The following is a 43,950-nucleotide window of genomic DNA, read 5'->3' as shown; positions in this document are numbered from 1 at the left end:
GGGCAGGTTGAAGCGGAGGTAAGACTTCGTGGAGGACCGAACCCACCAGGGTTGAAAACCTGGGGGATGACCTGTGGTTAGGGGTGAAAGGCCAATCAAACTCCGTGATAGCTGGTTCTCCCCGAAATGCATTTAGGTGCAGCGTCGTGTGTTTCTTGCCGGAGGTAGAGCACTGGATAGGCGATGGGCCCTACCGGGTTACTGACCTTAGCCAAACTCCGAATGCCGGTAAGTGAGAGCGCGGCAGTGAGACTGTGGGGGATAAGCTCCATGGTCGAGAGGGAAACAGCCCAGAGCATCGACTAAGGCCCCTAAGCGTACGCTAAGTGGGAAAGGATGTGGAGTCGCAGAGACAACCAGGAGGTTGGCTTAGAAGCAGCCATCCTTGAAAGAGTGCGTAATAGCTCACTGGTCAAGTGATTCCGCGCCGACAATGTAGCGGGGCTCAAGCGTACCGCCGAAGTTGTGTCAATCCAGCATTAACCCCTAACGGGGGCTGGGTTGGGTAGGGGAGCGTCGTGTGCCGGGTGAAGCAGCCGTGTAAGCGAGTTGTGGATGGTTCACGAGTGAGAATGCAGGCATGAGTAGCGATACACACGTGGGAAACGTGTGCGCCGATTGACTAAGGGTTCCTGGGTCAAGCTGATCTGCCCAGGGTAAGTCGGGACCTAAGGCGAGGCCGACAGGCGTAGTCGATGGACAACCGGTTGATATTCCGGTACCCGCTTTGAAGCGCCCAATATCGAATCCTCTGATGCTAAGGCCGTGAAGCCGCCCCTGATCTCTTCGGAGTGAGGGGGAGTGGTGGAGCCGCCGGTCCAAGGTGGTAGTAGGTAAGTGATGGGGTGACGCAGGAAGGTAGTCCAGCCCGGGCGGTGGTTGTCCCGGGGTAAGGGTGTAGGCCGTGTGGTAGGTAAATCCGTCGCACGTTAAGGCTGAGACCTGATGCCGAGCCGATTGTGGTGAAGTGGATGATCCTATGCTGTCGAGAAAAGCCTCTAGCGAGTTTCATGGCGGCCCGTACCCTAAACCGACTCAGGTGGTCAGGTAGAGAATACCGAGGCGTTCGGGTGAACTATGGTTAAGGAACTCGGCAAAATGCCCCCGTAACTTCGGGAGAAGGGGGGCCATTGCTGGTGATCACTCTTGCAGTGTGAGCTGGTGGTGGCCGCAGAGACCAGCGAGAAGCGACTGTTTACTAAAAACACAGGTCCGTGCGAAGCCGTAAGGCGATGTATACGGACTGACGCCTGCCCGGTGCTGGAACGTTAAGGGGACCGGTTAGCTCCATTTCGGTGGGGCGAAGCTGAGAACTTAAGCGCCAGTAAACGGCGGTGGTAACTATAACCATCCTAAGGTAGCGAAATTCCTTGTCGGGTAAGTTCCGACCTGCACGAATGGCGTAACGACTTCTCGACTGTCTCAACCATAGGCCCGGTGAAATTGCATTACGAGTAAAGATGCTCGTTTCGCGCAGCAGGACGGAAAGACCCCGGGACCTTTACTACAGCTTGATATTGGTGTTCGGTTCGGCTTGTGTAGGATAGGTGGGAGACTGTGAACTCTGGACGCCAGTTCAGGGGGAGTCATTGTTGAAATACCACTCTGGTCGTGCTGGATGTCTAACCTGGGTCCGTGATCCGGATCAGGGACAGTGTCTGGTGGGTAGTTTAACTGGGGCGGTTGCCTCCTAAAGGGTAACGGAGGCGCCCAAAGGTTCCCTCAGCCTGGTTGGCAATCAGGTGTTGAGTGTAAGTGCACAAGGGAGCTTGACTGTGAGACTGACGGGTCGAGCAGGGACGAAAGTCGGGACTAGTGATCCGGCGGTGGCTTGTGGAAGCGCCGTCGCTCAACGGATAAAAGGTACCCCGGGGATAACAGGCTGATCTTCCCCAAGAGTCCATATCGACGGGATGGTTTGGCACCTCGATGTCGGCTCGTCGCATCCTGGGGCTGGAGTCGGTCCCAAGGGTTGGGCTGTTCGCCCATTAAAGCGGTACGCGAGCTGGGTTTAGAACGTCGTGAGACAGTTCGGTCCCTATCCGCTGTGCGCGTAGGAGTCTTGAGAAGGGCTGTCCCTAGTACGAGAGGACCGGGACGGACGAACCTCTGGTGTGCCAGTTGTCCTGCCAAGGGCATGGCTGGTTGGCTACGTTCGGGAGGGATAACCGCTGAAAGCATCTAAGCGGGAAGCCTGCTTCGAGATGAGGGCTCCCACCCACTTGATGGGTTAAGGCTCCCAGTAGACGACTGGGTTGATAGGCCAGATATGGAAGCCGGGTGACCGGTGGAGTTGACTGGTACTAATAGGCCGAGGGCTTGTCCTCAGTTGCTCGCGTCCACTGTGTTGGTTCTGAAGTAACGAACCGTGTCCATGTCCGGTTCAACTTTATAGTGTTTCGGTGGTCATTGCGTTAGGGAAACGCCCGGTTACATTCCGAACCCGGAAGCTAAGCCTTTCAGCGCCGATGGTACTGCAGGGGGGACCCTGTGGGAGAGTAGGACGCCGCCGAACAATCTTTAGCCTCGGTCCCGGACACCATGTGTCCGGGACCGAGGCATTTTTGCGTTCTGGGTCTGGAAACCCACAGCCGCATGCCCCTCCAACCTTGCTGCTTGTTGCTTGTCAGGCCCGCTCCTGGCCCGCCAGGGAGTGGTGCGGCCAGCGTGCCCGCGCCTGTTCCTGAGAGCGCATCAGCGCCAGCGTGGGCAGGCCCTGCGCCGCCCCCTGGTCCAGCAGATCGGGCAGCGCCGGGAGCGGTGCCACGGCGGCGACGTCGTCTAGCACGAGGGTGAGTGGTGGGTCGAGCCGACCGGAGGATGACCGTTCGGCCATGCGCCGGCCGTGCTCGACCACGTGCGAGGCGAGTGCGGTCAACAAGGGCATCGCACCCGGATGGGTCCGCGGATCCTCGATGGATGCGCCCATCACATAGAGAGTTCCCCCTTCGCCCACGAATGACTCCAGCGCGAGCGAATCGGCACGTCCCGGATTGCAGGCGTCCCGGATGTGGATCGAGGACAGCGCGCCGAGCGCACGGGACGTCAGTTCCTGGGCCAGGTCGCGCCGTTCGGGATGGGCAGTGAGCGTGGCCTCCAGCTCCCCCGCCGTACCGCCTGCCGCCTTGGGGTTCGTCCGCAGGATCCGTACGGGCTCGTGGGCGGAGTTGCCCTGTGCCCAGCGGTGGACATGGCGGAAGGGGCGGCCGTCCACCGCCGCGGCGTGCAGCCAGCAGCGGAGCAGCGTCTCCGCGGCCTCCGCCATGGGCCTGTCCATCGCGTGCGCGGGGCGTACGGGCGCGAGGAGCGCCGCGGCGCGCGCGACCGCGATGTCACGGGACCCGCAGTCCGCCGCGGGGTTCCAGCGCAACCGGGCGGGGGTGTCGAGAAGATGGGACGGATCGAAGACGTGGGCGGGGCCCAACTTGGCCCGCGCGTCCTTGGTCGAAGACCAGAGCGTGGCGTCGCTGGTGACCACCAGGACCGGACCGACGGCCTCCAGGACGGCCTGGGCGGCCGACGTACCGCGCTGCGCGCCGAAGAGCACGCGGGACCGGGTCAGCTCCCCGTCGGGGAGGGCGGTGGCCGCCGCGGGGCCGAGCCGGGGCGTCGGCAGCGGCTGTGCTGTCGCCGGGGGCTCCGGCGCATCGCCGTCGGTGGTGGGAGCCTCCCACGGGGTCGCTCGCTGCCCGGCGACGGGCGCGGAGGCTGCGGGGCCGGTGTGGGGGGCAGTCGCGGGGACCACGCCTGGCGGCTGGGGACTGACGGGGCCCGGGACCGTCGGGAGGCCCGCGGGCGGTACGGGCGAGGCCGCTGTCCCGTCGTGCGGGCTGCCGGGGCCGGCGGCCGCTGGGCCGGACCCGGCCGACTCGTACGCCCTGCCCGGACCGTGCGCGGGTGGGGACGGCTCGGGCGGGCCGCTCACCCTCCCCCGTTGCGTCGCCTCGGCCGCCCTCGCCTCTGCGGCCGCCTTCGCTTCCGCTCTGGCCTGGGCCGCCTGTACCGCCTCGGCGCGGCGTCTGGCGCGGACCGCGCGGTAGCGGGTCACCGTGCCGACGGTGAAGACCGTCAGCACGATCAGCACCATCAGCTCGCTGATGAAGATGCCCCAGAAGAGCCCGTACCCCGACAGCTGCGCTTTCGGGGTGTCGGGCCATGCCGCCGCGAGGTTGTGCGGCTCCTCGACCAGGTGGCGCAGCGCCAGGGGCGTACGCGGGAAGGCCAGGCCGTCCGGCCAGGAGCCGTGGGCGAAAAGGGCGGCCAGGCCGGTCGCCGACCACACCAGACAGGTCAGGCCCAGCAGGAACGCCATGATGCCGACCAGCAGACCGTCCGGAATGCCGCGCTCCGGGCGCTGAGGTCTCCCGTGTTCCGCGGGTCCGCCGCGGTTCAGCCCCGCTGTCATGTCATGCCACCGTGGATCCGTACGACGGTCCGCCGTATGCCTCAGCCTCCGCCGCCTCAACCGCCGCGGCGGCCCGTTCCTCGGCCTCCGCTTCGGCCGCCATCTGGACGGTCAGCGCATCCTCCGTCATGGCCCGGTCGGTGTAGACGAGAGGCCGCTCCGCCTCGGTGATCAGGTGTTTGACGACCTGTACGTTGCCGTTGACGTCCCAGACCGCGATCCCGGGCGAGAGTGTCGGAATGATCTCGACCGCCCAGCGCGGCAGGCCCAGCACCCGTCCGGTCGCCCGGGCCTCGTCCGCCTTCTGGGCGTAGATGGTCCGGGTGGACGCCATCTTGAGGATCGCCGCGGCTTCCCGCGCTGCGGCGCCGTCGACCACGTCGGAGAGGTGGTGGACCACGGCGACGAAGGACAGACCGAGCCGTCGGCCGAACTTCAGCAGCCGCTGGAAGAGCTGGGCGACGAAGGGCGAGTTGATGATGTGCCACGCCTCTTCGACCAGGAAGATGCGCTTCTTGCGGTCCGGCCGGATCCAGGTGTGCTCCAGCCAGACGCCCACGATCGCCATGAGGATCGGCATCGCGATCGAATTGCGGTCGATATGGGAGAGGTCGAAGACGATGAGGGGTGCGTCGAGGTCGATTCCGGCCGTGGTCGGTCCGTCGAACATGCCGCGGAGGTCACCGTCGACCAGCCGGTCCAGTACGAGGGCGACGTCCAGGCCCCAGGCCCGTACATCGTCTATGTCGACGTTCATCGCCTCGGCGGACTCCGCCTCGGGGTGCCGCAGCTGCTCGACGATGTCGGTGAGCACCGGCTGACGGTCGACGATGGTCTCGTTGACGTACGCGTGCGCGACCTTCAGGGCGAACCCGGAGCGCTCGTCGAGGCCGTGGCCCATCGCGACCTCGATGATGGTGCGGAGCAGGGCGAGCTGACCGGTGGTGGTGATGGACGGGTCCAGGGGGTTGAGGCGGATTCCACCGTCCAGGGCCGCCATGGGGTCGAGCCGGATGGGCGTTATGCCGAGCTCCTGGGCGATGAGGTTCCACTCGCCCACGCCGTCCTCGCCCTGTGCGTCCAGCACCACCACCTGGCGGTCGCGGAAGCGCAGCTGGCGCAGGACGTAGGTCTTCTCCAGGGCCGACTTGCCGTTTCCGGATTCGCCGAGCACCAGCCAGTGCGGGGCGGGCAGCTGCTGTCCGTAGAGCTGGAAGGGGTCGTAGATATAGCCCTTCCCGGAGTACACCTCACGCCCGATGATGACGCCGGAGTCACCGAGGCCGGGTGCAGCGGTGGGGAGATAGACGGCCTGTGCCTGTCCGGTGGAGGTGCGGACGGGCAGCCGTGTCGTCTCCACCTTTCCGAACAGAAAGCTGGTGAACGCTTCGGTGAGAGCGCTCATCGGATCGGCCACGGCGGAGCCCCTATCGTCCCTGTCGTCCCAGTCGTCTCTATCTGCTCTACCGGCTCTGTCGGCTCTATCGGCGGATGCCGGTCGCGAACGGCAGCGTGTTCACAAAAGCCCGGTGGTGCTCACGGTCGCACCACTCCAGCTTGAGATAGCTCTTCCCCGCCGAGGCCCGGATGGTCCGCTTGTCACGCGCGAGTGCCTCCGGTGAGCGGGAGGAGACGGTGATGTAGCCGACGAGGTTGACGCCCGCGGCGCCGCTGGCGAGGTCCTCGCCGCGCTGGTCCAGCCGGCCGTGTGCGGCGATGTCGCGGGGGTCGACGGTGCGGTTCATCTTCGCGGCGCGGCTCGCCTCGGCCTCGTCGTTGGTCTTCTCGGTCAGCATCCGCTCGATGGCGATCTCGGTGGGCTCCAGGTCCATACAGACCGCGACCGTACGGATGACGTCGGGGGTGTGGACGAGGAGCGGGGCGAGGAAGTTGACCCCGACGGGCGTCATGGGCCACTCCTTCACCCACGCGGTGGCGTGGCACCAGGGGTCGCGGGTGCTGGACTCGCGCGTCTTGGCCTGGAGGTAGGTGGGCTCCATCGCGTCCAGCTCGGCGGGCCAGGCGTTCCGCTTGGTCATGGCCTGGATGTGGTCGATGGGGTGGTCCGGGTCGTACATGGAGTGGACGAGCGAGGCCAGCCGGCCCTGTCCGAGGGGCTGGCGGACGCGGATGTCGGCCTCGGCGAGCCGGGCGCAGATGTCGGTGAGCTCACGGGCCATGACAACGGCCAGGCCCGCGTCCTTGTCCAGGCGGCGGCCGCCGGAGCTGTGGCGGGCGGCGCGGGCGATGGCCTGGGCTTCGGCGGCCAGGTCGCGGGTGTAGTGCATACAGGCGACGAGATAGGCGCGGTGCTGCTCGGAGGAGGTCGAGACCATGGACTGGAGCTGGTCGTAGGAGTCCTTGAGCCAGTGGGGCGCCGCGCGGTCGCCGCGGCGCTCGACGTCCTTGGCGTGGGCGTCGGGGTCGGCGGGGAGGGTGCGGGCCAGCATCTGGAGCCGCGTCACGAAGCCGTCGCCGTTGGCCACATGCTTGAGCAGGGTGCCGAACCGGTCGACGAGGGCCTCCTGGTCCTCGCTGTCGCGCAGGCCGACGCCGGGGCCCTCGATCTCGATGGCGGCGGTGACGGTGCGGCGGTCGGCGTGCAGCAGCACGGCGATCTCGTCGGGGCCGAAGGGGGCGGCCAGCCAGCTGATCCGGCCGATGCCGGGGGGCGGGCCGACCTCGACCTCACGGCCGTCGAGCCGGGTGCCGGCCTCGGCGGCGGAGGAGCGGTAGGCGGTGGTGCCCTTGCGGACGGAGCGCTTGTAGGAACGGTTGATCTCGAACCACCGGTAGAAGGTACGGCCGTTGTACGGCACGTACACGGCGGCGAGGGCGAGCGTGGGGAAGCCGACCAGGGCGACGATGCGCAGGCTGAGCACCGGCACCAGCAGCCCGCACATCATGCCGATGAACGCGCCCCCGATGATCAGGGCGATCTCGCCGGTCTCGCGGTTCTTGCCGACGATCGCGTTGGGGCGGGCGCGGCCGATCAGATAGGTGCGTCGGGTCGCGTGGACGGGATGGGTCTGGGCGTCGAGCGTCACCGCCGGTCACCTCCCGTGGTGTTGCCGGAGCTGCGGTTCGGGGTGCGGGGGGCGCTGCCGCGGTTGCCGCCGGGGTGGCCGGTGCGGCTGGCGGAGGAGGCTCCGCCGCCTCCGCTGCCGCCGGGGCTGCCGCTGCCGCTGCCACCGGCTCCGCCTCCGCCTCCGCCGGAGCGGGTGCTGTGGGCGGCCACGCCGCCGGAGACGGGGTTGGCGGGCTTGGCCTGCGCCGAGCCGCCTCCGCCGCCTCCGCCGTCGCCTCCGCCGCGGGCGCTGTGGGTGTTGATGCCCTGCTTCACCAGGGCGGCGGGGGAGCTGATGATGGCGGCGGCCTGGCGGGAGGCCGGGTCGGCGCTGGCGCTGCGGGCCTTGACGATCTCGTCGCCGAAGCCGGGCACGAATCGGTAGATCATCGCGCTGGCGAAGATGGCGAGGATGATGATGGAGAGCCCGGAGACGACGGCCGAGAAGGCGTCGGGCTCGTCACCGGAGGTGGAAAGCGCCCCGGCGAGGGCGAGGACCGTCACGACCACCGGCTTGACGAGGATCACGGCGATCATGATTCCGGCCCAGCGGCGGACATGGCCCCACATGTTCTTGTCGACCAGGCCGGAGTAGACGGCGGTGCCGAGCAGCGCGCCGACGTAGAGCAGGGCGGCGCGGATGACCAGCTCCAGGCAGAGGACGCCGGCGGCGAGGATCGTCACGAGGGACACGACGATGAGCATGATGGGGCCGCCGCCGATGTCCTCGTCCTTCTTGAGGGCTTCGGAGAACGAGCCGAAGAAGGCGTCGTTGTCCGCACCGGTGCCGGAGGCGATGGCTTCGGTGACGGCGTCGGTCGCGGTGACGACCGTATAGAGGATGAGCGGGGTGAAGGCGGAGGCCAGGACCGTCAGCCAGAGGAAACCTATGGCTTCGGAGAGTGCCTCGCCGAGCGGGACGCCGCGGATGGCGCGCTTGGCGACGGCGAGGAGCCAGAGGATGAGGGTGAGGACGGTCGAGGCGGCGAAGACGACGGCGTACTGGCGGAGGAAGGCCTCGTTGGTGAAGTCGACAGTGGCGGTCTCGTTGACCAGCTTGGAGAGCTTGCCGACGAGCCAGGCGGCGGCGTCGGCGCAGCCGCGGGCGAGGGAGGCGGCCGGGTCCAGGGGGTTGGAGGGGTCGGGGGGGCCGTTGGAGCCGCCACCACCGCCGCCCTTTTCACAGTTTTCCCGGACCTGCCCGAGCAGGAGCTCACAGTCGTCCTGCGTGCTGCCCGACGGACTCGGCGTGGGGGTGGGGGAGGGAGCGGCGGCCGCGCGGGTGGCCACCAGCACGGCAGTCATCTGAACAGCTGCCAGGACGCCCGTGAGCGTGAGAGCGCGGCGGCGCGGGCTAGCGGGCATAGGTGAACCCTCCGTACTGCTCGACTGCCTTGGCGATCTCATCGGCGCTGGACGCGGTACGGTCACTGTTGATGGGGGCGGGACCGTTCTTCTGGGAGAAGCTCTCCGCCTTCCAGTCGCCACCCACCCATCGCAGCTTCAGCGTCATGGTGAACCAGTCGTTGGTGACCGGGGTCTTCGAACCCTCACCGGCTGTGCCGAACACCCCGGTGCACCAGACCTCGACCGTCGCGGCGGTGCGTGCGAACTTGCTGACCTTGGTACCGATGGGGGCGGTGCGCGAGATGTATGTCATCCCGTCGGGCGCTTTCCCCTCCGCATCCAGACCGATCTTCTCCAGTGAGTCCGCCGAGTAGGCCTTGTCCAGCTTGGCCTGGAGCAATCCCGCCGCCGAGCGTGTGAAGATCTGCGGCACCAGCTCATGCCGCAGGTCCTGCTTCAGCATGTCCGCCGACGTCAGCGCCACCGCATAGTTCGCCCCCGCGCTCTGCGCGCCCTGTGCGGTCTTGGGGAAGCCGGACGCGATGCCGGTCACGCTGTTCTTGCCCTCGACCGGGCGCTGGCCGGTCGGGGCGGTGGGCTGGCTCTCGGCGCCGGTACCACCGCCGCCACCACCACTGTCGGAGTCGCCGTCCTTGCCGCCGCCGCGGTTGACGAAGGCGATGGCCGCGAGGAGGAGGACAACGACGCCGACCACGGTGATCAGATTGCGGCTGGGCTTGCCCGTGCGGCCGGTGCCGCGGCGGGGCGGGCCGTAGGGGTCGCCGTCGCCTTCGGGCAGGCGGGTGCGTGTCAGGTGGCCGCCGGAGGCCGCGCCGCGGGCGCGGCCCGTGTCGTGGCCGTCGTAGTCTCCGCCGTATCCGTCGTCGCCGCCGATGCTCATCGTGCGTACGCCCCTTCAACCGTGCCAAGCCTGCAGACCGGGCCGCTTGGGCCGCCCGTACCGGCCGCGTCAGCCATGGTCGCTCTTCCGCCACCCGTATACGACGGTAACGGCGCGGACTGACGCTCGGGCGCGGTGGTGTGAGTGAACATCAACCTGACACGACCTCAGCGGGCGGGGCGGGCATCAGAACGGGCATCAGGGGGCAGCCTCGGCTAACGGGAGTGGGGCCGGTAGAGGGGATCGGGGGCGGAGGCTCGGGACGGGGGCGTACGCCGTGTGCGGGGGGACGGCTCCGGGGCTCGAAGGGCGGAGCGCGCTCCGTGCTCCGGCGCGTCCGCCGGTTCCGCGCTCCCCTGCCCGGCGCATCCGCCGCTCCGGGGCGGGGCTAGATGGCCATGCCGTATACGATCGTGAAGAGGGTGCCCAGTGAGCCGATGATGAACACACCGGTCAGGCCCGCGACGATCAGTCCCTTGCCCTGCTCGGCGCTGAAGGTGTCGCGCAGCGCCGTCGCACCGATCCGCTGCTTGGCCGCACCCCAGATCGCGATGCCGAAGCAGAGCAGGAGCGCGACGGCCATCACGACCTCGATCATGACGCGGGCCTCGCTGCCCAGGCTCCCGAAGGGGCCCCAGTCTGGGGCGATTCCGCCGATGATGGTGTTGATGTCGCCCTTTTCGGCCGCTAGGAACATTTTGAACTCACCGCCCCTTATGGGTAGTTGTATCTGGCTCGCCGTCACAGCGTGGGTCGGTCTCTATCTTCGCTGACGATTCCGCTTCCGCATGTCGACTTGGCGGCATTTCTTGGCGGATCTCGCACGTGTTGTGGACCACGGCGGCCCGGCCGGTGGGCGAGGCGCGTCACAACAGGGCCCTATGGTTACTCTGTGTATCACGCACCTGGGCGCCGGGCAACGATCAGTGACCGCCATGGGGCCCAGTGCTGCGTCCGCCGACACGCCGGTCGGGCAGGCCGTTCGGTACCCCCGGCCCACCCGTCCGGAGTCGGCCCGACGGTTCGTCACCCGCCGTCACTCCTCGGTGAAGTCGTCGAACTCGCCCGCCTTGACCCCTTTGACGAACGCCTCCCACTTGGCCGGGGTGGTGACGACGACGGCCTGCGGGGCGTCGCTCTCCCGCAGATGGATCCGGCCGTCCGGGCCCACGGCCACCTCGAGGTGGACCGCGCCCGGCTCGCCGTCGCCGTCCGGGGCCCGCTGCCAGTGGAGCTGTGTCATCTCTGCTTCCCCCGGTGTGGTTCGGGCGCTCGGATGCGCCGGACTCTACGCGTTCCAGGGCCCGGTGGGAGGTGGCCGAGGCGGGAGCGGCGAGGCATGGGGGGGCGCGTGCCATGGGGCCGCCGTAAGGTTTCGGCTGGGAAGCGGCTGGATTTCGCCGTGCGTGCGGAAACGCGTTCGTACCACGGGTGGATGGGGGAGGATGGCCGGGTGCGGAAGGTCTGGCTGGGTGTCAGTGTCGGTCTCGGGGTTTCGTTCTCGTTCGTCGGTCTGCTGGTCGTCGGCACCTATATGGTCGCCGCGGATCTGACCGGCGGCAGCGGCAGGGCCGTCGGGCTCGCCAAGGGCGCCGTCCCGGCCGCGTACCAGGGGCTCGTCCAGAAGTGGGGGAACTCCTGCCCCGCCATCAACCCCGCGCTGCTGGCCGCGCAGCTCTACCAGGAGAGCGGGTGGAACGCGAAGGCGCAGAGCCCGGCCGACGCCAGGGGGATAGCGCAGTTCATCCCCTCCACCTGGGCAGCCCACGGGGTGGACGGCGACAAGGACGGCGACCGGGACATCTGGGACCCGAAGGACGCGATCGCGTCGGCGGCCGCCTACGACTGCTCGCTCGCCGAGTACGTGAAGGACGTACCGGGCAACGCCACGCACAACATGCTGGCCTCGTACAACGCCGGTGCCTATGCCGTGATCAAGCACGGCGGGGTGCCGCCGTACCGCGAGACGCGGAACTACGTGAAGACGATCACCACCCTCGCCAAGAGCTTCGAGGCGCCCGTCCAGCGGGTGCGGCCCTCGCGGCAGTCGGCCGGGGCGATCTACTTCGCGCAGAAGCAGCTCGGCAAGCCGTATCTGTGGGGCGGGAACGGTACGCCCGAGCAGGGCGGCCGGTTCGACTGCTCCGGGCTCACCAAAGCGGCGTACAAGTCCGTCGGGATCGAGCTCCCGCGCGTCGCCAATGACCAGTGGAACGCCGGGCCGCACCCCAAGCGGAACGAGCTGATCCCCGGGGACCTGGTCTTCTTCGCCTACGATCTCGACGACCCGAGGTCGATCCACCACGTGGGGATGTACGTGGGCGGCGGATATATGATCAACGCTCCTTACACCGGCGCGGTGATCAGGTTCGACAAGATCGACACCCCCGATTACATCGGTGCGACGCGGGTGACGCAAGATGGCGCAAAAGCATTGCCACGGGCGAACTCCGCGTAAAGATTCCCCCTGAGCTGCGACGATGGGTCACCCTTCGATAACGTCCCGGTGATCGTTGGGTTGAGAACGGAACGCCCGGCGGAAAGAGGGCGTTTCCTGGAGTGGATCGATTTTTTCGATGGGATCAGCGTGGTCCGGCGTGGACGGGCGGTCGGTTTACCGGCACCGGTCTCGACGGCCACCGGTCGTCACACCACGGGGGCCGTCAGCGGCATGTAGCGACAGGCAAGAGATAAGGGGCCACGGCACATGGCTGGACTCGCACTGGACGGGTCGAACCCCGATGTCAGCCTGCTCTACGACATCAACGGGCTCGCCAAGGACGCCCCCCACTGGTCCGACCGCGTCATGGAGTTCGTCGGCGAGTTCGGGATCGTCATCGGGCTCGTCCTGGTGGCCCTCGGCGCCTGGTGGAGCGTGCGCAAGCGCCCGCAGGAGGCGCCGTCCGCCGTCGCGGGGCTGATATGGGCGCCGCTGGCGGCCGGGCTCGCGCTGATGGCCAACATCCCCATCCGCGGCATCGTCCAGCGGCCGCGTCCCTTCAAGGACCATCAGGGGCTCGACGTCCTGGTCGCGGGCAAGACCGACTACTCCTTCGTCAGCGATCACGCGACGCTGACCATGGCCGTCGCCGTCGGCGTCTTCATGGCCCACCGCGCCTTCGGGGTGGGGGCCATAGCGCTGGCCCTGCTCGAAGGCTTCTGCCGGGTCTACATGGGTGTGCACTACCCCACGGACGTGATCGGCGGGTTCGCGCTGGGCACGGCGGTCACGCTGCTGCTGGCGCCGCTGGCGATGATGCTGCTCACTCCGCTGACGACCGCCATCGCGGGCTCCCGCGCGGGCTGGCTGGTACGGGGCGGCGGCGCCGTCGGAGCCGCGGCCGGGGAGGGGCCGCCGGAGGTGCCCGAGCACCGGGCGCCGGGCGGCGGGCGCGGCAGCAAGGACCTCGCGGCCTAGCACCGGCTCCCCTGTCCGTACACCGGACCCGTACACCGAACCCCGGCACGGAACGCACACACCGAAGGCTCGGCGGAACAACCGCCGGGCCTTCGGTGTACGGGCGCTCCAGCGCCTCCAGCGCCTCCAGCTCCTTCAGCGCCTACAGCGCCTGCGGGAAGTCGAAAAGACGGTCCGGGTCGTAACGCTTCTTCAGCCGGGTCAGCCGGTCCGCGGCGGGCCCGTAGTACGCCGCGCGCCAGTCCTTCAGGGACGCGTCGGTGTAGTTCTGGTACGCCGCCCCCGAGGCGTAGCGCCGCATCGCCGAGTGCGCGCCCGCCAGCCAGGAGTTCTGCGCGTCGCCCGAGCCGCCCGCCGCCCAGGAGCCGGTGTACTGCGCGAGGAACCGCGAGCGGCGGTGGACGAACGCGCTGCTCCGGGCCGATACGCGGTTCACCGCACCGCCCAGCGCGGTGAGCGCGATGCTGACCGAGCCGCCCCCGCTGGTGCGCCGCCCGAACCGTTCGACCTGGTCGAGCATGGCGCGGACGCCCGCCGCACTCAGCGAGCGGTCGTAGAAGTCCGAGCGCGCCGCGTAGGTCTCGCGCCGGAGCACCCCGGAGGTGCTGTGGCCCGGCTGGCCGCCCGGCAGATGGCAACTGGTGGTCGAGGTGTCGCCGCAGCCCGCGTACATCCGCATCGCGTCGACGTAACCGCGGCGGCGCAGGGTCACCCGGGTGGCGGGGCCGGGGCCGCCCGGTCCGTCGGCGAGCCGGTCCACGGCGTTCTGGAGATCGCCGTAGGTGCCCAGGGAGAAGCAGCTGACGGAGACGGTGGGGGTGCGGCCGGGGACCGCGGACAGATGCAGTGAGGACCAGATCTCGTCCGGCTGGTCCGGGCCCCACTTCTGCCAGGCGCTCAGCACCTTCGCCGCCTTCGGCCATGGCCATGACATATAGGCGGTGACGCCGTCGTGTGTCTTGTGGGTACGGAAGCGGAGTTCGGTGACCACGCCGAAGTTGCCGTTCCCCGCGCCGCGCAGGGCCCAGAACAGATCGGCCTCGCGGTCCTTGGAGACGTCCAGGGTCTTGCCGTCCGCGGTGACGATCTGCGCGCCGATGAGGTTGTCCGAGGTCAGTCCGTACGCCCGGGACACCACACCGTGGCCGCCGCCCAGCGTCAGACCGGATATCCCCACCGTGGGGCAGGAGCCGCCGGGGACGGTGACACCGCGCGCGCCGAGCGTGGTGTAGATGTCGATGAGCTTGGCGCCGCCGCCGATCCGGGCCTCGCCCGCGGTGGAGCGGATCGAGCGCAGCGCGGAGACGTCGATGACGAGGCGGCCGTCGCCGCTGGACCATCCGGCGTAGCTGTGGCCGCCGTTGCGGATGGCCACCGGGGTGCCGTGGCGCCGGGCGAAGGCCAGACAGGAGGCGATGTCCGCGGTGTTCTCCGTATAGGCGACACCGGCCGGGCGCAGATGGTCGAACCGGGTGTTGTAGAGCCGCCGGGCCGAGGTGTAGTCGGAGTCGCCGGGGCGGACCAGATCGCCCTGGAGGCCCCTGCCCAGCGCGCTCCAGTCCGCGGCCCGCGGTTTTCCGGCGAGGGCGCCGGGGCGGCCGGAGGCGGCGGCCGAGCGGGCGTCCGACCCGGACGCGGAGTGGGAGGAGGCGGCCCGCCCCGAATCGTTGCTGCACGCGGTGGCCCAGCCGGCCGTGGCCGTGAGTCCGGTGCCCGCTGCCAGCAGTGTCCGCCGGTTCATGGCGGTGTCCCCTCCCTGTCGACCCTGTGCCCAACCCTCGATCGGGCCCTGCCGCTCAGCGGGCCCGGTCTCTTGGTCAGAGGGGTGACCGGGCGCGGCGGTTCCGTTTGTCCCAGCGGGAGTTCGCCGGTTCGGCCGTCAACCGGACATCACGGGGCGGCCGGTGGGACGGACGGCCGCGGGGGAGACCGGCGACGCCGCCGTCAGCGCGGGTTCGGCGGGGTGTGACGGGCCGTCGTATGCGCGGTCGCGTCGTCGCGCGCCAGGCCCCGGGCGCGACGCGCGGGGCCTGACCAGCCGCAGGTGCAGCGGGCGACGCAGAAGGAACCCCGCTCCACGGTGGAAGTGAGGGGGCCGTCCGCGCCTGTGTCGTCCGGGCCGCCGTCGTTGGCGCCGGGGCCGGAGTCACCTGAGTCGAGCACATGACCACGCTACCGGGCCGTGACGAGCCGCCCGCCCGAATCGTTAAACGAGCAAGTACCAAGCATGGACGAGCGTGGCCAGGGGGTCGGCGGTCGATGGAGTTCCAGCAGCGCGGACCCGGCGTACGGAGACGGGTGAGAGCGGTCGCCGGAGTCGTGGCGGGCGGTCTGCTGGCCGCGCTCCTGGCGACGGTCAGCGGCTGTTCCTCCGAGACGGCGGCCGATGAGCGCCCCGGGGGGGTCGGCCCGGCCGAGGCCCCGGTCGCGGTGCTGCACCGGGCGGCGGACGTCCTGGTGCGCGAGGGCAGTTCACGGGTCCGTACGACCATGGAGACGGCCACGGGCGGCACCCGTGTGTCCATCCGGGGCTCCGGGTCGTACGACTTCGAGAAGCGGCTGGGGCGGCTGCGGCTGCTGCTGCCGCGCGACGCGATGGGGGCCGCCGAGCATGCGCCGATCACCGAACTCCTCGCCTCCGGAGCGCTCTTCATGCGCAATCGGGGTGCGGGCATCCCCAGCGACAAATGGGTACGGGTGGACACCACCGACATTCCGGACGGAAATCTGGTCACCGGAGGCGCGACGGACCCGCTGGCCGCCGCCGAACTGCTGCGCGGGGTGCGGGAAGCGAGCCTGGTGGGCGAGGAGGGGCTCGACGGGGCCCTGGTGCGCCACTACCGCGGCACCACCGACATCGGCCGCGCCGCGCGGGTGGCGTCGGCGGGGGTGCGCGGTGCGCTGACCGCCGCGGCCAAGGGGTTCGACGAGGGCACGGTCCCCTTCGACGCGTATCTCGACGGGTTCGGACGGCTGCGTGAGGTGCGCCATCGCTTCACGGTGGGTACCCAGGCCAGTGGGCGGGAAGCCGCTCAGCCGCAGGGCGGCGCCGGTCGCGCGGTGGGGGTGTCCTCCACGACCGAGCTGTTCGATTTCGGAGTGCCGGCCCGGGTCGAGCTGCCCAAGCCCGCGGATATCTACACAGGGAAGGTCGGATCACCTCAGATGTAGTCGGAGGGGCCCGCTCTGCCCTTCGAAATGGCCCATCCGTGCCATGCGCGGAGTGTGTACCGATCCCTACGCTGGGAAGCCGCTGCTCGAAAGTGCTCGCAGGTGCTCGCAGGAGGAGGTGAAACACGTGGTTGCGCGTCGCGGCTCGTCGGGCCCGGACCCCGTGGCCCTCGTCGAGATCGATCTCTACGGTGATTTGATGATCGCTGCGTCGAGCGCGGACGAGGACAGGCTCAGTACGGACCGTATCGACGAGGTTCTCCGGGTGGAGGCCGACCGATCAAATTCGGCCGAGCGCGCCAAAGCCGAGCGCGCCAAGCCTGACCGGGCCAAGCCTGACCGGGCCGCGCCCGGCCGCGCCAAGGCCGACCGCCCCCGGAGTGACAGGGGCGCCGACCGGGATCCGGGTGCTGACCAGGGTCCGGAAGCCGAGGTCCCGGACGCCGGGTGAGAGATGTCACCGCCTCGCCGGCGGGCGCGGAGCGCTCCGCCCGGCGGGGGTGCGGTGCGGCCCGCACCGGCCCGGCGGGTGGTCCGGGCTTCCACGAAACACCTGGTGGGACCGGCGGTGCTGGTCGGCCCGGTCAGGTCCGCAGCAGCCGGGCGATGGCCGCTGTGGCCTCGGCCACCTTGGCGTCGACCTCGCTCCCGACCTCGGTCTCGCCCTGGGCGGCGCTCTCCACGGCCGCGCTGGCGACGCAGTGGCGCAGATGCTCCTCGAGCAGCTGGAGGGCGAAGGACTGGAGCGCCTTGGTGCCCGCGGAGACCTGGGTGAGTATGTCGATGCAGTAGACGTCCTCTTCGACCATCCGCTGCAAGCCTCTGACCTGGCCCTCGATCCGGCGCAGCCGCTTGAGGTGCTGGTCCTTCTGCTTGGCGTACCCATGGCCGCCGTGGCTCTCGGAAGCCCCTCCCACCGCCTGGTCGGACGCCTCTTCCCCGGCCCCGCCCTCGAGGGGTGGACCGGTGTCGGCTGCCGTGGTCGTCATGGCGTCCTCCCGTTGTTCACTCTATGTCCGCATATACCCCCACTGGGTATATGGTACCGGGTTTTCCGGCCGAACCAGGCCCCTGTGAAGAGCACTCTCCCTGATGGGCGACACTGGGAGCTCCGGTTACCGTGGCCGGAAGATGCGCCTAGCATCGTCGAGTCCCCATCCGCTGCATCCCGAGGATCCCCAGTGCGCTTTCGTCTGACCCCCAGGGAGACGAGCTTCTACGACATGTTCGCCGCATCCGCGGACAACATCGTCACCGGCTCCAAGCTCCTGATGGAACTGCTCGGGGCGGACTCCTCCGCTCGTGCCGAGATCGCCGAGCGGATGAGGGCCGCGGAGCACGCGGGAGACGACGCCACCCACGCGATCTTCCATCAGCTGAACTCCTCCTTCATCACGCCTTTCGACCGCGAGGACATCTACTCCCTGGCCTCGTCCCTCGACGACATCATGGACTTCATGGAGGAGGCCGTCGACCTGGTCGTTCTCTACCAGGTCGAGGAGCTGCCCAAGGGCGTGGAGCAGCAGATCGAGGTGCTGGCGCGGGCGGCCGAGCTGACCGCCGAGGCGATGCCGAATCTGCGCACCATGACGAACCTCACCGAGTACTGGATCGAGGTCAACCGGCTGGAGAACCAGGCGGACCAGATCCACCGCAGGCTGCTGGCCCACCTCTTCAACGGCAAGTACGACGCCATGGAGGTGCTCAAGCTCAAGCAGATCGTGGATGTGCTGGAGGAGGCGGCCGACGCCTTCGAGCATGTGGCCAATACGGTCGAGACCATCGCCGTCAAGGAGTCCTGAGCCCCGGCATGGACACCTTCGCGCTTGTCGTGACCATCGCGGTCGCGCTCTTCTTCACCTATACCAACGGCTTCCACGACTCCGCGAACGCCATCGCGACCTCGGTCTCCACCCGGGCACTGACCCCGCGGGCGGCCCTGGCGATGGCCGCGGTGATGAACCTCGCCGGTGCCTTCCTGGGCAGCGGGGTCGCCAAGACCGTCAGTGAGGGGCTGATCGCCACCCCGACGGGCAAACAGGGGATGATGATCCTGTTCGCCGGACTGGTGGGCGCGATCACCTGGAACATGGTGACCTGGTACTTCGGGTTGCCGTCCTCGTCCTCGCACGCCTTGTTCGGCGGACTGGTGGGCGCGGCGCTCGCCGGTGCCAGCACGGTCCACTGGGACGGTGTGCTGGAGAAGATCGTCATCCCGATGGTGATCTCGCCGATCGTCGGCCTGGTGCTGGGCTACTTCGTGATGGTGATCATCCTCTGGATGTTCCGCAAGTCCAACCCGCACAAGGCCAAGCGCGGCTTCCGGATAGCGCAGACCGTCTCGGCGGCGGGCATGGCGCTGGGCCACGGTCTCCAGGACGCCCAGAAGACCATGGGTGTGGTGGTGATGGCCCTGGTCATCGCCGGTGTCGAGGACGAGGGCGATCCGATTCCGGTGTGGGTGAAGATCGCCTGCGCCGCGATGCTCTCGCTGGGTACCTACGCGGGCGGCTGGCGCATCATGCGCACGCTGGGCCGCCGGATCATCGAGCTGGACCCGCCGCAGGGATTCGCGGCCGAGACCACCGCGGCGTCCGTCATGTACTCCGCGTCGTTCATGTTCCAGGCGCCCATCTCCACCACCCATGTGATCACCTCGGCGATCATGGGCGTGGGTGCGACCAAGCGGGTCAGCGCGGTGCGCTGGGGCGTCGCAAAGAACATCATCCTCGGTTGGTTCATCACCATGCCCGCGGCCGCCGGTGTGGCGGCGGGCAGCTACTGGATCGTGAACCTGGCCTTCGGCTGACGGCCATCCCTTCGCGGCCCGCGGGCGTCGTACACCTACGGCCCGCGGGCTTCGCCATGCGAAGGGCCATCGGCGCCGCCGTACCGCGGCATATGACCGCATAGCGGCACATATATATAGGAAGGCCCGCCCCCGGGAGCCAGGGGCGGGCCTTTCGTCGTGCGGTGGCACCGCCATGCAGCACCGCAGGACGCCTCCTCCTCGCCGGATCGCGAGGGGCCGTGGGTCAGCCGAAGCGGCCCGAGATGTAGTCCTCGGTCGCCTGGACCGACGGGTTGGAGAAGATCCGCTCGGTCTCGTCGATCTCGATGAGCTTGCCGGGCTGGCCGACACCGGCCAGGTTGAAGAAGGCCGTGCGGTCCGAGACCCGCGCCGCCTGCTGCATGTTGTGCGTCACGATGACGATCGTGAAGCGCTCCTTGAGCTCGCCGATCAGGTCCTCGATGGCGAGGGTGGAGATCGGGTCCAGCGCGGAGCAGGGCTCGTCCATCAGCAGCACATCGGGCTCGACCGCGATGGCGCGCGCGATGCACAGCCGCTGCTGCTGACCGCCGGAGAGTCCGGCGCCCGGCTTGTTCAGCCGGTCCTTGACCTCGTTCCAGAGGTTGGCGCCCCTGAGGGACTTCTCGACGATGCCCGCCAGCTCGCTCTTCCGGTACGAGCCGTTCAGCTTCAGCCCCGCCGCGACGTTCTCGAAGATGGACATCGTCGGGAACGGGTTCGGACGCTGGAAGACCATGCCGACGGTGCGCCGCACGGAGACCGGGTCGACACCGGAGCCGTAGAGGTTCTCGTCGTCGAGCATCACCTTGCCCTCGACCCGGCCGCCGAGGGTGACCTCGTGCATCCGGTTCAGGGTGCGCAGGAAGGTCGACTTGCCGCAGCCGGAGGGGCCGATGAAGGCGGTCACCGAGCGGGGCTCGACGGTCATCGAGATGTCCTCGATGGCCTTGTGGCTGCCGTAATAGGCGGTCAGGCCGCTGACGTCGATGCGCTTGGCCATGTGAATCACTTCTCTTCTTCGTGGCCTCAGCGGCCGGTCTTCGGGGCCTTCCAGCGGGCGATACCGCGGGCGACCAGGTTCAGGATCATGACGAAGGCGATGAGCACGAGTGCCGCGGCCCAGGCCCGGTTGAAGGACGCCTCGTTGCCGAGCTGCCACTGCTCGTAGATGTAGTAGGGCAGCGAGGACTGGGCGCCGTCGAACGGGTCGTTGTTGATCCCGGCGGCGCCGAAGACCAGCAGCACGATGGGCGCGGACTCACCCGCGATACGGGCGACCGCGAGCATCACACCCGTGGTGATCCCGCCGACGGCGGTGGGCAGCACCACCTTGAGGATGGTCCGCCACTTGGGTACGCCGAGCGCGAGCGAAGCCTCGCGCAGCTCGTTCGGGACGAGCTTGAGCATCTCCTCGGTCGAGCGGACGACCACCGGCATCATCAGGATGGCCAGGGCCATCGCGCCGGCGAAGCCGGAGTAGCTGAAGCCCAGAATGATGATCCAGAAGCTGAGGATGAACAGACCGGCGACGATCGAGGGGATGCCGGTCATGACGTCGACGAAGAACGTCACGGCCTTCGCCAGCCGCCCGCGGCCGTACTCCACCAGGTAGATGGCGGTCAGCAGACCGATCGGGGCGGCGATGAGGGTGGCGATGCCGACCTGCTCCAGGGTGCCGATGATCGCGTGGTACGCGCCACCGCCGGGCAGGATCGTCTGCACACCCTCCATGGAGTGGTTCAGGAAGTAGCCGTCGAGCACGGTCTTGCCGCGGTCGACGGTCTCCCAGATCAGCGAGACCAGGGGGACGACGGCGAGCACGAAGCAGACCCAGACCAGGCTGGTGGCCAGCCGGTCCTTGGCCTGGCGGCCGCCTTCGACCACGGCGGCGAGGCCGTAGCTGCCGAGGATGAACAGCACGGCCGCGATCAGGCCCCACTGGAGGGTGTTGCCGAGTCCGGCGGCGGTGCCGATGCCCGCGCCCGCCGCGGCCGAGACCACGACCAGGACCGGCGGTGCCCAGCGGGGCAGCCGGGCCTGCCGGAGGGACGAGGTGCCCGCCGGGGAGCCGCCCGTCTCGTTCTTGGTGATCGTCGCGTTGCTCATGCCGCGGCCCCCGAGTACTCCTTGCGCCGGGCGATGATCATCCGCGCGGCCCCGTTCACCAGCAGGGTGATGACGAACAGCACCAGACCGGAGGCGATCAGCGCGTCACGACCGTTGTCGTTCGCCTCCTTGAAGTGGCTGGCGATGTTCTGGGCGAAGGTGCCGCCGCCCGGGTCCAGCAGGCTGGCGTTGATCAGGTAGCTGGGGGACAGCACGGTGGCGACCGCCATGGTCTCGCCCAGCGCACGGCCGAGGCCCAGCATGGAGGCGCTGATGATGCCGGAGCGACCGAAGGGGAGGACTGCCATCCGGATGACTTCCCAGCGGGTGGCGCCGAGCGCCAGCGCGGCTTCCTCGTGCATCTTCGGGACCTGCCGGAACACCTCGCGGCTCACACTGGTGACGATCGGCAGGATCATGATCGCCAGCAGGATGCCGACGGTGAACAGGGAGCGCGCGGCGCCGCCCTGGTAGGCGAAGATCCCGGTCCAGCCCAGGTACTCGTCGAGCCAGGTGTACAGGCCGGTCAGATGCGGGACCAGGAAGAGCGCGCCCCACAGGCCGTAGACGATGCTGGGGACGGCGGCGAGCAGGTCGATGACGTACGCCACCGGGGTGGCCAGCCGGCGCGGGGCGTAGTGCGAGATGAACAGCGCGATGCCGACCGCGACCGGGACCGCGATGACCATCGCGATGATCGAGCTGATGACCGTGCCGTAGGCGAGGACGGCGATGCCGAACCGCATCGGCTCGGTGCCGGTGCTCCACTCGAAGGCGGTGAGGAAGTTCGCCTCGTCCTTGGAGATCGCGATGGCGGCGCGGTAGGAGAGGAAGGCCGCGATGGCCGCCATGATCACCAGCAGGGCGATACCGGATCCCCGGGAGAGCCCGAGGAAGATCTTGTCACCGGCGCGGCCCGTGGAACGGGCCTTGATCCGGGGTGGTGCCCCGGCGGGCGTGTGTGTGGGTTCTATGTCCGTTTTCATGGGTTCTCCGGTCTGCGGAGCCGATCGGGACCGGCTCCTGCGTGCGGCGGTGCACCGGACGATGCGGCCGACCCCGCCGCGCGTTCCCGCGGTGGAGCCGGCCGCATTCGGGTCAGGAGAGGTTCTTGACGCTCTCGCGGACCTTCGTGGCGATCTCGGTCGGAAGCGACGCGTAGCCGAGCTCCTTCAGGGAGGTCTGGCCGTCCTCGCTCGCGACGTAGTTCAGGAAGGACTTGGTGGCGGCGAGGGTGCCGGGCTTGTTGCCCTTGTCGCAGGCGATCTCGTAGGTGACCAGGGTGATCGGGTAGGCCCCGTCCGCCTTGGTGTCGTACGCCAGGTCCAGGGCCAGGTCCTTGCCGGTGCCCTTGATCTTGGCCTCGGAGATGGCCTTGGTGGCGTTCTCGACGGTGGCCTGGACCGGGGCGGAGGCGCCGGTGTCGAGGTCCACGGTCTTGATGCTGTTGGCGGTCGCGTAGGACAGCTCGAAGTAGGAGATCGCGCCGGAGACCTGCTTCACCTGGGAGGAGACGCCGGAGGAGCCGTCGGCCGACTGGCCCCCCTTGCCCTCCCACGCCTTGCCCGGCTCGTGCGGCCACGCCGAGGGGGCGGCGGCCTTGAAGTACTTGGTGAGGTTGTCGGTGGTGCCCGACTCGTCGGAGCGGTGGAACGCCTGGATCTTCAGGCTCGGGAGCTTGGCGTCCTTGTTGAGCTTCTGGATCGCCGGGTCGTTCCACTTGGTGATCTTCGAGTCGAAGATCTTGGCGAGGGTCTCGGCGTCGAGGACCAGCTTGTCCACACCGGGGACGTTGAAGCCGATCGCGATCGGGCCGCCGACCATCGGCAGGTCGATGCCCTGGCCGCCCTTGCAGACCTTCTTGGAGTTCTTGACCTCGTCCGGCTTCAGGGCCGAGTCGGATCCGGCGAAGGCGGTCTTGCCCTGGAGGAACTCCTGGACACCCGCACCGGAGCCGGTGGCCTTGTAGTTGATCTTGGTGTCCTTGCAGGCGGCACCGTAGTTCTTGACCCACAGGTCCATGGCGTTCTTCTGCGCCGAGGAACCGGAGGCCAGCAGGTTGCCCTTGCCGTCGCACTTGATGTTGCTGGCCTTGGCGTCCTTGCCGCCGCCACCGCCGCCGGAGTTGTCGTCCGAGCCGCAGGCGGTGAGGGCCAGGGCGCTGGAGACGGCGAGGGCACCGGCGGCGACGGCGCGAAGCCGGTTCTTGCGCTGAAGCTGCTTCACTTTCGGGAGTTCCTTCCAGTTGCCGCCGGTGGGGACGGCGCGCGAGACGGATGAGGCGCACTGTTGAGCGGCGCTTGTGAGAGCGGGCCGGTTTTCAGCCCCGGCTCGCTCCCAGTAGGGCCGAAATTAGGCAGAACAGGTGAAGCGGCCTCAGGGGGTGAGTTAACGGATGGTGAACCTCGGCCGTCAGTGTGGTGGCCAGGTCACGGCCAGGTCACGGCGCGGTCGCGGCCCGGGCGGACGGCCTGCCGGGCGCTCCGTCCGCGGGGCGTTCACCGGGCGCACCGCCGCGGGCCTGGGCGCATCGCCCCGGCGCCCTCCCCGTCAGGGCGCCCCGCGGCCGCCGTGCCACCGTGACGCACCCGCCTCGCCACCGCCTTGCGTCTGTGCGGCATCCGGGTGACAGCCGTGTGACTTCCGTACTGAACGCCTGCCATGCCCCGGATCCGGCGGCTGCGGGGGTAACTCGCGCGTGTCTCTGTCGGATTGCGGTACGGCATGTCACTATCCGTCCCTACGTGCCGGTACGTCATGTCTGGTGCGAGGGCTGGTGCGAGGGCTGGTGCGAGGGATACGGCTGCGCGCACGGCCTCGGTCAACAGCGGCGGACGACAACGGACGGCAACGGACAACAGCGGACAACAGCGGACGAGAGGAGACGGCGGGTGAGGCGGGACGGAAGAGGGAGGGGGGCGAGCGCCGCCGCGGCCACCGCGCTCGTATGCGCGCTGGGTGCGACGGCCTTACCGGAGGCGGCGTACGCGACGCCGGGCGAACCGGCACCACGGCCGGACTCCGGCGGCTCCGGCGGCTCCGGCGGCAAGAGCCTGGAGGAGGTCCGCTCCGAGATCGACGGCCTCTACCGCAAGGCCGAGAAGGCCACCGACGCCTACAACCTGGCGCGGGAGCGCCAGACCCGGCAGGAGAAGGCGATCGTGAAGATCGCACGGGCCGTGGTGAAGGCGCAGAAGGAGATGTCCGGGCTGCGCAAGCGGGCCGGGGCGATGGCCCGGGCCCAGTATCGCGGCGGCGGGATGCCCGCCGAGGCGCGGCTGCTCCTCAACGACGACCCCGGCGACTTCCTCGATGGCGTCACCCTCGCCCGCAAGGGCCAGCAGGCGACCCACGGTCTGATGAGTCGGCTGGAGCGCACCCAGGCCGCGCTCGACCGCTACGCGAAGTCCGCTTCCAAGGAGTGGGAGCGGCTGGACGGGAGCCGGAAGAAGAAGGCGGCGGCGAAGAAGCAGATCACGGCGAAGCTGGCGAAGGCGCAGCGGCTGGAGTCCCGGCTGGAGAAGAAGGAGCGGGAGCGGCTGCGGCGGCTGGAGGAGGACAAGGCCCGTGCCTCCCAGGCGAAGTGGCTGGACACGGGCATACTGCGGCAGCTGGGCGCGGGCGCGAGCGCGACGGGCAAGCAGGCGGTGGCCTTCGCGTCGGCCCAGATCGGCAAGAACTACGTCTGGGGCGCGGTGGGCCCCGACACCTACGACTGCTCGGGGCTGACACAGCGGGCCTGGGCGGCGGCCGGGCGGTCGATCCCGCGGACCTCGCAGGAGCAGTGGCGGCTGCTGCCGAAGGTGGACATCCAAGGCATGCGCCCGGGCGACTTGATCATCTACTACCCGGACGCCAGCCATGTCGGGATGTACGTGGGGAACGGCGCGATGGTGCACGCCCCGCGCCCCGGCCGCCAGGTGACGGTCGCGGGAGCGGGTTCCATGCCGATCCTGGGCGTTGTCCGCCCGGGCGGGGCGTAGTCGGGGCGGGGTCGCGGCCGGGTTTCAGTCGCGCTGCCGCAGGGCGGTCTCGAAGGCGTCGTAGGCCGGCCGGTCGAACAGGACGAAGCGGACCTCGGTGACCGAGGTGTCCGCCGCGCGGACCGCCGCCAGCGCGATCCGGGCCGCGTCGTCCAGCGGCCAGCGGTAGACGCCGGTGGAGATGGCCGGGAAGGCGACCGTACGGGCGCCGAGCTCGTCCGCGACGCGCAGCGACTCCCGGAAGCAGGAGGCGAGGGTCTCGGAGCGGTCCTCGCTCGTGGAGTGCACCGGCCCGACGGTGTGGATCACCCAGCGGGCCGGCAGCCTTCCGGCCGTGGTGGCGACCGCCTGGCCCGCCGGGAGCCCCTTGCCGTAGTGGGAGGCGCGTAGTGCGCGGCATTCGTCCAGGATGTCGGATCCGCCCCGGCGGTGGATGGCTCCGTCCACCCCGCCCCCGCCCAGGAGCGACGAATTGGCCGCGTTCACCACGGCATCGGTGTCCTGTTGAGTGATATCGCCCAGAACCAGCGTGATGTTCGTCATTCCGTGATTCTCCCGTTGTCCACCAAGTGCCGCATGACGTGGGGCATATGACAAAAGTCGATGCCTGAAGGTCATTCCGTAGCGCTGTGCCCTAGCGCTAAGGTCGCCTGGCAGTATCCGGCACCCGCGCCTGTGAAACCTCTGAAACCGACCAGTCGGTGTGCGTGCCGGGGAACGTGCGGTCCGCCGGTCGGTGGCGGGCGCCGCGCCCTCGGGGGGAGGGAAGGAATCGAGCGATGTCCGTACCCGTGCCGAGGCAACGGGAGGCGCTGGCCACGGAGGCCCGCCCTGCCCCGCTGCCCGACAGCGGGCTCACCCTGCTGGTGATCGAGGACGATCCGTCCGGTGACTTCAACGTCCCCGAAATGCTGGACACCGAGGGCAACCGGGTGCGTATCCGCACCGCCCGCAATCTCACCGAGGCCACCCGGCTGCTCACCGACGGTGTGCAGTGCATCCTCCTCGACCTGGCCCTGCCGGGTCCGGACCGGGAGGCGGCGGACGCGCTGGACACCCTGCGCGCGGTGCTGAAGCTCGCGCCGTCGCACGCCGTCCTCGTGCTCACCGCCGAGGACGACGCCGAGCGCGCGGCCGAGGCGGTCCGGGTGGGTGCCCAGGACTTCCTCTTCCGCGGCGAGCTGGACGGCCGCATCCTCAGCCGTGCCATCCGCTACGCCGTGGAGCGAAAACGCTCCGACCTCGCCCAGCGCCAGCTGACCGAGTCCCGGCTGCGTGCCCAGGAGAACGCCCGGCTGGAGCGCGGACTGCTGCCCACCCCGCTGTTGCAGGGCTCGGGGCTGCGGTTCGCCGCCCGTTACCGGCCCGGCCGCAGCCGCGCCCTGCTCGGCGGCGACTTCTACGACACCGTGCGCACCTCCGACGGCACGGTCCACGCGATGATCGGCGACGTCTGCGGTCACGGCCCGGACGAGGCAGCCCTCGGCGTGGAGCTGCGCATCGCCTGGCGCGCCCTGACCTTCGCCGGGCTCTGCGGCGACCAGCTGCTGGGCACCCTCCAGCAGGTCCTGGAGAACGAGCGCCCGGACGACGAGATCTTCGCGACCCTGTGCACCGTGGACATCTCCGCGGACGGGCGGCGGGCCGGGGTCTGTCTGGCCGGACACCCCTCGCCGCTGGTGATCCGGCCCGGAATGGCGCCCCGGCTGCTGCCGACCGACGAGAACGGCCCGGCGCTGGGGCTGCTGCCGCACGCCCGCTGGCCGCGCCGGGAGATCCAGCTCGGCGGCGCCTGGAGCCTGATGATGTACACCGACGGGCTGATCGAGGGCCGCGTCGGACCGGGTGTGCAGCGGCTCGGGCAGGAGGGGATGGTCGAGATCGTCGCCCGCCAGCTCGGGGAGGGGCTGCGCGGTGAGGATCTGCTCGACGCGACCGTCACCGAGGTGCGCACGCTCAACGGCGGGGAGCTGACCGATGACCTCGCGGTGCTGCTGCTCGACCGCGGCTGACAGCGCCGCGCGGAGCCGCCGGGCCCCCGCCTGACGGCTGCCGGCCGCCTCGGCTGCCGGCCGCCTCGGCTACCGGCCGTTGAAGGGCCCGTACGGGCCGTCGGAGCTGGAGCCGCGGCCCCGGTTCCAGCGGCCACCGCCCCCGGAGACCTGCCGCAGCGCGGGCCGGACGTCCACGATGTACACGATCGTCGCGATCAGCCCGATGATCGGCAGGAAGCTCATGATGCCCATGAAGAAGTTCACCGCGGCCGCGAGACCGAGGATGATCAGCCAGAAGGGCTTGGTCTGCTTGTCCGCCGCACGGTAGGCGTCTTCCCGGCGGATCGCGGAGTCGACGAAGGCGAACAGGCTGAAGAGGAGCAGGCCCCAGGAGACCCAGTACAGCAACTCACCGAAACCTTGCACCAGCACGCTGTCCACCGCCTAGAAGAGATGAAGGGGAGCGTCTCCCGGGCCACCGTACCCGCTGGGAGGGCCGGGCACGCAGGGCGAGCCCGGCCCTCCCGCTGGACGCTGGTGTGTCAGGCGCCCGACTTCGGGTCCTGCTTCTTGCCGGTGGCGGGCTTGCGGGCCGGGGCCTTCTTGGCCGGGGCGCTCTGCCCGGCGGGCCTGGCCGTGGTCTTCGGCGCCTCCTTGTTGGAGTCCACCGTGACCGAGTGTGACGGGGCCTGTGCCGCGGCGCTGGTGGGCGTGCCGTCCTTGGGCTCGATCGCGCTGGCGATGTCCACGACCTCGTCGGCCGCCTCACCGCGCCAGGTCTTCACGACCTCCTGGCCGTGCTCGGCGACCTCGTCGTAGCGCTCCCGCGCCTTGACGGCGAACTCGGCGGCGCGGCCGACGCCCTGGAGGGCGAGGTCCTGCGCGGTGTCCCGCAGCCGCTTGAGGTCGGTGTCCAGCGTGCCGAGCACCTCGGTCAGCTTGTCCTGCGCCTCCTTCGCCTGCTGGGTGACCCGGTCCTGGACGGCCTTGGGGTCGGTGTTGCGCACCGCGTTGAAGCGCTCGGGGGCCTCGGCGACGATCTTCTCGACCAGCGACGGCACCTCCTTGAGCTTCTGCGCGGCGAGGTCGGCCGTGCCCGCCACGAAGTACAGCGGGGTCGGGTCGGTGAGGGTCTTGCGTACGTCGTCGGTGATGGCCATCTGATGGTCCTCCCGGATCAGGTCGAGGGTGGGGCGACGTCGGCGTCTGCGGCGGGGGTGCCGTCCGAGGCGGTCGGGTGTCCGTTCTCCTTGCGGAAGGACTCGTAGATCTGGAGCAGCACCGCCTTCTGCCGCTCGTTGATGGAGGGGTCGGCGAGTATCACACTGCGCACCTCCGTCTCCTCCCGATCGCGCTCGTCGAGGATCCCCGCCTGTACGTACAGGGTCTCGGCGGATATCCGCAGCGCCTTCGCCAGCTGTTGGAGAATCTCGGCGCTCGGCTTGCGCAGCCCGCGCTCGATCTGGCTCAGATACGGATTGGACACCCCGGCGGCGTCGGCGAGCTGCCGCAGCGAGAGCTGTGCGCTGCGGCGCTGCTCCCGCAGGAACTCCCCGAGATTGCCGACGTTCAGTGATGCCATGCCTCGATCGTGCCCCATAATCGCTAACTATTGCAAGCAAATGCTTGCAATAGTGGGGTGTGCCACGCGGCAGTGGGGTGAACGGCGCCCCCTGCCTCGCCTCCGGCGAGACGGCTCAGCGATCTTGTGATGTGGGCAAAAGGCTGCGCATGCTGCCCCATGACCTCATCTTCAACACCTTTCTCGTCCGTACCTGTATCCGTATCCGCTGGATCCTTCGCCCTGGGCGGGGACATCACCGTGCCCCGGCTGGGATTCGGCGCGATGCAGCTGCCCGGGCGCTGGACGCGGGTGGTCGAGCGGGCCACGGCGGTCGCGGTGGCGCGACGGGCCGTGGAGCTGGGTGTGCGGTTGATCGACACCGCCGCGTTCTACTTCTCGCCCCGCGCCCGGGCCAACGACATCCTGCGCGAGGCACTGCATCCGTATCCGGCGGGCGTCACCATCGCCACCAAGGTCGGCCCGCTGCGGGACGCGGACGGGGAGATGTACGCGGAGGCCACGCCAGGGCAGCTGCGGGGGCTGGTGGAGGAGAATCTGCGCCAACTCGGTCTCGACGCCCTGGACCTGGTGTATCTGCGGGTGGGCAGGCTCGGGGCGGTGGGCGGGGTGTCCATCGGCGAGCGGTTCGAGGCGCTGGCCGCGCTGCGGGAGGAGGGGCTGGTCCGGCATCTCGGGCTGAGCAATGTCAGCACTGAGCAGCTGGCCGAGGCGCGCGCCGTCGCACCCGTGGCGGCGGTGCAGAACCGCTTCGGGGTGCTCGGCCAGGAGGACGCCGCGCTGGTCGACCTGTGCGCGGACGCCGGGATCGCCTATATGCCGTTCTTCGCGCTCGGCGGGGGCCATACCGCCCTGGACGGTGAGGGGTTGCGGGCGGTCGCGGAGCGGCACGGCGCGACCGAGCACCAGATCGCGCTGGCCTGGGGGCTGACCCGGTCCCCCTCGGTCGTACAGATCCCGGGCACCGCGTCGCTCGCCCATCTCGAGCAGAACATGGCGGCGGCGCGGGTGGTCCTCGACGCGGACGACATGGAGCTCCTCGGTCGGCACTGAGGGCGCTGTCGGACCCCCGTGGTCGAATGAACGAGAGGGGGGAACGAGGGGAACGAGGGGAACGAGGGGGAACGGGAGGCGGGCGGATGCCGGATGTGACGGACGGTGCGCGGTCAGCGGTGCGGCTCGAGCCGTGGGAGGACGATCCGTCCTTCCTGGAGCTGCTGCGCCGTAACAACAGCCCCGAGATGACGCGGCACTTGGGCGGGCCGGAGAGCGAGGAGAAGCTGCTCGACCGCCACCGCCGTTACGCGGGCCTGGCGGAGTCCGGCCGGGGGCGGATGTACCGGGTGGTGCTGCTGCCGGAGGAGAAGGTGGCCGGGTCCATCGGGTTCTGGGAGAAGGAGTGGCGGGGCGGCACGGTGTACGAGACCGGCTGGGGCGTGCTGCCGGAGTTCCAGGGCCGGGGCGTCGCCGCCGCGGCGGCCCGGCGGGTTGCCGGGGCCGCGGCGGCGGAGGGAGCCCACCGGTGGCTGCACGCGTTTCCGTCGGTTGACCATCCGGCGTCCAACGGGGTGTGCCGGAAGGCGGGGTTCACCCTGCTCGGTGTGTGCGACTTGGACTATCCGGCGGGGAACCCGATCCAGTGCAACGACTGGCGGCTGGAGCTCATCGAGCGGAGGTGAGCCGGGCGGGCCCGGTGAAGGCCCGCTCCCGGCCGCTCAGCCCTCGGCTCCCTGGGCCGGTTCGGCCAGGTCGTGGGTCTCGCTCGCGGGCGGGGCCTGCACGGTGACCGGCTTGTTGATGTCCAGGAAGGTGATCGTGGTGTCCAGCGGGCCCTTGTCGCCCTTGCCGCGCATACGGAACCGCTTGGTGTGGTGGTTCCCGTCGACCCACATGTCCATGGAGAGCCGGTCGACCCCCATGTCCTCGAACTGCTTGAGGTTCTTCGTCCGGCGCTCGCGGGTCTCCGCGTCCTCGCCCTTCAGGCTTGCGCGCATCTGGTCGAGGGTGACCGTTCCCCGGTAGTGGGTGGTGCTGACGCCGTCGATGGTCTCCTTGCCGACGCGCCGCACCTCGTCGGCGTCGGAGAGGAAGGTGGACTCGGCGGCCGGGTTCTTGTCCGCCTGGCCGGCGAGCGCGTCCGTGGACGTGTCACCGGAGCCCCCCTTGCCCAGGGCGGAGAGGTCCAGCTTGAGCCAGCGCTTGCCGTCCATCTCGGCCGCGGACGCCTTGTCCGCGCCCATGTACATCACCTTGCCGACGACCCGGATCTCGAACGACGCGTCCGCGCCCTGGTCCAGGGCGCGGACCTTCATCCGCATCGTCTTGGACTCGAAGGACATCGCTCCCTCGCCCTCGACCCGGCCCTCCTCCGGGGTGCGGCCGGTCATCCGGTAGCGCAGCGAGGTCAGCTTCTCGGTGTTCCTGGCCGCCGCCTTCACGGCCGCCGCGGGTGTCATCCCCCGCCCCTCGGCCGCCCCGTCCGCCGCGTTGCCGTCGGACTTCTCGGTGCCGCAGCCCACCGCCCCGGCGCACAGCAGCGCGGCGGTGAGTACCGCCCCGGCCGCGTTGGTCCGTCTGCGCTGTCCGGTGTGTACGACGTGGCCCATTTACCCCACCCCTTGTGATGACCTTCTGATCATTTCCGATCAATGTCGGGACATTAGCGTAGGGATGCGAGGAAGAGCGATCCGATTGCTCTCCGGCCCTCGGCTCCCTCAGGAGTAGTGGACGGCGAGACCGGAACGGCCCGGTAGCAGGTCGGGCCGCAGCACCAGCCGCTCGTCGTAGTCCCCGCCGTTCTGGCGGCGGAAGGGGAGGGGCTCGGCGGTGGCCAGGGTGCGCAGCCGCTCCCGCAGCCCGGCGGCGCGGTCCCGGTAGGCGTCCGGCGACAGCCGGTCCGCGCCGTAGACGACATGGGGCGGCAGGACGGACATCCCGCTGTACCAGAGGGTGCCGTGCTGGAGCGGGAAGAGCAGGTGGCCGAGGTCGCCGTTGATGCCGCGCGGGCCCATGGAGTCCTCGGGCGCTCCGGCCGTCAGAACCACCATGGCCCGCTTGCCGGACAGCGCCCCGTCGCCGTAGCGCAGGGTGCGGCCGTCGGGGCCGGTCACCCCGTAGGCGAAGCCCTTGACGAAGACGCGGTCGAACCAGCCCTTGAGGATCGCGGGCATGCCGTACCACCACAGCGGGAACTGGAGGATCAGCGCGTCGGCCCACTCCAGCTTCTCCTGTTCGGCGCGGATGTCCTCGCTCAACGCGCCTGCGGCGTAGGCGCGTTGGGATGCGGCGCCGACGACGAGGCGTTCCTCGTCGTCATGGCGGAAGTCGCCGCCGTCGACGACGGGGTTCCAGCGCATCGCGTAGAGATCGGACTGCCGGGTGTCATGGCCGAGTTCCCGCAGGGTGCGCAGCCCCTCGTCGCGGAGGGCGCCGCTCAGGGAGCGCGGTTCGGGATGGGCGAATATCCACAGCACGTTCATGCGGTCCATCGTGGGGAACCGGCCCGGCGGCAACGAGTGACCGGATGGACAGGATGTGCAAGGATCTGGCCAGTCGGCCGGCCGCCCGGGGGGCAGCCGACCGGGCGGGGCTCACTTCCGGGTGGGGCTCAGTTCCGGGTGGTGACCAGGGCCTCCACCCCGTCGAGGATCCGGTCCAGGCCGAAGACGAACTCGTCGTCCGGGCCGCCCGGGGTGTACAGCTCGCCCGCTCGCAGCGCCGCCGTCACCGCGGGGTAGCGCTCGGCGTCGGTCAGCTTCTCCAGTAGCCGGGCCCAGGCCATCATCGACTGCTCGGGGCTGTTCCCGGAGCGCTCGGCGGCGTCCTGGAGATCGACGGCGAGCCGCACCTCATTGCGGACGAAGCCGCTGACCAGCATCAGGATGGAGATCTTCTCGCCCTCGCCGAGGCCGGTGCCGCGCAGGCAGGCGAGCCCGTGCTCCATCCAGGCCACCGAGTTGGGGGTGCAGGGCGGGGTGCTGATCGGGATCCGCACCGCCCAGGGGTTGCGGATGAGCGCGGCGCGCAGCGCCCAGGCCCAGCCGGTGAGTCCGGTCCGCCAGTGTTCGTCCGGGCCGGGGCCGGGCGGCGGGGAGCCGTAGGCCGCGTCCTCCATCAGCAGCAGCAGTTCGTCCTTGGCCGAGACATAGCGGTACAGCGACATGGTGGAGACGCCGAGGTCGGCCGCGACCCGGCTCATGGAGACCGCGCCGAGCCCGTCCGACGCGGCCAGCTTCACGGCGGCGTCGACGATCCGGGTCAGGGTCAGCCCGGGGCGTGGCCCCTTGGCGGGGCGCTCGCGCAGCCCCCAGGCGGCCTCGATGCTGGTCGGCAGGCCGGTGCCGCCGCCGTTCCGCTCCGTGGCCATGGCCTTGGGGCCTCCCTCTGTCTCATCCGCTGTATCCGCCGGGTTGACTGCCATCCTAAGGACTGTGTATACCCTACGCAGTAGTGTATATGGCATACGCAGAAGAGGGAGCGGGGGATTCATGACCAGCGAACCGGCCATCGAGGCGCGGGGCCTCGAGAAGTCCTACGGAGCGGTGCACGTCCTCAGGGGCGTCGATCTGAGCGTCGCGCGCGGTAGCGTTTTCGCCCTGCTCGGCCCCAACGGGGCGGGCAAGACCACCACCGTGCGCATTCTGGCCACCCTCAGTGCCCCCGACGCCGGGCGCGCCCGGGTCGCGGGCTTCGACGTGGTCGCCGAACGCCGCCGGGTGCGCCGCGCCATCAGCCTCACCGGCCAGTACGCGGCGGTCGACGAGAACCAGACCGGCGAGGAGAACCTGCGCATGATGGGGCGGCTGACCCGGCTCGGCCGGGCCGAGGCCCGCCGCCGCGCCCAGGAGCTGCTGGAGCGGTTCGACCTCGCCGACGCCGGACGCCGCACTGCCGGCACCTACTCCGGCGGGATGCGCCGCCGCCTCGACCTCGCCGCCGGTCTGGTCGGCCGCCCCGAGGTGATCTTCCTGGACGAGCCGACGACCGGGCTGGACCCGCGCAGCCGCCAGGCCATGTGGGAGGTGGTCAAGGGGCTGGTGGGGGACGGGGTGACGGTCTTCCTCACCACCCAGTACCTGGAGGAGGCCGATCAGCTCGCCGACCGGATCGCCGTCGTGGACGGCGGCCGGGTGGTGGCCGAGGGCACCTCCGCCGCACTCAAGGACCGGGTCGCCGGGCAGCGGCTGGACCTGGTGCTGGGCGGTGCCGACGCGTTCGAGGAGACCGCGCGCCTCCTGGGCGCCCGGCTGGTGTGGAGCGACTTCGACCGGCTGACCCTCGGCGTCGCCACCGACGGCAGTGCCGCGCACATCCGCGGACTGCTCGACGAGATCGACCCCGGGCGCCGGGCGGTGGACCGCTTCACCGTGCACGGCGCGACGCTCGACGACGTCTTCCTGGCCCTGACCGGGCACACCACCACCGCCACCACGAGCGCCGCCACCGCCTCCCGCACCGACAAGGAGTCCACCCGTGTCTGACGCGATCGTTCTCACCGGCCGGGCCGTCCGGCTGAGCAGGCGCAATCTCGACGCCGTACTCACCGCGATGCTGCTGCCCGTGATGCTGATGCTGGTCTTCGTCTACTTCTTCGGCGGGGCCATCAACACCGGTACGGAGTACGTCACCTACGTCGTCCCCGGGGTGATGCTGCTGTGCGCGGGCTTCGGCTCGGCCAACACCGCGGTCACCGTCACCCACGACATGACGGGCGGCATCATCGACCGCTTCCGCTCGCTGGACATCGGGGGCACCGCGATCGTGGCGGGCCATGTGGCAGCGAGCGTGCTGCGCAACGCCGTCGCGACCGCCATCGTCTTCGGGGTCGCCTTCCTCATCGGCTTCCGGCCGGACGCGGGCCCGCTGGAGTGGCTGGCGGTGGCGGGGGTCCTGCTGCTGTTCATCCTCGCGATCTCCTGGCTGTCGGCCTGCTTCGGCCTGATCGCCAGGTCGCCGGAGGCGGCGGGCGGATTCACCTTCCTGATGATGTTCCTGCCGTATCCCAGCAGCGCGTTCGTGCCGATCGACACCATGCCCGGCTGGCTGCACGGCTTCGCCGGACACCAGCCGGTCACCCCGCTGATCGAGACCCTGCGGGCGCTGCTGCTGGACCGGCCGGTCGGTGACAGCGGCTGGCAGGCCCTGGTCTGGTGCGGCTCCATCCTGGTGGTGGCGATCGCCCTGTCCGGGGTGCTCTTCCGCCGCCGTACGGTCTGAGGCCGCGGCCGGTGGGGCGTCCAACGCGCGCCACCGGCCGGGCAGACCGCGGAGTCAGCCCCCGTACGGGTCGGCTTCGCGGGCGGAGCGCAGGGCCCGGCCCCACCAGACGAGCTGATCGAGCATGGTGGTGGCGGCGGCGTCCGGGGCCTCCGGGGCCGTCAGCCGGCCGTCCGGACCGAACAGATCCCATGCGTTGTGGAAGCTGACCGAGTCGCGCACCGTGACCGCGTGGACCTCGGCGAACACCGGCCGCAGATGCTCGACGGCGCGCAGTCCGCCGGAGATCCCGCCGTAGGAGACAAAGCCGACCGGCTTGGCCCGCCACTGGCTGTAGTGCCAGTCGATCGCGTTCTTCAGGGCTGCCGGGTAGCTGTGGTTGTACTCCGGGGTGATCACGGCGTAGGCGTCGGCCGCGTCCAGCCGGGGGCTCACGGCCTCCAGGGCCTTGCTCTCCTCCGAGCCGGGCCGGTGGGTGAGCTGAACGGGCAGCGGGGTGTCGGCCAGGTCGATCACCTCGACGTCCATGTCGTCGCGGAGCGCGGCGCGCTCGGTGAACCACCGCGCGACCGTCGGCCCGAAGCGGCCCTCGCGGGTGCTGCCCACCACGACGGCGAGCCGGAGCGGAGGAGTGGTGACAGCGCTGGTGGAAGCGGTGGAAACCGCGGTCTGAGAGGTCATGGGAAGAGCCTCGGACTTAAACATTGGTTGAAGTCAAGCTACCCTCGGTAGCATGACGCAACTGACCTGGAAGACCCATGAGCTCACGGTCGGCGATCTCTCCCGGCGCAGCGGGGTGCCCGCCTCGGCGCTGCGCTTCTATGAGCGCGAAGGGCTGATCCACAGCCGCCGTACCAGCGGCAACCAGCGCCGCTACACCCGTGACACCCTGCGCCGCGTCGCCTTCGTCCGCTCCTCGCAGCGGGTCGGCATTCCACTGGCCCGGATCCGGGAGGTGCTCGCGCTCTTCCCGGAGGACCATGTGCTCAGCAAGGAGGACTGGGCCCGGATCTCGGAGTGCTGGCGCGCGGACCTCTCCGAGCGCATCGAGCAGTTGGAGAACCTCCGCGACCACCTGACCGACTGCATCGGCTGCGGCTGTCTGTCGATCGACAAGTGCGCGCTGGCGAACCCCTACGATCAGCTGGGCGAAAAGGGCGCGGGACCGCACCGGTTCCTCACGTGCTGCTGAGCGCTCAGAAGATGTCCGGGCACCAGGGGCGGCGGGCCGCCCGCAACAGCCGGTCCGCCAGCACCGCCGCGCCCTCCCGCTCCTCCGCCACCCGCCCCAGCGCCGCGAGCCGCACCGCCGACTCGTCGCCCAGCCACAGCGTGCCCAACTCGGCGATGTCCATGGTCAGATCGGCCGTGCGGGTGGTCGGGGCACAGTCGGCGCCGTCGGGGCCCGCCTCCAGCGAGAAGCGTCCGCCCGCGAGCCCCGCCCGGTCGTGCAGTTCGAGCACGAGCGAGCCCTCGGCCGGGTAGGTACGGGCGGTCAGCAGCCGGGGTATGTCCAGCGGGCGCAGCCACAGGAAGTCGGCGTACGTGCTGACCTGCGCCGCGCGCGGATCCCCGAGCAGCAGCGGCAGCAGATCGTCCGGCGCGCGCAGCCCGGTGTTGACGTAGGTGACCCAGTCGACGGACAAGAGGAAGTGCCACAGCGCGCGTTCGGCGGCCGGGGTGACCGCGATCAGGTCGCGCACGGTCGCGGTGTTCTGGGCCCGCTTGGCCTCCCACCGGTCATCGGCGGTGTAGACGAGCAGCCCGTCCACCGTGCCGTCGGGGGAGCGGTGGACGGCGTAGAACGGTTCCTTCCAGGTATGGCCCGGGGAGGGCTGGAGGCCGGTGCTGACCCGCCACCAGAGCTCGGACCGGTCGATCACACCGTGCGTCCCGGTGCGCAGCCGCTCGTGCAGCGCGGGGCCGAGCTTCCGCACCTCGTCGCCGTCGGCGAAGTCGACCCGGCTGCCGTCCGCGGGCCCGGAGTACCGCGGGTCCAGACCGGCCCGCGCCACATCCACCCGCCATTCGGTGACCCAGGTGGCCGGGCCGAAGCCGTACCGCCCGTAGATCGGGTACTCGGCGGCGATCAGGCTGGCCACCGCCTCGCCCCGCTCCTTGGCCGTCCGCAGGTCGTGGTCCATCATCCGGCTGAGCAGACCACGCCGGCGATGGGTGGGCGAGACCGTGACATTGCTGATCGCGTCGGCCGGTACCTCGGCCCCGCCGACCGCCGTCAGCCGCTGTGCGAAGCTACGGAAGGTGGCGACACAGCGGTCCCCGTCGTACACCCCCTGCACCCGGTCCAGGTCCACCTGGGCCCGGCGCAGCTCCACCTCCTCCTTCGACACCTCCGGCGGTCGCAGGAAGCCGGTACTGAGTCCGCGGCTCCAGGACGTCAGATCGGACTCGGGGAGCGGAGTGCGGATCTCGAGGGCCATGGGCCCACGCTAAGTGCGTGCCGTCACCGGACGCATCCGGATTTCCCGCGGCCGCTGCCGCCCGGCACCGCCGTTGCTATCCGAGCAGGTCGTCCACCTGCGCCTCTCCCTCGCGGTATCTGCGGGCGATCTCCGCGCTGCACCCGTCGGCGGTGCGTTGCAGCTCCTGCCGCCGCCGGGAGACCTGCTGTTCGTACCCGATCAGGCGGCCCATCGCGCCGTGCAGTTCCTCGTCGGTACGGGCTCCCGGGTCGGACAGACCGACCTCGGCGAGCATCTCCTCGGCCAGCCGCTCGTACTCCGCGCTGTGCGGGGTCCCGAGCGTCACATGGCGGGCGGAGGAGCGGTGCCGCGACGGGACGTCCGCGAGGATCTCCGGCAGCAGGTCCACCAGTGCCGCGGGCGGGGCGTCCGGCACCACCGGGGGCGCCGGATCGCGACGGCGTGCCAGCTCGGCGCGGAGGATGTCGATCCGCCCCTGCAACAGTCTGCGCACATAGCTCAGATCCGCCTCTTCGCGCTGCGCGGTGCGGCGCAGCGTCCGCAGCTCCGGCAGTCGCAGTCCCGCCAGGCTCTCCCCGGCGGGGCCGGCGGCCCCCGAATCGGCGGCGGTCGTGGTCAGCGCCACGGAGTCGGCCAGGCGGCCGCCGCGCTGGCTCGGCGGCCGTGGCGGCAGCAGGCCGTCGGCGGCCGTGTGCTGCTCGGTGCCCGGTGTGATCATTTGTGTCCGTCCCCTCCAGCGGTGCGTCATTCCAGCAGTTCCTGCCCACCTGCACCGCCTGCACGCATCGTGCCACCGCATGTGCACCCTGTGCAGCGGCTCTCCACCCGATCGGCCCCGGATGGACGCACGGCATGATGGTCCGTATGCGTGCTGTGGTACAGAGAGTGAACGGGGCGAGCGTCGTCGTGGACGGCGAGCCGGTCGGTGAGATCGTCGGCCCGGGGCTCTGCGTCCTGGTCGGGGTGACCCATGCCGACACCCCCGAGAAGGCCGCCCAGCTGGCCCGCAAGCTGTGGTCGGTGCGGATCCTGGAGGGCGAGAAGTCCTGTTCGGACCTGGCCGCCCCGCTGCTGGTGATCAGCCAGTTCACGCTCTACGGGGACGCGCGGAAGGGCCGCCGTCCGACCTGGAACGCGGCGGCCCCGGGCGAGGTCGCCGAACCGCTGGTGGACGAGGTGGTGGCGCGGCTGCGGGAGCTGGGCGCCCACGTGGAGACGGGCCGGTTCGGAGCGGACATGAAGGTCACGCTCACGAACGACGGCCCGTTCACGGTGATCGTCGAGGTCTGAGTTACTTCACCGACCCCGCCATGACTCCCTGGACGAAGTGCTTCTGGAAGGCGAAGAACACCACCAGCGGCACGATCAGGGACAGGAACGCCCCCGGCGCCAGCACCCCGATGTTGCTGCCGAACTGCCGCATCTGGGTCTGCAACGCCACGGTCAGCGGCTGCGACTCGTTGTCGGCGAAGATCAGCGCGACCAGCATGTCGTTCCAGACCCACAGGAACTGGAAGATGGTCAGGCTGGCGATGGCCGGGCGGCCCAGCGGCAGCACCAGCCGGGTGAAGATGCGCCACTCGCTGCCGCCGTCCATCCGGGCCGCCTCCAGCATCTCCCGGGGGATCTCCGCGAAGTAGTTGCGGAGCAGGAAGATGGCGAACGGCAGTCCGTAGGCGACGTGGAAGAGCACCACACCGGGGATCGTGCCGAACAAACCAAGCGAGCCGAACAGCTTGGACACCGGCAGCAGCCCGATCTGCACCGGCACCACCAGCATCGCCACGACCACCAGGAAGATCCAGTCCCGGCCGGGGAACTCCAGCCAGGCGAAGGCGTATCCGGCCAGCGCGGCGATCACCACGACCAGCGCGGTGGCCGGTACGGAGATCGACACGGTGTTCCAGAACGCCTGGACGATGCCCGAATCCTTCAGCAGCGCCGAGTAGTTGTCGAAGGAGAGCGAACCGGGGCTGGTGAACGCCTTCCACCAGCCGGAGGTGGCGTTGTCCTCCTCCGAACGCAGCGACGACAGGAAGAGCCCGGCCGCCGGGGTGAGCCAGATCAGCCCCATCAGCAGCAGGAACGCCTGGATGAGACCGTTGCTGAGCTTCTTGGACAGCCAGGCGGCCGGCCCCTGCCGGGACCTGCCCGGTGCGGTGGTCTTCGCCGGGGTCACGGCGGGTGCGGCCACGGGCGCGCCGGGTTCCCGTCCGGCGGTGTCGTGGAGGGTCATGACTGGCTCCTGCGGAAGCGACGGATGTTGAGGGCCATGGCGGGGACCACCAGCAGCAGCAGCAGAACGCCGAGCGCGCTGCCGAGCCCCTGGTTGTTGCCGCCGCCGAAGGAGACCAGCCACATCCGGGTGGCCAGTACGCTCGCGTCCTGTTGCACCGGCCCCGGCGCGATGATGTAGACGAGGTCGAAGACCTTCATCACATTGATCACCGTGGTCACGAAGACCACGCCCAGCACCGGGCTGAGCAGCGGGACGGTGATCTTCCGGAAGATCTGCCACTCGTTCGCGCCGTCCATCCGGGCCGCCTCCAGGGCGTCACGCGGCAGCGAGGCCAGCCCCGCGCCGATGAGCACCATGGAGAAGCCGGTCCAGATCCACAGATAGGCGCCGATGATCGCCGGGGTGATCAGCGACGGGCCGAGCCAGGAGATGCCCTGGTACGCCTCGGCGAAGTCCTTCTGGGGCAGTTGCAGCCGGTAGTCCCCGGGCGCCAGGTCCTCGAAGCGGTAGGTGCCGTCGGTCCCGGTGGTGGCGGTGGCGACGACCTTGCCGTCCTTCACCGCCTCCACCGCGAGCTGCGGCAGTCCTCGCTCGGTGGGGTCCACCCGGCCCGGCTTGCCGCCGCCGCCGAGGGTGAAGTCGATGTAGACCACGCCGCGCAGCTCGTCCTTGGCGGCGGTGGCCGAGGACGCCTCGCGTGCGGGCTTGGCGCTCTTGGGCACGTCCTTGGGCGGAACGCCGACCAGACCGAGGTTGACCGTGTCACCGGGGGAGGCGGTCTTCGCCGTCCGGAACGAGCCGTCCTTCTGGGCCGGGATCGTCCGCGGGTTCTGGGGGTGGGCCGTGGGGTATCCCGCGATGTCCCCGGAGAAGGCGTCGTGGACCCCGACGGTCACCGCGTTGAGCACACCCCGGTCGGGATCCGCCTCGTAGGCGACGCGGAAGATGATGCCCGCGGCGAGGAAGGAGATCGCCATCGGCATGAACATCAGCAGCTTAAAAGCGGTCGCCCAGCGGATCTTCTCGGTGAGCACCGCGAGGATCAGACCCAGCCCGGTGAGCAGGACCGGAGCCACGATGACCCAGATCGCGCTGTTGCGGATCGCCTTCATCGTCGCCGGGTCCTGGAACATCTCGGTGTAGTTGTCGGCGCCGACGAAGGTGTCGCCCGAGGCGTCGAAGAAGCTGCGCCCGACCGAGAAGACGATGGGGTAGGCGACCAGGGAGCCCAGCAGCAGCAGCGCGGGCAGCAGGAAGGCCAGCGAAATGACCTTCCGGCGGCGGGCCGCGCGGCTGCGGGGGGTGGGCCCGGACGGGGGGCCGCCCGCGGTCGCGGGCGGCACCTTGCGGACAGTGGCAGACATGACGGGCACTCAGTCCTTGTACGCCTTGGCCGCGGCGGCCTCGAGCTTGCTCGCGGTGGCCTTCGGGTCCGACGGGTCCTTCAGGAAGTCCTGGAGGATCTTCCACTCACCGGTGCCCACGGTCCCGCCGAACGCGGCCGGGGCCTGGTCCGACATGTCGAACCGGACGTTGTTCCCGGCATCGACCAGCGACTCGGCGATCGCGCGGGTGGTCTCGTCCTTGTAGGCGGTGGGCTTGAGGTTGGTGTTGGGGGAGACGAAACCGCCCGCCTCGGCCCACACCGCGGCGGCCTCCGGGCTCGCCAGGTACTCCAGGAACGCCATGGCGGCCTTCTTGTTCTTGCCCGCCTTGAGCACCACCGCCGCGTCGCCGCCGCTGACCACCGGGGCCTTCTTGCCGTCCACCGCGGGGAAGGGGAAGAACCGGGCGTCCTCGCCGACCTTCTTCTTGAACTGGCCGGAGATCAGACCGCCCACGAAGTCGCCCTCGTAGACCATGCCCGCCTTGGGCTCACCGCCGAAGACGTTCTCCACCGACTCGGGGAAGTCGGTGCGCAGCGCCTCCGCACTGCCCCCGGCCACCAGGTTCTTGTCGCCGAACAGCTTGCCCAGGGTGGTCAGCGCCTTGACCACAGTGGGGTCGGTCCAGGGGATGCTGTGCGAGGCCAGCTTGTCGTACATCTGGGGACCGGCCTGCGAGAGGTAGATGTTCTCGAACCAGTCGGTGAGGGTCCAGCCGTCCTCGCCGCCGACGGAGAAGGCGGGCGTTCCGGAGTCGGAGACGGTCTTGGCGGTCTTGAGCATCTCCTTGTAGCTCTTCGGCGGCTGCACCCCGGCCTGCTCCAGCGCCTGCGGGGCGTACCAGACCGTGGACTTGTGGGACGCCTTGAAGTACAGGCCGTAGTAGGTGCCGTCGACGGTGCCGTACTTCTTCCACACGGTGGCGAAGGTGGCCCCGGCCTTGGCGTCGACCTTCTTCGACAGCGGGGTGAGCCAGCCCTTCTTGGCGAACTGCTTGAGCACGCCGACCTGCGGCACCATCACCACGTCGGGGGCCTTGCCGCCCTCGATCTTGCTGCCGATGACGGTGGAGACATTGTCGCCGGTGGGGATGAAGTTGGTCTTGGCGCCGGTCTTCTCCGAGAAGGCGTCGAGCACCTTCTTGAAGTTCTTCATCTCCACACCGGTCCAGACCCCCGCCACGTTCACGGTCTGGCCCTTGAGCTTCTGCTCGCCCTTGGAGGAATCGCCGTCGCCGCCGCCACAGGCGGTCGCGGTCAGCGCGAGACCGAGGACGGTCGCGGTCGCGGTCACTATGCGTCTCATCGTGGAGGTCCTTTCGCGGGGTCTATCGGGGGTCGAGGTCGCTGATCCACCAGGCGGCGGTGGAGCCGGGGAGGATGCCGGCCGGGCAGTCGCCGCTGGCCAGCAGGGGGGTTCCGGAGACCGGCGCCGGGGCCGGTTCGGTGCCGAAGTTGACCGCGCACACCAGGCCGTCGCCCCGGACGAAGGCGAGTACCTGGGGCGGGGACTCCAGCCAGCGCAGGGTGCCCTCGCCGAGCTGGGGGAGGCTGCGGCGCAGGTGGAGCCCGTCGCGGTAGAGGTGCCAGAACGAACGGGTGTCGGCCAGCGCCCGGTCGGTGGCGTGCTCGGCGAACCACTCGGGCTGCGGCAGCCACGGCCGCGCACCGCCCTCGGCCGGGGTGAAGCCGAACGGGGACGCCAGCCCGGACCACGGCAGCGGCACCCGGCAGCCGTCGCGGATGTGCCGGCGGCTGCCGGTTCTGCGGAAGATCGGGTCGGTGAGCACCTCGTCGGGCAGGTCCAGCACCTCGGGCAGACCCAGCTCCTCGCCCTGGTAGACATAGGCGGCGCCGGGCAGCGCCAGCATCAGCAGGGCGGCGGCGCGGGCGCGCGCCGGGCCGTGGTCGGTGGTGGTGTCGCCTTCCCCGGCCGGGCCGGAGGCGTACCGGGTCACGGTCCTGACCTGGTCGTGGTTGTTGAGCACCCAGGTGACGGTGGAGCCGGTCCCGGCGATGTCGCGCAGTGCCTCGGTGATGGTGTTCCGGAAGGCGTCCACGTCCCAGCGGGCGCTGAGCAGGTGGAAGAAGAACGCCTGGTGCAGCTCGTCGGGGCGGACGTAGGCGGCGTGCTCCCGGGCGGTGGGCACCGACACCTCGCCGACCAGCAGCCGGTCGTGGCCGTCGGCTTCCGCGTACTCGTCGCACACCGCGCGCCAGTCGCGCCACACCTGGTGCACCTCGGGCTGGTTCCAGGCCAGCGGGTTGACCGAGTCGCGGGTGCGCTCATCGGCCTCCGGGTCGGGGGAGTCGGGGAGTTCGGGGTGGCGGAAGAGGCCCGCGGCCACATCGATGCGGAAGCCGTCGACACCGCGTTCCAGCCAGAACCGGAGCACATCGAGGAAGTCCTCGCCGACGGCCGGGTTGCGCCAGTTGAGGTCGGGCTGCTCGGGGGTGAACAGGTGCAGGTACCACTGGCCCTCGCTGCCGTCGGCCTCCCGGACCCGGGACCAGGCGGGGCCGCCGAACATGGCGCGCCAGTTGTTGGGCGGCAGTTCGCCGTTCTCCCCGCGGCCGTCGGCGAAGTGGAAGTACTCCCGCTCCGGGCCGCCGGGGGCGCCCGCCAGCGCGGCCCGGAACCAGGGGTGCTCGCTGGAGCAGTGGTTGGGGACGATGTCGACCAGGACCTTCATGCCCAGCCGGTGGGCGTCGGCCACCACGGCGTCGAACTCGGCGAGATCGCCGTAGACCGGGTCCACCCCGCGGTAGTCGGCGACGTCATAGCCGTGGTCGTGCTGCGGCGAGGGGTAGAAGGGGCTCAGCCAGATCCCGTCCACGCCCAGCTTCTTGAGGTACGGCAGTCCGGCGCGGACCCCGGCCA

At 69.9% G+C, this 43,950-nt stretch carries 42 protein-coding genes and 2 rRNA genes (2 of these 44 running past the window's edge); 16 read left to right on the top strand and 28 right to left on the bottom strand.

Going from position 1 to position 43,950, the window contains the following annotated elements:
* Positions 1–2,327, top strand: a 23S ribosomal RNA gene (locus HUT19_RS18480); it begins 797 nt to the left of the window's first position.
* A gap of 71 nt (positions 2,328–2,398) precedes the next feature.
* Positions 2,399–2,515 (top strand): 5S ribosomal RNA (rrf, locus tag HUT19_RS18475).
* Between the two features lie 111 nt (positions 2,516–2,626).
* On the opposite strand, the gene HUT19_RS18470 is transcribed toward rrf, so the two are convergent.
* From HUT19_RS18470 to HUT19_RS18440, 7 genes are all read right to left on the bottom strand, one after another.
* Positions 2,627–4,405 (bottom strand): hypothetical protein, encoded by a 1,779-nt coding sequence (locus HUT19_RS18470; RefSeq protein ID WP_176181553.1) that lies wholly within the window; start codon positions 4,403–4,405, stop codon positions 2,627–2,629.
* A 1-nt stretch (position 4,406) separates the two neighbouring features.
* Positions 4,407–5,822: an ATP-binding protein gene (locus HUT19_RS18465; protein ID WP_176181552.1), complete on the bottom strand. Its 1,416-nt coding sequence runs from the start codon at positions 5,820–5,822 to the stop codon at positions 4,407–4,409.
* A gap of 64 nt (positions 5,823–5,886) precedes the next feature.
* Positions 5,887–7,452 carry an SCO6880 family protein gene (locus HUT19_RS18460; protein ID WP_176181551.1) on the bottom strand — a complete coding sequence of 522 codons (1,566 nt, stop codon included), beginning with the start codon at positions 7,450–7,452 and terminating at the stop codon, positions 5,887–5,889.
* Entirely contained in the window at positions 7,449–8,837 is a 1,389-nt protein-coding gene (locus HUT19_RS18455; RefSeq protein ID WP_176181550.1) for a hypothetical protein, read from the bottom strand. The genes HUT19_RS18460 and HUT19_RS18455 overlap by 4 nt, the downstream gene beginning before the upstream one ends.
* Complete coding sequence (locus tag HUT19_RS18450) at positions 8,827–9,720, bottom strand: hypothetical protein (protein ID WP_176181549.1); 894 nt, start codon at positions 9,718–9,720, stop codon at positions 8,827–8,829. The genes HUT19_RS18455 and HUT19_RS18450 overlap by 11 nt, the downstream gene beginning before the upstream one ends.
* Before the next feature lie 388 nt (positions 9,721–10,108).
* Positions 10,109–10,417: a hypothetical protein gene (locus HUT19_RS18445; RefSeq protein ID WP_009716148.1), complete on the bottom strand. Its 309-nt coding sequence runs from the start codon at positions 10,415–10,417 to the stop codon at positions 10,109–10,111.
* 339 nt (positions 10,418–10,756) lie between these two features.
* Complete coding sequence (locus HUT19_RS18440; RefSeq protein WP_176181548.1) at positions 10,757–10,963, bottom strand: DUF397 domain-containing protein; 207 nt, start codon at positions 10,961–10,963, stop codon at positions 10,757–10,759.
* Between the two features lie 192 nt (positions 10,964–11,155).
* Here HUT19_RS18440 and HUT19_RS18435 point away from each other — a divergent pair, with 192 nt between their 5' ends.
* Both HUT19_RS18435 and HUT19_RS18430 read left to right on the top strand, forming a co-directional pair.
* Positions 11,156–12,178, top strand: a complete 1,023-nt coding sequence (locus tag HUT19_RS18435; protein ID WP_176181547.1) for a bifunctional lytic transglycosylase/C40 family peptidase — start codon at positions 11,156–11,158, stop codon at positions 12,176–12,178.
* Between the two features lie 249 nt (positions 12,179–12,427).
* Positions 12,428–13,138 (top strand): phosphatase PAP2 family protein, encoded by a 711-nt coding sequence (locus HUT19_RS18430; RefSeq protein ID WP_176181546.1) that lies wholly within the window; start codon positions 12,428–12,430, stop codon positions 13,136–13,138.
* A 142-nt stretch (positions 13,139–13,280) separates the two neighbouring features.
* Here HUT19_RS18430 and HUT19_RS18425 read toward each other — a convergent pair whose 3' ends face one another.
* Both HUT19_RS18425 and HUT19_RS18420 read right to left on the bottom strand, forming a co-directional pair.
* Positions 13,281–14,879 (bottom strand): FAD-binding oxidoreductase, encoded by a 1,599-nt coding sequence (locus tag HUT19_RS18425; protein ID WP_176181545.1) that lies wholly within the window; start codon positions 14,877–14,879, stop codon positions 13,281–13,283.
* Between the two features lie 203 nt (positions 14,880–15,082).
* Positions 15,083–15,301, bottom strand: coding sequence for a hypothetical protein (locus tag HUT19_RS18420; RefSeq protein WP_176178453.1), 219 nt, complete (start codon positions 15,299–15,301; stop codon positions 15,083–15,085).
* A gap of 96 nt (positions 15,302–15,397) precedes the next feature.
* On the opposite strand from HUT19_RS18420, the gene HUT19_RS18415 reads away from it, so the two are divergent.
* Complete coding sequence (locus HUT19_RS18415) at positions 15,398–16,309, top strand: hypothetical protein (protein WP_176181544.1); 912 nt, start codon at positions 15,398–15,400, stop codon at positions 16,307–16,309.
* A 163-nt stretch (positions 16,310–16,472) separates the two neighbouring features.
* Complete coding sequence (locus HUT19_RS18410; RefSeq protein ID WP_176178452.1) at positions 16,473–16,760, top strand: hypothetical protein; 288 nt, start codon at positions 16,473–16,475, stop codon at positions 16,758–16,760.
* 133 nt (positions 16,761–16,893) lie between these two features.
* Here HUT19_RS18410 and HUT19_RS18405 read toward each other — a convergent pair whose 3' ends face one another.
* A complete protein-coding gene (locus HUT19_RS18405; protein ID WP_176181543.1) occupies positions 16,894–17,298 on the bottom strand; it encodes a metal-sensitive transcriptional regulator in 405 nt (134 codons plus the stop codon).
* 192 nt (positions 17,299–17,490) lie between these two features.
* Here HUT19_RS18405 and HUT19_RS18400 point away from each other — a divergent pair, with 192 nt between their 5' ends.
* Positions 17,491–18,111, top strand: coding sequence for a DUF47 domain-containing protein (locus HUT19_RS18400; protein WP_176181542.1), 621 nt, complete (start codon positions 17,491–17,493; stop codon positions 18,109–18,111).
* 8 nt (positions 18,112–18,119) lie between these two features.
* Positions 18,120–19,118, top strand: coding sequence for an inorganic phosphate transporter (locus HUT19_RS18395; protein WP_176181541.1), 999 nt, complete (start codon positions 18,120–18,122; stop codon positions 19,116–19,118).
* 226 nt (positions 19,119–19,344) lie between these two features.
* On the opposite strand, the gene pstB is transcribed toward HUT19_RS18395, so the two are convergent.
* From pstB to pstS, 4 genes are all read right to left on the bottom strand, one after another.
* Complete coding sequence (pstB, locus tag HUT19_RS18390; RefSeq protein ID WP_176181540.1) at positions 19,345–20,121, bottom strand: phosphate ABC transporter ATP-binding protein PstB; 777 nt, start codon at positions 20,119–20,121, stop codon at positions 19,345–19,347.
* 26 nt (positions 20,122–20,147) lie between these two features.
* Complete coding sequence (gene pstA, locus HUT19_RS18385; RefSeq protein ID WP_176181539.1) at positions 20,148–21,227, bottom strand: phosphate ABC transporter permease PstA; 1,080 nt, start codon at positions 21,225–21,227, stop codon at positions 20,148–20,150.
* Entirely contained in the window at positions 21,224–22,213 is a 990-nt protein-coding gene (pstC, locus tag HUT19_RS18380; protein ID WP_176181538.1) for a phosphate ABC transporter permease subunit PstC, read from the bottom strand. The genes pstA and pstC overlap by 4 nt, the downstream gene beginning before the upstream one ends.
* 112 nt (positions 22,214–22,325) lie before the next feature.
* Positions 22,326–23,453 carry a phosphate ABC transporter substrate-binding protein PstS gene (gene pstS / locus HUT19_RS18375; RefSeq protein ID WP_176181537.1) on the bottom strand — a complete coding sequence of 376 codons (1,128 nt, stop codon included), beginning with the start codon at positions 23,451–23,453 and terminating at the stop codon, positions 22,326–22,328.
* Between the two features lie 665 nt (positions 23,454–24,118).
* Here pstS and HUT19_RS18370 point away from each other — a divergent pair.
* On the top strand, positions 24,119–25,210 hold the full coding sequence (locus tag HUT19_RS18370) for a C40 family peptidase (protein WP_176181536.1): 1,092 nt from the start codon (positions 24,119–24,121) through the stop codon (positions 25,208–25,210).
* A 24-nt stretch (positions 25,211–25,234) separates the two neighbouring features.
* On the opposite strand, the gene HUT19_RS18365 is transcribed toward HUT19_RS18370, so the two are convergent.
* Positions 25,235–25,753 (bottom strand): O-acetyl-ADP-ribose deacetylase, encoded by a 519-nt coding sequence (locus HUT19_RS18365; RefSeq protein ID WP_176181535.1) that lies wholly within the window; start codon positions 25,751–25,753, stop codon positions 25,235–25,237.
* A 236-nt stretch (positions 25,754–25,989) separates the two neighbouring features.
* On the opposite strand from HUT19_RS18365, the gene HUT19_RS18360 reads away from it, so the two are divergent.
* Positions 25,990–27,222, top strand: coding sequence for a PP2C family protein-serine/threonine phosphatase (locus HUT19_RS18360; protein WP_176181534.1), 1,233 nt, complete (start codon positions 25,990–25,992; stop codon positions 27,220–27,222).
* Positions 27,223–27,291: 69 nt separating this feature from the next.
* Here the strand turns inward: HUT19_RS18360 and HUT19_RS18355 are convergent, their stop codons facing one another.
* From HUT19_RS18355 to HUT19_RS18345, 3 genes are all read right to left on the bottom strand, one after another.
* Positions 27,292–27,636, bottom strand: coding sequence for a DUF2516 family protein (locus tag HUT19_RS18355; protein WP_176181533.1), 345 nt, complete (start codon positions 27,634–27,636; stop codon positions 27,292–27,294).
* 110 nt (positions 27,637–27,746) lie between these two features.
* A complete protein-coding gene (locus HUT19_RS18350) occupies positions 27,747–28,364 on the bottom strand; it encodes a hypothetical protein (RefSeq protein WP_176181532.1) in 618 nt (205 codons plus the stop codon).
* Between the two features lie 17 nt (positions 28,365–28,381).
* Entirely contained in the window at positions 28,382–28,786 is a 405-nt protein-coding gene (locus HUT19_RS18345; protein ID WP_176181531.1) for a helix-turn-helix domain-containing protein, read from the bottom strand.
* Between the two features lie 159 nt (positions 28,787–28,945).
* On the opposite strand from HUT19_RS18345, the gene HUT19_RS18340 reads away from it, so the two are divergent.
* Positions 28,946–29,839, top strand: coding sequence for an aldo/keto reductase (locus HUT19_RS18340; protein WP_176181530.1), 894 nt, complete (start codon positions 28,946–28,948; stop codon positions 29,837–29,839).
* Positions 29,840–29,925: 86 nt separating this feature from the next.
* Entirely contained in the window at positions 29,926–30,465 is a 540-nt protein-coding gene (locus HUT19_RS18335) for a GNAT family N-acetyltransferase (RefSeq protein ID WP_176181529.1), read from the top strand.
* Positions 30,466–30,501: 36 nt separating this feature from the next.
* On the opposite strand, the gene HUT19_RS18330 is transcribed toward HUT19_RS18335, so the two are convergent.
* The 3 genes from HUT19_RS18330 to HUT19_RS18320 all read right to left on the bottom strand — a co-directional run bounded on the left by HUT19_RS18330 (position 30,502) and on the right by HUT19_RS18320 (position 33,152).
* Positions 30,502–31,392 carry a DUF1396 domain-containing protein gene (locus tag HUT19_RS18330; protein ID WP_176181528.1) on the bottom strand — a complete coding sequence of 297 codons (891 nt, stop codon included), beginning with the start codon at positions 31,390–31,392 and terminating at the stop codon, positions 30,502–30,504.
* 108 nt (positions 31,393–31,500) lie between these two features.
* Positions 31,501–32,265, bottom strand: a complete 765-nt coding sequence (locus HUT19_RS18325) for an NAD(P)H-dependent oxidoreductase (RefSeq protein WP_176181527.1) — start codon at positions 32,263–32,265, stop codon at positions 31,501–31,503.
* A 128-nt stretch (positions 32,266–32,393) separates the two neighbouring features.
* Positions 32,394–33,152, bottom strand: coding sequence for a TetR/AcrR family transcriptional regulator (locus HUT19_RS18320; protein WP_176181526.1), 759 nt, complete (start codon positions 33,150–33,152; stop codon positions 32,394–32,396).
* A gap of 121 nt (positions 33,153–33,273) precedes the next feature.
* On the opposite strand from HUT19_RS18320, the gene HUT19_RS18315 reads away from it, so the two are divergent.
* The gene (locus HUT19_RS18315) at positions 33,274–34,266 is read left to right on the top strand and encodes an ATP-binding cassette domain-containing protein (protein ID WP_176181525.1); all 993 of its coding nucleotides are present in this window, start codon (positions 33,274–33,276) and stop codon (positions 34,264–34,266) included.
* A complete protein-coding gene (locus tag HUT19_RS18310; RefSeq protein WP_176181524.1) occupies positions 34,259–35,002 on the top strand; it encodes an ABC transporter permease in 744 nt (247 codons plus the stop codon). Before HUT19_RS18315 ends, HUT19_RS18310 begins: the two co-directional genes overlap by 8 nt.
* Before the next feature lie 54 nt (positions 35,003–35,056).
* Here the strand turns inward: HUT19_RS18310 and HUT19_RS18305 are convergent, their stop codons facing one another.
* The gene (locus HUT19_RS18305) at positions 35,057–35,683 is read right to left on the bottom strand and encodes an NADPH-dependent FMN reductase (RefSeq protein WP_176181523.1); all 627 of its coding nucleotides are present in this window, start codon (positions 35,681–35,683) and stop codon (positions 35,057–35,059) included.
* Between the two features lie 52 nt (positions 35,684–35,735).
* Here HUT19_RS18305 and soxR point away from each other — a divergent pair, with 52 nt between their 5' ends.
* Positions 35,736–36,194, top strand: coding sequence for a redox-sensitive transcriptional activator SoxR (gene soxR, locus HUT19_RS18300; protein WP_176181522.1), 459 nt, complete (start codon positions 35,736–35,738; stop codon positions 36,192–36,194).
* Between the two features lie 4 nt (positions 36,195–36,198).
* On the opposite strand, the gene HUT19_RS18295 is transcribed toward soxR, so the two are convergent.
* Both HUT19_RS18295 and HUT19_RS18290 read right to left on the bottom strand, forming a co-directional pair.
* Positions 36,199–37,443: a GNAT family N-acetyltransferase gene (locus HUT19_RS18295; RefSeq protein WP_176181521.1), complete on the bottom strand. Its 1,245-nt coding sequence runs from the start codon at positions 37,441–37,443 to the stop codon at positions 36,199–36,201.
* Between the two features lie 76 nt (positions 37,444–37,519).
* Positions 37,520–38,164, bottom strand: a complete 645-nt coding sequence (locus HUT19_RS18290) for an ABC transporter substrate-binding protein (RefSeq protein ID WP_176181520.1) — start codon at positions 38,162–38,164, stop codon at positions 37,520–37,522.
* A gap of 146 nt (positions 38,165–38,310) precedes the next feature.
* Between HUT19_RS18290 and dtd the strand changes: the two genes are divergently transcribed.
* Positions 38,311–38,736: a D-aminoacyl-tRNA deacylase gene (gene dtd, locus HUT19_RS18285; protein ID WP_176181519.1), complete on the top strand. Its 426-nt coding sequence runs from the start codon at positions 38,311–38,313 to the stop codon at positions 38,734–38,736.
* A 1-nt stretch (position 38,737) separates the two neighbouring features.
* On the opposite strand, the gene HUT19_RS18280 is transcribed toward dtd, so the two are convergent.
* From HUT19_RS18280 to HUT19_RS18265, 4 genes are all read right to left on the bottom strand, one after another.
* Positions 38,738–39,520, bottom strand: a complete 783-nt coding sequence (locus HUT19_RS18280) for a carbohydrate ABC transporter permease (RefSeq protein WP_254886183.1) — start codon at positions 39,518–39,520, stop codon at positions 38,738–38,740.
* A gap of 158 nt (positions 39,521–39,678) precedes the next feature.
* Positions 39,679–41,049 (bottom strand): carbohydrate ABC transporter permease, encoded by a 1,371-nt coding sequence (locus tag HUT19_RS18275; protein ID WP_176181517.1) that lies wholly within the window; start codon positions 41,047–41,049, stop codon positions 39,679–39,681.
* A gap of 9 nt (positions 41,050–41,058) precedes the next feature.
* Positions 41,059–42,375: an ABC transporter substrate-binding protein gene (locus HUT19_RS18270; RefSeq protein ID WP_176181516.1), complete on the bottom strand. Its 1,317-nt coding sequence runs from the start codon at positions 42,373–42,375 to the stop codon at positions 41,059–41,061.
* Positions 42,376–42,397: 22 nt separating this feature from the next.
* Positions 42,398–43,950 carry the 3' portion of a glycoside hydrolase family 13 protein gene (locus HUT19_RS18265; protein ID WP_176181515.1) on the bottom strand. Its footprint extends 139 nt past the window's final position, so only the last 1,553 of its 1,692 coding nucleotides appear in the window; its start codon lies beyond the right edge, outside the window; it ends in the stop codon at positions 42,398–42,400.

The organism is Streptomyces sp. NA02950 (genome assembly GCF_013364155.1).
Classification (GTDB): domain Bacteria; phylum Actinomycetota; class Actinomycetes; order Streptomycetales; family Streptomycetaceae; genus Streptomyces.
Note: the sequence above shows the minus strand (reverse complement) of the source record. Positions and strands in the feature narration are given on the sequence as shown.

Coding starts and splice junctions, on each gene's coding strand:
- HUT19_RS18470 (WP_176181553.1), bottom strand. CDS start 4,405: ATGACAGCGGGGCTGAACCGCGGCGGACCCGCGGAACACGGGAGACCT.
- HUT19_RS18455 (WP_176181550.1), bottom strand. CDS start 8,837: ATGCCCGCTAGCCCGCGCCGCCGCGCTCTCACGCTCACGGGCGTCCTG.
- HUT19_RS18450 (WP_176181549.1), bottom strand. CDS start 9,720: ATGAGCATCGGCGGCGACGACGGATACGGCGGAGACTACGACGGCCAC.
- HUT19_RS18445 (WP_009716148.1), bottom strand. CDS start 10,417: ATGTTCCTAGCGGCCGAAAAGGGCGACATCAACACCATCATCGGCGGA.
- HUT19_RS18440 (WP_176181548.1), bottom strand. CDS start 10,963: ATGACACAGCTCCACTGGCAGCGGGCCCCGGACGGCGACGGCGAGCCG.
- HUT19_RS18435 (WP_176181547.1), top strand. CDS start 11,156: ATGGGGGAGGATGGCCGGGTGCGGAAGGTCTGGCTGGGTGTCAGTGTC.
- HUT19_RS18430 (WP_176181546.1), top strand. CDS start 12,428: ATGGCTGGACTCGCACTGGACGGGTCGAACCCCGATGTCAGCCTGCTC.
- HUT19_RS18425 (WP_176181545.1), bottom strand. CDS start 14,879: ATGAACCGGCGGACACTGCTGGCAGCGGGCACCGGACTCACGGCCACG.
- HUT19_RS18415 (WP_176181544.1), top strand. CDS start 15,398: ATGGAGTTCCAGCAGCGCGGACCCGGCGTACGGAGACGGGTGAGAGCG.
- HUT19_RS18405 (WP_176181543.1), bottom strand. CDS start 17,298: ATGACGACCACGGCAGCCGACACCGGTCCACCCCTCGAGGGCGGGGCC.
- HUT19_RS18395 (WP_176181541.1), top strand. CDS start 18,120: ATGGACACCTTCGCGCTTGTCGTGACCATCGCGGTCGCGCTCTTCTTC.
- pstB (WP_176181540.1), bottom strand. CDS start 20,121: ATGGCCAAGCGCATCGACGTCAGCGGCCTGACCGCCTATTACGGCAGC.
- pstA (WP_176181539.1), bottom strand. CDS start 21,227: ATGAGCAACGCGACGATCACCAAGAACGAGACGGGCGGCTCCCCGGCG.
- pstC (WP_176181538.1), bottom strand. CDS start 22,213: ATGAAAACGGACATAGAACCCACACACACGCCCGCCGGGGCACCACCC.
- HUT19_RS18365 (WP_176181535.1), bottom strand. CDS start 25,753: ATGACGAACATCACGCTGGTTCTGGGCGATATCACTCAACAGGACACC.
- HUT19_RS18360 (WP_176181534.1), top strand. CDS start 25,990: ATGTCCGTACCCGTGCCGAGGCAACGGGAGGCGCTGGCCACGGAGGCC.
- HUT19_RS18350 (WP_176181532.1), bottom strand. CDS start 28,364: ATGGCCATCACCGACGACGTACGCAAGACCCTCACCGACCCGACCCCG.
- HUT19_RS18345 (WP_176181531.1), bottom strand. CDS start 28,786: ATGGCATCACTGAACGTCGGCAATCTCGGGGAGTTCCTGCGGGAGCAG.
- HUT19_RS18340 (WP_176181530.1), top strand. CDS start 28,946: ATGACCTCATCTTCAACACCTTTCTCGTCCGTACCTGTATCCGTATCC.
- HUT19_RS18335 (WP_176181529.1), top strand. CDS start 29,926: ATGCCGGATGTGACGGACGGTGCGCGGTCAGCGGTGCGGCTCGAGCCG.
- HUT19_RS18330 (WP_176181528.1), bottom strand. CDS start 31,392: ATGGGCCACGTCGTACACACCGGACAGCGCAGACGGACCAACGCGGCC.
- HUT19_RS18325 (WP_176181527.1), bottom strand. CDS start 32,265: ATGAACGTGCTGTGGATATTCGCCCATCCCGAACCGCGCTCCCTGAGC.
- HUT19_RS18320 (WP_176181526.1), bottom strand. CDS start 33,152: ATGGCCACGGAGCGGAACGGCGGCGGCACCGGCCTGCCGACCAGCATC.
- HUT19_RS18315 (WP_176181525.1), top strand. CDS start 33,274: ATGACCAGCGAACCGGCCATCGAGGCGCGGGGCCTCGAGAAGTCCTAC.
- HUT19_RS18305 (WP_176181523.1), bottom strand. CDS start 35,683: ATGACCTCTCAGACCGCGGTTTCCACCGCTTCCACCAGCGCTGTCACC.
- soxR (WP_176181522.1), top strand. CDS start 35,736: ATGACGCAACTGACCTGGAAGACCCATGAGCTCACGGTCGGCGATCTC.
- HUT19_RS18295 (WP_176181521.1), bottom strand. CDS start 37,443: ATGGCCCTCGAGATCCGCACTCCGCTCCCCGAGTCCGATCTGACGTCC.
- HUT19_RS18290 (WP_176181520.1), bottom strand. CDS start 38,164: ATGATCACACCGGGCACCGAGCAGCACACGGCCGCCGACGGCCTGCTG.
- dtd (WP_176181519.1), top strand. CDS start 38,311: ATGCGTGCTGTGGTACAGAGAGTGAACGGGGCGAGCGTCGTCGTGGAC.
- HUT19_RS18280 (WP_254886183.1), bottom strand. CDS start 39,520: ATGGGGCTGATCTGGCTCACCCCGGCGGCCGGGCTCTTCCTGTCGTCG.
- HUT19_RS18275 (WP_176181517.1), bottom strand. CDS start 41,049: ATGTCTGCCACTGTCCGCAAGGTGCCGCCCGCGACCGCGGGCGGCCCC.
- HUT19_RS18270 (WP_176181516.1), bottom strand. CDS start 42,375: ATGAGACGCATAGTGACCGCGACCGCGACCGTCCTCGGTCTCGCGCTG.